The sequence below is a fragment of the Baaleninema simplex PCC 7105 genome (assembly GCF_000332355.1).
Lineage (GTDB): Bacteria > Cyanobacteriota > Cyanobacteriia > Cyanobacteriales > Geitlerinemataceae > Baaleninema > Baaleninema simplex.
The window spans coordinates 136,301-193,971 of record NZ_KB235960.1 but is presented as its reverse complement, the minus strand read 5'-3'; the positions used below and the strand labels follow the sequence as shown (position 1 = coordinate 193,971).

Below are 57,671 nucleotides of genomic sequence, written 5' to 3'. Positions count from 1 at the left end.
ATGACCGTCTCTGGCGGCGACGTACAACGCGGTTTGAGTTTTATTGACAACTTCGGTGCTAGTTCCGTCGAGATTGACGTTGCGATCGATTAAGGAACGCACGGTTTCGAGATCGCCGTTTTTGGCAGCGGCCACCAATGCGTTAATTTTCTCTTGAGGCGAAGGTTCTGGCGGAGCGACGCGATCGAGGATTTCTCGAGCGCGATCGCGTTCGGACGGCTCGCTGAGGATGTTGAGATATTCACAAATCGCGCGATGACCGGCGTTTGCGGCTAACTGTAACGCCGTTTCCCCTGACTCGGTTCGGAGGTTGACGTTTGCACCGGCTTTCACGAGTGCGCGAACCATCGGTTTGTTCCCCAGTCGCGCCGCCAGGGTTAAGGCGGTGTCGCCGTCTTCAAAGGGTTCGTCGAGGTCGATTTCTTGCTGAATTAACGCTTTGAGTCGATCGATGTTTTGCGATTCTATAGTTTTTCTTAAATCGTTCATTTTTAAACATAGAAATTCTTGCGATCTATTATACTGTTAAAAATACAGTACGGCGATCGACATTCAAAGGGTGCATCTCAAAAATATAAGTTTATAAGATTAGAGTCTCTGCACTGAATTGAGCTGTTGCTAGGTTTCGCGATCGCTCCATCTATAGACTGAGCGAAGCTGAAGTCCAACCCACCTCAAACTCATATTTTTACAAAAGTGAGATGCACCCATCGATCTCGACAACATCGCAGTCCAGTAAGTTAATTTCTGTCGAGTTTAGCGATCGTAATCTCTCCCAGAACCGTACTGCCACGCTTGCGCCCACTGATGCAGATAATATCGTTGTTGGGGAGACGCCGTTTTACTCCAATCTGCGATCGCCTCTCCAATTGGTGACAGCGCACTGTACGCCCCCAAATTCAAATAGTGGCGCATCCATCCCAACAACGGAAAAATCCCAATCTTCGGAACGATGTTCGTCACCGTCAGCGGTGCAGAAATCGAAGTTCGGAACAACGCCTGAGACAAACTTCCAAACTGAACGACATCTTTTAAAAACGGACGTAACACCTCATCTCCGGCGTCTTGCATCGCATCGAAAACGGACGCCAACAAGCGATCGATCGAATCGGGATCTGTTACCGTTTCATTAACGCCGACACTCATCGTTTGCTGAAACATCCACGTCACCGACAAATTCGGTTGATAGGGTTGAAGTAACGATAACGCCGAGCGATCGAGACAGTCCGCGTTCAAGGCTTCCCCCACACCTTCACTCAACCGTTTTAAATGACGTACCATCGCCCCAAATCCGCCAAAACTCAGCGGAGACTGACTCCCGCTACTGTCTCCCACGGGAAGAATCCGATTCCACGGCGACTGTAACGGACTCTTGCGATACGAGGGGAAAAAGCCGAAAAGGGCGCGTTTGAAATTCAAGGCTTCGAGGTCGATTTGTTGGTACTCCGGTAACAGTCGGACGTACTCGTTGAAGAAAAACTCTAAGCTGAAGCGATCGCGGTGGGCGTCGAGATATGTAAACAGATAAGTGGTGCGTCCGTCTTTAGCGGGAAAGGCTTCCCAAAAATACTGACATTGATGCAAAATCGGCGTGAAGGAAACGAACAAATCGCCAGTTTCGTTTTTAGGGTAGCCCTCAGCGCAAGTTCCCACCACCAAACAAACGGCGTCGGGTTTCTGTTGTCCTCGCACTTGTCGGGAAACGGGGGAAAAATGACCCATCGCATCGATGAGCAGACGAGTGGTGAGTCCGCTGTCTGGGGTTTTGCTGTCGCCGACGTTGACGCGCACGCCGTCGGGATGTACGATCGCCTCTTCAAACGCCGTGTTTTCGAGGAGGGTTCCTCCCGCGTTTAAAAACCGCTGTTTGAGGGTTTCGAGGAGATATACCGGATCGACGCCAATGTTGAGAACGTCGCGAACCCAGATGTCGGAACCGCCGCGAAAGCTGATGCGGCCGGGGTTGTACTCGGTGGCGATCGCCCGTTCTAATTCTGTCTCTGTTAGCAATCCCATCTCGACGAAGGTTTGCAGTTCGTCGCGAGAGATGTTCCACTCCTGTTCGCGGCCTTTGAGCATTCCTCGTTCGACGATCGCAACGCGCCAATTTTGTCTGGCTAACGCCGCACCCAGGAGAATTCCCAGGGTTCCCCCGCAGATAACGACATCCCAATCGGTTTCTCCGAGAGGTTGGGAATTTTGGTGTACGACACTGGGAACGGGTCGATCGTTGTCGCGGAGGTTTCGCCACAGGCGATCGGCGGATGCTAAGCCTTTTGAGGGGTTCCCAGGGATTTGGTTGAGGAGGTTTTGAGTCGCAGACATGAACGAACCTGACGATCGAGGAGGTACAACAGCTTGGGTTTTCTTCTAAGATAACGAGACTGTCAACGTTCGGCTTGCTGCGATCGCCAAAAAAAATCGGCTGAATGGGGTTAGCATTCAACCGATTACGACAAACGAACCCGATCGCTTGAGACCGACGAGACGAACGCACGGCTCAGTTTCGAGCGCATTGCTCGACCTCGATCGATATTCAAGATGCGAGATATCCTGGGTGAAACTGTCGGGGAGCGATCGAACTATCGTTTAAAGCTCTGGGCGCGATCGTTCGATCTCCTACAGTTTTATGTCGTTTTTTTGCAATTTCGGGTACGTTTACAGTTTGACGCTACACTGTTATTCAATAGCGTGTTGGGTCGATCCATCGTGTTGTAAAAGAGGAGGGAGAATCTGGGTCGTTCTCGATCCTTACATTTTTTATTATACCCCAAATGTTCGTTTTTTATTGCAAGACAATTTATTTTTTATGAGTTTTTTTTGAATTTTTAGTTTGTTTTTTAAAATCCGAAAAAATTCATAACTCTCCTCAGTATTTTTAGGGGGATTCCGATCGTAAAAAACACGCAAAGGATCGAATCGACCGTTCGGATTAGCAATCCAAGGAAACTCGCAGGCGATCGCGATCGCGCTTTAAATCCGATACAGTACAGTAAGAAGTTGAGAAAACATATTTAACAACATCCAATATGACTGCAACTGCGGCGCAAACCGACTACGATGTTATCGTCATCGGTTCAGGAATTGGCGGCCTCGTCACTGCCACCCAACTCGCCAGTAAAGGCGCAACCGTTCTCGTTCTCGAACGCTATCTGATTCCCGGCGGCAGTGCAGGGTATTTCGAGCGATCGGGCTATCGCTTCGATGTCGGGGCGTCGATGATCTTTGGCTTCGGCGATCGAGGCACGACGAACCTCCTCACTCGCGCTCTCGATGCCGTAAACGTCAGTCTCGAAACGATTCCCGACCCGGTTCAAATTCACTACCACCTTCCCAACGACCTCGAGGTCAAAGTCCATCGCGACTACAATGCCTTTATCGAGGAACTCAGCGCCAAATTCCCCCACGAACGCACTGGAATTGGCAAGTTTTACGACGAATGCTGGAAGGTGTTTAACTGTCTCAACAGCATGGAACTCCTTTCGTTGGAAGAACCCCGCTACCTGACAAGGGTTTTCTTCGAGCACCCGCTGGCTTGTTTGGGATTGGTGAAATACCTACCACAAAACGCTGGTGACATCGCCCGACGCTACATTAAAGATCCCGAACTTCTGAAGTTTATCGATATAGAATGCTACTGTTGGTCGGTGGTTCCGGCCGACAAGACCCCTGCCATCAACGCTGGAATGGTGTTTAGCGATCGCCATTACGGTGGCATCAACTACCCGAAAGGCGGCGTCGGACAAATCGCCCAAAAACTCGTTGAAGGGTTGGAAAAAGCGGGAAGTCACATCCGCTATCAAGCTCGAGTGACCGAAATTCTCAAAGAGGGCGATCGGGCGATCGGCGTCAAACTGGCTTCGGGAGAAGAATTCTACGCCAAGCGGGTCGTTTCCAACGCTACCCGCTGGGATACCTTCGAGAAACTGTTGCCCGAGGCGGAAATGCCCTTAGCCGAAGAGAAGTGGCAGCAACGCTATTGTAAATCTCCCAGTTTCCTGAGTTTGCACATGGGGGTCGAAGCGGACACGTTACCGCCGGGGACAGACTGTCACCATATCGTCGTTGAAGACTGGGCGAAAATGGAAGACGCCGAAGGAACGCTGTTCGTGTCGATTCCGACGTTACTCGACCCCGACCTCGCCCCGGAAGGCTATCACATTATTCATGCCTTTACCCCCGATCGGATCGATCGCTGGCAAAACCTGTCCCCAACAGAGTACGAACGGCAAAAAGAAGCGGCCGCTTGGCAGTTCGTCGATCGCCTCGAACGGATTTTTCCGGGTTTAGACGCGGGATTGGACTATCTCGAAGTGGGAACGCCACGCACTCACCGCCGCTTTTTAGGCCGCGACGACGGTACTTACGGCCCGATTCCCCAACGTAAGTTGTGGGGACTGTTGGGAATGCCGTTTAACCGAACCGCCGTTCCTGGCTTATATTGCGTCGGCGACAGCACGTTTCCCGGTCAGGGATTGAACGCCGTGGCCTTTTCTGGCTTCGCCTGCGCCCACCGTATCGCCGTGGATTTGGGGATTTAGCGGAGCCAGGGAGAGGGGGAGAGGGGGAGCAAGGGAGAGGGGGAGAGGGGGAGAGGGGGAGCAAGGGAGTACGTTGGCGGTGCGTGACGAGCGATCGGTCTCACGATCGACACCCTATTTTTCAAGTCACGCACCCTTGTATGTTGGGGGTTTACACTGTCGGTGCGTGACGATTTCTCGGTTTCAAGTTCGACACCCTATTTTTCAAGTCACGCACCCTACGGACTGGTGACTGGTGACTGAAACACTGCTCGTCATCTCCTCACCTGGCTGCGTCCCGGTAATTCTCCAAATCCTGAATTCGCTGCTGGGTGAGGCGTTCGAGACAGTTGAGGCGAATGGAGGTTTGAATAGTTCCGCCGTCGTAGCGGAAGGCTTCCCATTGGCAGTTGGCATCGCGGAATTCTAACCACGCCAGTTGTGCGTCGATGAGTTTTTCCCGGTTGCTGTCGTTGAGGGCGGCCATGAGTTCGTCGTAAGTTCGGTTTAGGCGATCGTCTGCGTTGTGGTAGTCTCGCGCCGCACATTCGTTGATTTCGATGGTGGTTTGGGGACTGCTGCAATCGATCGCAGGTGTTTCGTTGGTGGCGGTGGAGTGGTCGCGATCGCTCGTCGAGGCTTGGGCGATGGGACTACGCACTGCTGACGCGATCGCACTTGAAGGCGATCGATGACCAGTCCTATCGGGTGTTGCGGTTTTTTGGCATCCGGCGGCCAGTAGTGCTAACCCGAGGGCAAGATAAGCAAAGCGTGGCAAGTGCGACATGAAGTTCGTTCGTGTGGCGTTGGGGACTGAAGAGATCCTACGAGGGGCGATCGCGCGGTTCCGGATCTGCGGTTTTTGAGTCGAGCGATCGAGGGATTGACGTTCGAGTGCGATCGCTATCTGTAAATTGCGACTCATTCAATGATTTTTAAGTTTAAAAAATATCAATATTTTTGAATTTTTGTAGCATTTTAAACACGATATTGGCACAGTCTTTATTTCAAAAATATTATAGTAAAAAACGCTCGAATAGTTCGCTCGTCAAGCAACTTTAAAACAACAGTCTATAAACTATCCCATGTTTGAATGAGTTGGAGTGGCAAGACGATGAAATTCATTTCGATGACTGTAGCGACCTCTATCGTTGCCTCGAATTTGGCGATCGCCCCGTGGCTTGTAGCCTCTTCCATACCTCTGCCTAACCTGACGTCCGAGAGTCTCGCTCGACGTTCCTGTGCGATCGTCGACGACCCCGATCCGCCACTTAACGTTCGTAGCGGGCCGGGAACTGATTTCAGAATTATCGGACAACTCAATAACGGCACTCAAGTCGCGATCGTCGAAGAACAAAACGGTTGGTATCGCGTCGTTTTTAATCCGCCCGACGGTACGGGCTGGGTAGCCGGAAATCGCGTTCGCGTCGTGTTTTGCGACTAATCTCGCGATCGATTCGGATCGCCACCAAATATCGAGGGGATTCTACCGAACGTTCTAATCTTGAATCTGAATTGAGAGGTCGATCGAATGTCCCTCAACCCTTCAAAAATCCTGTGGGTTTCCATGCCCGTTCTGTTCTCTCTCGGTCTGTCGAGTCTCGCCTCGGCAACTCCCTCGGGGCTTTTCCTAACCCGTGCCGTTCCCCAAGACGAGCCGGGATTGTATATCGTCGATTTTACGGTGTATCAGAACAGTCCCGAACCGCCCCACGTCGCTCGAACTTGGAGGCGTACCTATCGGGTGTACTGCCCTAACGTAACGGTTCGCAACATCACGAACGGCCAGTGGGGCGATGCCATACCCGCTCGAGCCGATCGCCGTGAAGGCCCCGGAACGATGATGTCCGTCGTGGGCTTGGTGTGCGGGTCTCCCAATCGCTGGCGGTAAACGACTGAGAAACCCGATATTTCGCCAGACACCGAGTCTCTGAACTCAGATGGTGTTACCGCTGCATATGGTCTTCGAGCAGTGCCTGCGCCCGAGGCTTGTAGATTAAGTAAAACAACGCCTCGATATAACGCATCATATCTTCGCGATTTTCCTTGGAGGAGTAGTTCCAGAATCCAAAGGTTTTCGCCATCGACAACAGCCGCGTCGTGTGAATCTTCCAGGTGTAGGTGGTGTACACGCGATCGATCCCTTTACGAGAAATCTCCAGCCAGTAATCGGGGTTTTGTTCGCATTTGGTGACGAAATCGATCAGCTTCTGCGCCGTTTCTTCGAGGTTCGTCGGGTTGATGTAGAAACCGTTGACCCGGTCTTGAATAATTTCGAGCGGTCCCCCGAACTGCGTCCCGAAGGTGGGAATTCCCGAAATCATTGCTTCGAGAATCGTCAAACCGAACGCCTCGAACAACGCCGGTTGGACGAACACGCCGCGACGGTCGGCGATGACGCGGTACACTTCCCCGGAGTCGGTTTTGGGCAGACGCACCCCCAACCAGCGAAACTTTCCGTGTAGCTCGTAGCGATCGATAATTTCGTAGAGCTTCCGCATTTCGCTGATTTCTTCGGGATCGTTCGATTCGTCTTCCCGCAGTTTCCCCGCGACCAAAATCAAGTTGCAGTGTTTTTGGAGTTCTTTGCTCTGTCCGAAGCATTCAGCAAGTCCCGTCAAATTCTTGATGCGATCGAGTCGAGCCATTGAAAACAGCGGCCGTTTGCTCGGGTCGTCTAATTTCCCGTACACCTGGGAGGGGTCGTCGAGGGTAAACAGCAACTCTTCGAGCCGTTCGGCGTCGTCGGGAACCCGCTGTTCTTGACGGGTGTAGGGGAAATAAATGTTTTCGTTGACTCCCGGCGGCACCACGTTAAACTTCGGACTGAACAGTTCGATACCCGTCACCACATGGTACAAATCCGGCATCGTAAAGCAGTGGTACGATTCGTACTGACCCACGCTATCGGTGCGTCCGACGATTTCTTGGTAAGTGCTGCTGATAATGCAGTTGGCTGCGTTCATCGAAATTAAATCGGTGATGAATTGCAGCGAGAAATGATATTGGTTTTCCAAATCCTGCCAGTACAAGTTACTAAACAGATATTTGGATTTTTCCAAGGCGTGAGCCACGTTGAACTGGGTCACGTTCAAGCGGCGGGACAGTAAAAACGCCACGATGTTTCCGTCGGAGTAGTTCCCGACGATCAGATCGGGTTTCTCTTTAAACTCCACTAACAGTTCTTTTTCGGCGTCGATGGCGTAGGTTTCTAGATACGGCCAGATCTCGAAGCGAGAAATCCAGTTGTCTGTGACGTTGGGGTTGAATTTGCGGAAGGGAACGCGCAAAATCCAGGCGTCGTCGGTTCCCCAGATTTTTTCGAGCCGTTCGTTGCAGCGGGTTCCGTCGGCGTTGGGAATCAACCGGCTCAAGACGATCACTTTGGGGTGAACGCCGAGTACGTCCAAACCGGCTTGTTGGAGTTCGGTTTGCAGTTGTTTTTCGAGACTGCGAGCTTGGTCGAGGACGTAGACCACTTGACCGCCGGTGTCGGGACGACCGAGGACGCCTTCTTGACCGAACCAGCCGTGAACGGACACCAAGACGATCCGAAAAATCATGGGAATCCGCGAGAGGAAGCCTTCGAGAACGCTATCGTCGGGAGAGTCGATCAGTTCGTCGAGGATTTCGAGGGTTTCGCGGACGCGGTTGGCGGTATTTCCCCATCCCGGCTCGAATCCCATGTCTTGGAGGTCGAAGCGGAAGTTTTCGTAGGGGTCGTTTTCAGGGCGTTGGCTGACGAAGCCGATCGCCTGTTTGACGCGATCGCTCAGTTGTTCCCAGCTCCCGATTCGGGGGTTGATCATCAGTTTCAAGCCGTTGTAGGAATGGAGGCTGAGAAACTGAAACAGGGTTTCTTTCCACTGTCGCGGAGCTTGGAACAGTTTGCTCGAGAGGTAGCGGTTGAGAAACTGCACCCCTTTTCCGATGTTTTTTGGGTCGCGGATGGTGGGGGAATAGTCGTAAAACGGCTCGAAATCGATCTCGAAAACGTCTCCTTCTTGGGGCTTGTAGCGATCGACGAAGCGATCGCGCGTGTCGAGAAGGTCTTGCACCGTCATTTTGTCGTAGGTGAAGTCTTCGTGAATCCGAAAGGCTTCTTGATAAGCAATTTTCGGACGCACGATCGCGCAGACACTTTCGTCCTCGACGATGATTTCTTGGGTGTAGAAGATCAGTTTTCCGAGGTTCGAGACGTGCTGGAACGCTTCGGATTTTTCGTGATCTTCACAGTACTCGGTAAAGGCGCGTTCGATGTCGTTACGCAGTAAGTAACGCTGGTCTTTGGCTCTAAGTTCGTGGAGAAATTGGCGAAGTTCGATTTTTTCGTCACTCTTGAGAACGGCGTCAATAAAATAAGACATGAATGAATTCCCTAATCGCAAATGAGATGAGTAGGAGAGAAAGACTCGGGCGTTCGACTGAATTTCAGAAGATTGCCTGAGAGGGTTTCAGTGATGCTAGAAACCCACAAAATAACGTTTCGTCTTGGATGTGGCGATCGCGCGGACAGCGAAACGATCGGTGTCGGGATCGGTGAAGCGAGCTGCTAGAGGAGGCGGGTTGCCCGTGCGGGCGATCGCAGTGCAACTTGACGCGCTAGGATTTAAGCAGCAGTCCGATTGGGACAAAAGTTTCCCAATTGTTCGCGTTTTCCCGTCAGATCGACTTGCGAACTGGTGTTTTTTCAAGCAGACACGACGATACAGTAGACAAACGCACCTATGTTTAACCTTACCGAATTTTTTCGATGGCGATCGATATTGATGTGTTAATAATTTGTGAAGTCTTATTAGAAATTGTTAAAGAAATGCAAAGTTAGCTCAGTGGTGCAGAAAACTTTTCGAGATCGGGGATTTACAAAATACATGAAATATGTTATGGAACTCGAACCAGATCCCCGGCATCTCCAAACTGCCAGGGATCTCCGGCAGCCATTTACCGATCTGGGATTTTGCGGGCAACCCTTTAATACGGCGATATCTTTTCTCACAAGGGTTTCAGGACTTTTATGTACCACTAAGGCAAAGTTAGTGATGCGATCGAACTGCGCGATCGCTCGGCTTCGAGGACGCGTCCTCGGGCCAAACGAGTTCGATCCGTCGTTGGGCGTCTTCGAGGGCAGTGGCGGGATCGCGTCCGAGTAAGGTTTGCTCGATGGCTCGTCCCAAACTGTTTGACAGGCGAGCGTAATTGGGCAAGATCGGCCGCGATCGCGCCCAGGACATTTGTTTGAGAAACACGTCGAGAAGCGGCCGCTCGGCCACGTAAGCACGATATTGTTGGCTGTGACGGGCCGACAGCGAGGCGGGAAGATAGCCCGTTCCTAACGCCCACTGAATTTGAAAGCGATCGCTGAGAACGAAATCGAGAAATTCTAACGCGGCGTTTTCTTCTCGGGGGGTCGTTCGAGTCACGAACAGGTGTTCGCCGCCGACCACAGTTGCCCGTTCGGTACCAGCGGGAATCGGTATCGCGGCGTAATCGACCCCAGTTCGCTCTAACTGTCCCAGCGTCCAAGGACCGGTTAACTGCATAGCGACGCGACCTTTAAGAAAGTCGTCGAGTTCGTACCCTCGCTCGGGTTGCGACAGAGCCACCGAGCCGTCAGCCACTAAATCCGCCCAAAACTGCAACGCCGCGATCGCTTCGGAGTTGAACAAATTGGGGCGATCGCCGTCGATAATTTCGCCTCCCGTACCGTACAAAAAGGGCAGCCAGGCGAACACCGTCCATTCGCCTTTCCCGAGCGGCAGTAACAAGCCGTAGCGATCGATCGTTCCATCCCCATCGAGGTCTTCAGTCAGTTGTTCGGCCACCCGTCGCAACTCCTCCCAGGTGCCGGGAAGTTCCGTCACGCCTGCCGCTTCCAACAAGCTCGGACGGTAGAACAATCCCACGTTGTTCGCAGCCATGGGAATCGACCAAATGCGGCCGTCTAGGGTCATTCCGTCGAGCAGCGAAGGGTCGAGCTTCGCTTTGGCCTGAGAATTGGCAAACCAGTCTTCAATGGTACGCAACGCTCCCAACTCGACCAATTGTCCTGTAATCGACGGTCCGAACCAAAGGAGGTTGGGGGGGGCCTCGCCGACAACGGCGGTAAGGATTTTGGGGAGTTGTTGGTCGGGTTGTCCCACGTAGAGGGGACGGACTTCGATCTGGGGATGCTCGGCGTTAAAAACCTCGACCAATTCGTTGAAAATATCCCGATTCGGAGGCGGGTTGATCCCGTGCCACAGGGTCAGTTGGACGACATCGTTCGGAACCGTCGCCGCGAACTGACAGGCCGTCAGCAGCCAACCACACAGGAGAACTGACCAGATGCCGAACAATCCGTGTTTCGATGGCGATCGCATCTTACAAACTTCCCCTCTACCTCTACAATGTCAAAGAGCTTCAACCCCAGCGAGAGCGAGCCGATCGCTCCCTACATCGCGCGGTTGGCGTGTCAGTCACTCTGTCGGTCATTCTATGTTAACTGCCCCGAAACCAGACTTTCTAGACGCTTACTGGACGAATTCTTTCGATCTCGAAGATCACTTACAAACGTTTTTGAAGCTCGATCGCGAGACGCTGCAAACTCAACTGCAAGAACGCCGTCACGCCGTCGCCGAACTCGGCCAGCACTTCGATTGGGAACTGGTGGGCGATTTCTACCGCGATCGCGTGGGAACGGCCTATATTTTCGAGTTGGCGGCGTGGCATCTCGAAAGCTGCGACTATATCGGCGATATGGTGCGCTTGATCGCTGATTTCGCAAACGGTCGAGTTTTGGATTTCGGCGGCGGTATCGGAACCCACGCGATCGCTGCGGCCTCTTGTCCCGAGGTACGAGAGGTTCTTTATTTAGATTTAAATCCCACGAACTGCCAGTTCGTCCGCTATCGAGCCGAACAGTTGGGTTTGTCGGACAAACTCCACGTGGCCTCGACGTTGGACGATGACGATCCGTTCGACACGATTATGTGTTTCGATGTCATGGAACATTTGAAAGATCCCAGTTCGCAGTTATTGCAATTCCACAAACTGTTGAGCGACGACGGTAAATTACTCGTCAACTGGTATTTTTCCAAAGGCTTTGGGAACGAGTTCCCTTTCCATTTAGACGATCCTGAAATTGTAGAAAACTTTTTTAAAGTCTTGCAATCCAATTTTCTCGAAGTCTTCCATCCTCATCTAATTACAACGCGGTGTTACCGAAAACTCTAAGTTCTTACTCTCGAAAAATCTGAACAACGGGTGTATTTCAAAAATGTAAATTTGGCTCTTCCAAAGTTACTTTGCAAGAATTTTTTGAAATTATTACAGAGTGAGAGTTTGCGCTAAACCATATAATACAAAATTCAAATACTGGTTTTTCCCAACCCGACAAGCCCCTCTCTGTGTCCTCTGTGCCTCTGTGGTGAAGACTTCTTAAAATTCAACCTACTAAAGTGAGATGCACCCTTGCAAACTCTTTTAACGGTACTCTCAAACGATAAAAAAGGTGCTGCATACAGCACCTTTGAGCCAAATTTAAGCTCGGACGATACCACATCTTGCGAACCGAATGTCATCTCGCACTCTCGACATTTGACGGACGCTTCGATCGCTCGAGTGGAACATATCGAACCCCCTAATGCTCTGGACGCATCGGGTGAAGACCGCGAATCTCCGTCACTAATCCCGCAGCACCTAATACCATCGTTAAAATCCCCACAATGAAGGCTGCAAGATTCGAGCAAATCGTGCAAGCAATTACGCCCGTCGGTGGAATGATGAGACCGCCAAGAACGATAAGCCAAGCCCAAGCTAAATAGCGCATTCCGAGATAGAGTCGAGGCATCGTTTTTTCCTCCACAAGAGATCGACTCCCTCTTTCGGCAGAGGTCTAGTTTTATCAAAAAATTTGGGTCTAAAACCCCGCCCCCTTCGACTTGGCTCACTTCGACAAGCTCACTTCGACAAGCTCACTTCGACAAGCTCACTTCGACAAGCTCACTTCGACAAGCTCACTTCGACAAGCTCACTTCGACAAGCTCACTTCGACAAGCTCAGTGCAAGCAGTGCAAGCAGTGCAAGCAGTGCAAGCAGGGCAAGCAGGGCAAGCAGGGCAAGCAGGGCAAGCCTTCTAGGGCGGCTTTTGACAATCCTGTTTTTTGTGCTAAAATATTCAGAACAATCAAGTCAAACGACGATGCTTGTTCTCGAGTTCAAAGTCAAAGGTAAACCCCACCAATACGCAGCGATTGACGAAGCGATCCGAACTGCACAGTTCGTTCGCAACAAGGCACTGCGCTATTGGATAGATAACCGAGGTGTTAACAAATACGACCTCAACAAATACTGTCGAGTCCTGGCTCGAGAGTATGGCTTTGCCCGAGAACTCAACAGCACGGCTCGTCAAGCCTCAGCCGAACGCGCTTGGTCGGCAATTTCTCGTTTTTTCGAAAACTGTCGCAAGTCTGTTCCCGGCAAGAAAGGATATCCCAGGTTCAAAAAGAACAGTCGTTCCGTCGAGTACAAAACTTCAGGTTGGAAGTTACTCGACCCCAAACACATTGTCTTTACGGACAAGAAGAATATCGGACGACTGAAGCTAGTTGGAACCTGGGATTTGGCGTTTTACAGTACAGAACAAATCAAACGGGTTCGACTGGTTCGCAGGGCTGACGGTTACTACGCACAGTTCTGCGTTAGTGTCGAGGTTCGAGAAACACTCGAACCGTCAGGAAATACCGTGGGGTTGGATGTCGGACTCAAAGAGTTCTACACCGATTCAAACGGAGAATGCGAACCGAATCCGAGGTTTTACCGAAACGCTGAGAAAAAGCTGAAACGCGCCCACCGAAGGGTAGGCAAAAAACAGAAAGGCTCTACCAACCGAAAAAAAGCCGTCAATCGACTTGGACGAGTTCACCTCAAAATAAGTCGGCAACGTGAAGAACACGCTAAGAGACTGGCGCGTTGCGTAATCCGATCTAACGATCTGGTGGCCTACGAAGACGTGAGGATACGGAATCTAGTGAGAAACCACTATCCCCCCTTCGCCCCCCTTTCAAAGGGGGGTTGGGGGGATGATGCGGGTTGGTATCAGTTTAGGAAGTGGCTCGAACAATTTGGAGAGGGTCTTCGGAGTTTGTGGTTATAAATGTATACCATAATACAAAAAATTGAAAATTCGAGAGCCAAAACCCTTGAAATCTCGTGAAGTTAGTTTTTCTGTCACCCTAAACTCCGAAGAGCCTTTGGAGAGAAGTTTGGCAAGATTACCGTGGCGGTGAATCCTGCCTATACCTCTCAAAAATGTTCGAGTTGTGGTGCGATCGTTCAAAAATCTCTTTCGACGAGAACCCATGTTTGTCAGTGTGGTTTTGAGTTAGACAGAGACCACAATGCCGCCATCAACATCCTGAACGCTGCCTTGAGTACGGTAGGGCATACCGGAACTTCGGTTCGGCTTCGCTCACCGAGCGCAGTCGAGGTGAACGCTTCTGGAGATTTGACCGCTACTTTGGCTGGTGCAAACCTGTCAGAGCAAGTCGAATCGTTGAAGGAAGAATCCCCACGCCGTGATAGCTGGGGAGTGTCAATAGAGCGCTAATTCACGTGAGTTGTGGGGATTGTTTGCGAATCTTTACTCACTGACGAGCCATTGATTTTTTTTAATAAACATTTTAAAACTCTAAGCGATCGCCGGATTCAACGATCTCGTCTTCCCCTTCTCCAGCGTGGTAAGAACTGCGAACCAACGGCCCCGATCGCACTTGCGAAAACCCTAATTTACGGGCGAAATCCCCAAGGCGATCGAACTCTTGAGGCGTCCAATATTTCTGGACTGGAAGACGATCGAGAGACGGACGCATATACTGACCTAACGTGACGCGATCGCACCCGACCTTTCGCAAATCTCGCAGAGTTTCGAGAATTTCCGCTTCGGTTTCCCCATGTCCCAACATCAACCCCGATTTCGTGGGAATCCCCGCATCGATTTCTTTTACCGTTCGCAACACTCCCAAAGAGCGATCGTACTTCGCGCCCCGTCGCACCGGATTCTGCAACCGTCGCACCGTCTCGACATTGTGGTTAAAGCAGGCAGGTTTCGCGCGAACCACCGTTTCGATACGCTGACGTTGTAACTCGTCGGTAGAAAACTCCGTTGAAGTTCCCCCCCAAAAGTCCGGTGTCAAGACCTCTACCTGAGTCTGGGGATTGAGTTCTCGAACCGCCTCGATGGTTTTAACGAACCACCCAGCACCCCCGTCAGCTAAATCGTCTCGCGCAACAGACGTTAACACGACGTAGCGCAATCCCAACAACCGCACCGACTCAGCCACTTTACGGGGTTCTTCCGGGTCGAGAGGCATCGGCGCGTGTTTCTTGTCCACCTGGCAGAACGCACAAGCTCGGGTACAAACCGGCCCCATCAACAAAAACGTCGCCGTTTTGTTGGCGTAGCACTCCCCTCGGTTCGGACAGCGACCTTCCTCACAGATTGTATGAATCTGACGCTGCTTGACGATGCGCTGTACCGTCGAGATTTCACTGGCATTTCCGATCGGACGGCGCAACCAATCCGGTATGGCAGCAACTTCAGCACGTAGTCGAGCAGTTCGAGTCAGATCGGCAGTCATAAGGTTAAAGGAGGTCTGAAACTTCAAAAAGAATTAGGGTAGTGTTGCACTCTAATGATGCTGGTCAGTCAAAATCCTTTGTTCGACGAGCGCTAATCTAACTCGAACGACTGTTCCTGGGGCGGAGATTGCGGCAGTTGACGAGGTTCTTGAAGGGGTTCGGGGCGGATCTCGATTTCTTCGACCTCCTCGACCCGCTCGAGTTCGACGGGGACTTTTTCCAGTTCCGGTAACTTCAACGGTTCGGCTCGTTTCTCTTCTACAGGACTCGACACCAACACCGGCAGCGGTGCTTGTTCGTCGAGCCAGTAACTCGCCACCGGAAGCACGTTTTCCAAATCTTCCAGCAATCGGGGAATCACCATCACCGCGTGCAGTTCCCCAATACGTTCGGCTTCGTGCATTCCGGCTTCGATCGCCACGGCGACGTTAGCCACCGTACCGCGCACGATCGCCGTACACAACCCATCTCCAATCGTTTCGTAAGCCGCCAGTTGCACGTCGGCCGATTTCAACATGGCATCGGAAGCCCCCACCATCGCCGGAAAGCCCCGCGTTTCCAACAAACCGATCGCGCGATTGCTCAAGCGAGAGTAACCTCGCTGCTTCTGACATAGTTCCGCCAAGCGACTGCCCAGGGGAAACACCACCTCTAAATTCGGCATCGGACGCGGAATCACTAACTTCGAGACTAACTGTCCGAACTGTTCGGCCGTTTTCGCCCCTTCTTCAACCGCTAAACGTACGTCGGGATAGCGTCCGCGCACGATCGCCGTACAGTAACCGCTGCCGATTTTCTCGTAACCGACGAGGGTGACGTCGGCCGATTTCAGCATCATGTCGGCCGTACCGACGATGGCCGGAAAGCTGCGGGTCGAAACTAAGCCTAAAGCTGTATCTTGAAATTGAAACCGCTCCCGTGGTTTGTGTAGAGGAGTCGTTGCATGAAAACGAGAGATGGGGGGTTGAGACATTGAAACTCGTGGTTGTCAAGCGGCTGCAAACTGCTTGCAAATGTTAGATCGTTAACGAACGCCGTTCGCCCCTACTATTGTATCGGCAATCCCAAAGTTGAGGGAGTTCGCCCTTGAGGAAGACTCGGACTTTCCCTCGAGGGCGATCGCTCCCTGCGATTCCTCTTATACTAAAAACGCTTTCGATTCATACATATCTGCCTGGAAATGAGCGAACACAGCCGAGACCGCCTCGAACTGTCTGACGAAGAAGTCCGCGATTTGTTGCGATCGCTCCGTCATAAAGACGGAAATTGGATCGCGTGGGGGAAAGCCTGCCACCAACTCCACAAAGCAGGATACGACCCCAACAATATTTTTGAAGAAACGGGATTTGAAGCGGCCGTCCAAAATCAAGTCATCGTCGCCGCGCAAGTGTATGACAGCATCGTCGAAGTCGGCGTTTCCGATCGCGCCAAAGCCTACAGCGAAGGTCCCCACAGTGACGTTCTCTACGAATTTCGCCTGTTAAACCGCCAACAACGATCTGCTGCGGTGGAACTGGCTGCCGAAAAACAGTTCGATGTCGATGACGCTCACAGCCTCACCCGCGATATGAAACTGACTTCTCGTCTGTCGAATTTACCAGAGGGCTTTACGTCTCGACCGGGGGATGCAGTTGCCTATCAGTGCTGGCGACAAGCTCGTCAGAAAAAAGACCTCGCCGAGCGAACTCGCCTCATCGCTCGAGGGTTGAAGTTCGTGCAAACCGACGGCGCTCGCCAACAGTTAGAAAAGCTGTTGAGTGAGATTAGCGCTCCGCCGAAATACCAAGCGCCTCGACTGCCCTTTTACCGTCTCGAACAAGAAGACGAACTGCCCCGTCTCGTTCCGGTGGCGGGAGAGTTCCCGCTTTCGGCGTCGGATATCGAAACGCTCTCTCCGGTGACGGCGATCGAACCGTTTCGCATCACCACCGTTCCTCCGAATACCGCTTGCATTCCCGTTCCAGGTTGGCAAGTGGTTCTTAGAGCTGCCGATCCCGTCGCCGTTCTCACGCGCAGTACCGATTTACCCAACGCTCCCGAGGGCAGAACCGAACAGGTGGTGGTGGTGGTCGATCGCGCCGTGCGAGCGTGGAATCCCAACAGCTACTTTTTGGTCGAAACGGGCGATACTGTCGATGTTGCTTGGTTTGATGAAGCCCCGGCCGAAACTGTTCTCGGACAAGTGGTGTTGATTTTGCGCCCGAAACGAATTCTCGACGAGGGGCATTTAATCCAACCGTGGCAGATGGACGATTGAGCGATTAAGACGAGGCGGCGGTGGGGGAGTATACCTGAAGGCGATCGAGCGCCCGCTGTCCGCCCCAGTTTTCGAGGATGTAGTCGTCGTACTCGTCGGCTACTTCTAACACTGCGTTGACGGAGGCTTCGAGTTCTTTGCGATCGCAGGTCGAGCCGACGATCGTATGCTCGAATAAAATATTGCCGTCTGAATCGAGGGCGAAGGCTCCGAATCGCATTTGTGCGTTGACTTCGAGCAGGAACTTCATTAAGTCTGGGGTGAGGTTTGCCCCTTTGATGACCGACGATCGCGTGTGAATGACGGCTTCGTCGTCTCCCCAGGGGAATACGAATACTTCCACGAGTGCCGAACCTCGGAAAACCCCCAAACCGGGAACGTCGGGACGCGCACAGGGAAGTTTTCCGAATAACTCTCGCATCCATCCGGCGATGCGATCGAAACAGGCTTCTTGAACGGTGGTTTCAAATTTCATGATGGTTTCTCGGTGTGGTTTGTCTTCGACGAGTGACGCGATGTATCTTTTAGGCGATCGGGATAAAATCGAGGTAGAATCGGGTGGACAGTGTATTCAGCTTGTTCGTTTCTACCACTCTAAACGGCGATCGTCGCGTTTGTTGAAAATTTAAAATCGAACTAAATAAGCTGTTTGACTACAGAGCATCTCGATTAATTCAAGCTTATTGAGAAACAGGCTCTACTATCGAGAATCGATAACGAGACTTCAAGGGTTTCAGCCATTGGAGTTTGAGCCAGAATCAATTTTTCGAGGTTCCCATAAATAAATCCATCGATTAAATTTTCAATCTCAACAAAAATATAAAAATCTTTTTAAAACGTATTTTTTAGAAGCAAAAATCAAATATAAGACTGAAAGTTTTAGCGAATTACGTTTGAATTTCGGCTTCTCTAAACCCGATCGAATCTATCTTATTAAAAAATATCTAAAATTCAAACTCCAAAAAATATCTCAATAAACGCTGTTTGTTTTATCAAAATCGCCATGTCTGACTCTCAAAACTTCTCACACTTAAAACCTTCTCGCCGAAAAAAACTCGAAATCATCCAAGCCTTGCTAGAGCGAGAACAGATTCCCGACGAAGCTCGCAAAGCGTTTCGATCGGCGTACCCTAGCGCTCCTGACTTTGCGATCGGGACAGCAGTTTTTCATATTTATGTTGACGGAATTCACGCTGCTCTCGACTGGCTTGTTGATGTGGAGCTTTTTTTACGAGATCCCGAAAACCATAAATTAGATATTGGCGCAGTTTATCACCTCATTTACCATCTTTATAACTGGATGCAGTTCAGTACAGTCTTGCCAGAAACCCGTGAAGATATTCACGATCGCATTAAAGATATTAAACGGGCGATCGAAGAAGATGATAAAGAGGCATCGCTCCTAATTTTAGAAGATCTTCAACAACAATTCAATGGGAGCATTGTACCTCCTGACTTTTTATAAGTTTACAAGTTTTCGACGTTCTTTTTTTGTTTTGGATTCAGTTGAATTTGAAATAATTTTTCAACGCCAGTTTAAATTTGGGTTTTATTTTTTCTAAATTTCAAGAACTCCAGTTTTTAACTAGAGTTTGCCGAAAAAGACGGTTGGTGGAGGAAGGAAACGGGGAACAGGGAACAGTTTAGGGGATGAGCGATCGCGATCGTCCAGATCCTCAAGCCGATAGTTCTGGCATTTAATAACAGACTGAAGAAGTGCTAATGAAGTTTCAATATATTCAAGAAGCAATTAATTTGTTTGAAAGTCATGTCAAAGAAGAAGAGAGAAGAATTTTACCATGCACTATAAAAGAAGTAACCGATCTCGAATTGCTATTATCACCCCCCTATAAATTACCAATTGCTTATAAAGAGTTTTTGCTGTATGGTGGCCATCAAATTGCAGGACTTTTTAATGCAACTGACTTCTCATACCAATCTGCAAAATTTCTTGTAGAAACCAACGGTCGAGATATTCTTGATATGCTTCAATCCTTTGAAAAAAGAAAATCTCTCGATCCTGATTTTTTTGCATTAGTCGAGCATTTGGGATCGAATATGTACTATATCAAATTGACAGAAGGAGAAAATCCTCCAGTTTACTACTGGGATGAAAAATACGAAGTGGGGCTAGAGCTTTCAGAAATAAAATATAGAGATTTACCAGGAATGAATTATAAAAGTTTTTCTGAGTTTATTGCAAGAAAAATAAATGTGTATGTCACTCATCTTCATAAACATTATATTAAGAGAATTACAGAAAGAAATGGAGAATATTAATACCAGTTTGGATAAATCGATTTGATAAAATAAGGGTCTTATTGATATACGGTAGTTTTTTGTGTCCAGACAAGGTGATACTGAAGGTTTTAGCGATCGAGGTTAGGTTTTTCAGCCTAAAATACATTTTTTTACAAACTCAGAAGATCCTAAAATAATGAAGAGTGGCTTCTTTTATGAGAGTAGAAAAAAGAGTTTACTTTTTTACGAAATAAGTTTAAAAAAATTTAAGTCTAGTCGAACTATATGAGACTCTAAAATCAAATTAAAGACAACTCTTAGAAATAAAAATACAGCAACAATCGAGGGAGAAACTTAGATGTACCTAGAGCGAGCTAAAAAACGATATGCTGAAATGATGGAGGAATTTGGTAGTGCTACACTCTAATGATGCTAGTCGGTCACAATCCTTCTGTGGCAAGGATCTAAAAACCAAAGTAGCATTACTCCTCATTACTACCAACGTGGGAACGATGGCGTTAGATACAGTAATTCGTCAAATCTCGACGGGAGAAGTATTAGGCGTCGTCGCCGATCGCACCCGTGTCGAGGTGCAGAACGCCCTATCGTTGGGGTGAACACTGTCGAGCGATCGTCAACCCAAAAAAAGGGCGATTCCCGAAAGAATCGCCCAGCCGAACCAAGCAAACAACTACAATTCATCAGCGGCCAACATTTGAATCAGCCGAGGCGTTCCGGGGTCGAACCCTCCCATATCCCAAGACAGCGGATCTTTAGGATCGACCAACGTAATTCGGTACGGTGCCAGAGTGACATAAACCGCCTTCACGTTCGGATTCACCTTGCGGCGATATTCCGCCAACGCCTCCGTCGGGTGACGGCGACCCGCCCAGCTTTCGCTGTCGGTCCAGAAACAGATGACGTCTGCTTTAAAACTGTGACGAATCGCCCAGTCGTAAGCCACCGACGCATCCGTTCCGCCGAAGTTCTGGTTGCTGACCTTACTCAGCGCAGTCCCAAAGGAATCTCGACGAGAAATCTTTAAATCCTTAAAGTCCGTCGAAAACCCACGAATGACGTAGTTTTTCTCGGCTTTCGCCGTCACCAACGCCATCGCCGCTGCAATTTCGCAACAGGTCAACCCCACCGAACTGACGGTGTAGTACGACATCGAACTCGAGATGTCCACCGCGTGCAGAAACACCTTTCCGGTTGGTTCCATCACCTCAAAAGACAGTTCCACCGCTTTTTCGAGAACGTCCACCACACGCTGAACTGGAGTCCAGGTTTTCCGACTGCGTCCGAGGCGACCCCCAGACTGGTAAGTCTTCAACGCCTTCAAGACATCGATCGGGTGAATGCGTCCCCGTCGCAGGTGCGTCGCAGAGTTGAGAACCGTCTCGACGCGATCGAGATTCTGACGCGTTCCCGTTCCCAGAACCCCTAACTCCGTCAGAGATCCCAGGTTTCGCAACATCGCCCCGATCGGCATTCCCTCAAACAGTAGCTGCCACGCTTGCGCGTCCATATTACCCACTGGGGCAGCCATTTCGTGAGTCAACCGACCTCCGACGATCGCCTCGTGGGTGCGATCGGGATGGCGTTTGAGCCATTCGTACCACCACACCTGCGCCAACGCGTCCGACGGTGGCGTTTCGGGGAGTTCGTCCCATCCTTTGACGACCCAATCGAACAAGCGATCGTGGTCTTCCGTCAGGGGTTTGACGTGGAACAGGCGCAACGCGTCTCGGTGAGAAAACCCATGACGTTGCTGATACTTCAGCAGTTGATACGCCAAGCGTTTCGCGTCGTTGTGAGACAACCAAGACTGACCGGCTTCGCGTACGACTTTCCCGAATCCGCGTACGGATTTCGTGTAACTCAGCCATTCATAGAAGTGGCTTCCCGTTCGCACGACTTTCAAAAAGATGTCCGAAAACGCCTGTTTCGCCGCGCGAGATTCACCCATCGACAACAACACCAGCGCAAAGATCGGCGCACTGTTATTGAGCGATCGCCCGTCACTGGCGTAGACGATTTCATGAGCCACCCGTTCCGGGTTTTCATCAATCGCCTGAAACAGCACGTCCACAAACTCGTTAGTCAGTTCCCGCTTGTTCGCGTAGTACGTACTTTGCGCCGTACCCACCAACAAACAGCGACGCACCATCGCCCACAGTCCCGCATCGAACATATACCCGCCGGACCGTCCGCGAATCATTTCCTTTTCCCGCCCCGGAATCGGCTGACTCTGAGGCGTCCGCGTCGGCTGCGTATAAAACTTATAATTCATAGATCGCCTCCTCACCATTTCCGGGAAAAAACACTTCCAAACCTGTAAAAAAACACAGCGTGACTATTAGTTGGTGCGTGACGCGGAAAACCTCACGTTACTGTCAACACCAGACATTTTATGACCGCGTCACACACCCTGTCACTCTTCACTCTTCCCTCTCCACTCTTCCCTGAAAAGAGGGGGGTGGAGCAGGAGTCGAACCTGCAATCTCCGGGCGTAAGGGAATAGGTGTTCGACTAAAGAACGATAACCCTCAACGCATCGTCCCCGAAGGGCAAAATTTGGTGCTTTTCCACTAGCAACCCACCCCATGTTCAGTGAAGAGGGAAGAGGGAAGAGGGAAGAGTGTTAGGAGTTTTCTCGGCTAGTTTTTACGATGGCAGATAAAATTTTAGAGATTTCGTCGGCCTCAGCATAAATGCTGTTAAAAGCGTCAACATTGATGTAACCCGTCTCTTTGAGAAGAGATAGCCAATATTTAGTTTACAGACATTCTTTGTACGTGATGGACATTTTGGCAGCAAATTCAGCCTTAGAAAAAGCGCCTTGAGCTTCAGCAATATTCGCCCCAACACTCGTTCCACTTCTCAAAAACTGCTTAGATAATGTCTGTTCGTGTTTCTCTCGAACCAGATATTTATAAGCATTAACAATCCGAATCGCAAACTTAAACGCCTTATCATAAACCTGACTCTTCACACTGACACCCCAAAACCATCACTCTTCACTCTACCCTCTTCACTCTACTCTGAAAAGAGGGGGGTGGAGAAGGATTCGAATCTACTAAACCAGCGATAATCCTCGTTACATCGTTCCTTTCGGACAAATCACTTAACAAGGACATTTCCACCCCATGCAAAACAATTTTTAGCGTATGTTAAAAGTGGTCGGTTGGGGCGGTGCGTGACGCGGTAATACGACATTGACTGGATTTCAGCCAAATTTTTTAGTCGCGTCACACACCCTACCCTGTCTCTTCACTGCTCACTGTAAACGCGGCGGGAAGGACTCGAACCTCCAACCTTTCGGTTAACAGCCGATAACCCTCATTCTGCGTCTCCAAAGAGCAAGTTTTGAATAAGGAATGTCATTGCTCTACCCATTGAGCTACCGCCGCATAATTGACTCCAAACAATTCAAATGTTTTAGGCAAATTTGTGGACTAGAGATGTTAGAGAAATGGATTTTATTCCCTCTCTAACATCTCCGTTGGAGCGATAATCCTCAATACTTCGTTCCCGCAGGACAAGCACCGTATAAGGATGGTTTGGTGGCTCCCTTTCGGATAACCACCCGCATTTGTATTATGTATGTAGTACGCAAGAATGTCAACCCCTCGATCGCACTTTTTTGAAAGTTTTGAAAAAAAGTTGCCGTTTGATGTTCGTTCTAAGGGAAAATCTGGGTAATCTAAGGCTAGACCTAGAAAAATGGGAAGTTGGCACAGTCAAACTCAGCGAGTGGGAGATTTTGCCCTATTTTTCGCATCATTGAGGTAGTTTTCGTGCTGACTTATCCCAGTTGCTGCTTGTCCCGATCGCACCTGGGACGAGCGATCGCCCGTTCGTTCAGTAACGTCTCGAAACGATCGACTTTCCCGAAATCGAAGCGTTTTCAGAAGGTCTAAGGTGCGAACGAACGTTACTCTTCGCTCCTGTTAATGACATCCCACCGATACGGTGGGATTTTTCTATGGCAGAGTTGGCATGAGTTCCGTGGCGTTCTCAGACAGCACGAACGCACCCCGAACGCCGTTCTCTATCGTCAGTGGCGATCGCGGCCGAGAAATCGTTTGTTAGAATCGGTCAGACTTTATTGAACCCCAAGGTGTGAGGAACAACGCCATGAAATCGGCAACACAGCTTTGGCTCAGTGCCTTCAGTAGCCTAGCGTTAGGGGTAACGGCGGTGAGTTACGTCGAGCCTGCCTCGGCTCAAGCCGCCTACGGTAGTTATGTCGGCGTCGGAGGAAGTGTCGGCTTTGGAGACGGAACGAATGCTTCGGGAGCTGTGGCGTTTCGCTATCGTATTCTCGAACTGCCGATTTCGTTTCGGACTCAGTTACTCGTCGGTAGCGGCGTGGCGATCGTTCCCACGGTATCTTACGATATCCCGCTGAACTGGCAAACAGAAGCCTACATCGGCGCAGGCGTTTCGTTTACCGGAGGCGACGAAACCCCGGTTGGCGATTCGACGGCGTTCGTATTACAACCCGGTATCGATCACGCGCTCCCCAGCAGTCAACTGACGGTGTTCGGTAACGCGATTATTGCCTTCGACGGCTACGAAGACGGGGGAAGTGGCGTTTCCGTGCAAGGTGGCGTTGGCTTGCAGTTTTAATGTCTGAGGGGTTCGCTGACTAGATCCCCGGCATCTTGGGAGATGCTGGGGATCTGACGATCTGACCGAGTACCTGGCATGGGGTTTCGGCGCAATACCTAACAATTCTCCAATTCTCGAACTGTCGCGCGATCGTACCGATTCCGTAACATTGCGGATACGTTGGAACTATCGTTTCGCAGCAGCACCAGAAACGTCTATGTCATCGCCGCCTCGCCGTTCCCGAGATCCCAAATTTCCCCAACACCTGAACCTGAGCGTCGATCCCTCCCATCCTCGCTTTCTCGACGGACTCGACGCGTGGCTCGAACTGGGCTTGATCGCCGACGAACAGGTTAAATTTTTAGCTCAGCGATATCTCTCCAGTGTCCTCCCCGAACCCACTCGTCCGCCGATCCCAAAACCCCTCGTACCATCGCCGACGCCGCAACTAACGCCAACCCCTCGCAAACCCTCCCGATTGAGTCAGTGGTCTGAGGCGTTAAAAGAAGAACTGAGCGTTCGTTGGCTGCTGTGGTTGGGGGTGTTCGTCGTCCTGGTATCGTCGGGATTGCTGGCAGCCAGTCAATGGGAACGGTTTCCCGCCTCGGGACAATACGGCGTGTTGTGGGGATACACGATGCTGTTTTGGCTGGCGAGTCGCTGGACGCAACCTCGCGCAAAACTCCGTTTGACTGCCCAAACCCTGCAAATTGTGGCGTTGTGTCTGATTCCCCTCAACTTTTGGGCGATGGACGAATTCACCCTCTGGCAAACGCTGCTGGGGATGGGAACGATGGCGATCGCCACTCTATCGCTGGGGGCGATCGCTCTCGCCAGTCAAGGACGCGATCGCATCGATACGGTACTGCTATTACTGCTAAGCGTACTACACGGGGGAACCCATCTCCTGGGAGTCCCCGTCGCGGCGGCGTACGTCGGAACCGGGATCTGGATTCTCACCGCTGGCTGGCAAACGACCCGAAATCCGTCACCGGGATTGCTTCTGTTTGCCCTGGCGACACTCTTCGTTCGAGCGTTACCCGAACTGAACGCCTTGGGGTTGGCGTTGGGATTGGTGGGATGGCGTCTGATGGAACTGCCGAATCTACCCAAACGCGGACTCGTCGGCGGTATCGTCATGGCGGCGGGGTTTGCCGCGTCCGTCGTATCGCAACCCTGGCAAGCTCTCGGCGTCGTGGTTTCGGCCTTGCATCGACTGTTCGATCGCCTGTGTCGTTTCGGCCGACATCGCCATTTAGCAATGTTATTTGGTATCGGACTGGTGGGCTATGGCTTAGCGGGGTCGATGTTTCCACCAGAGGCGACGAAGCCACTCCTCGACGGGTTAGGAATTTCTGGGGCGACCTTCGCCTCGATCGGTGTAGCGGGATTTCCCTATTTGTGGGCAATGTTGGGGATAACAGCATGGTTGCGCCGTCGAGATTCGGTCAGAGACACCGAACTAGCGAAGTTTGGCGACGTACTGGCCTTGGGCTGGGGAACGTTTCTCGTCGCGATCGGCGTGGCGCATCCGGGGGTCAGAGCGATCGCCCTCATCTTATCCGCTTCGACCCTTGGTATCGTCACCCACCGTCGCTATCCGGTGCAACAGTTGGCCTATATCACGCAAGGTTTGGGAATCGCGGGGTTGGCGTCGCTGCTGTACTGGAAAATTCCCACCTTATCCCTCTGGGATTGGGGAGAAATTGCCCTCGTTGCGACCTTACTGGAATGGCTGGGGGCAAACTTACCGCCCCATCGCACCGCTTCGGCGTCATCTTCGCTGAAAACGCTCTGGCAAACCAGCGCCTGGTATGCCGGATACGTGCTGGGAAGTTTCAGTTTTCTGGTATTTCTGGCCGCGACCGAACTCGTCCTTCCTTCGTTGTGGGTGTTGTGGTGGTGGGCGATTCCCGTGGTGTTGACGGCGATCGCGCAGTTTGGGTCGCCCCGCTATCGTATTCTGGCAGCCCGATCGAGCATCGGCGGTGCGATCGCCGCCCAAGCCTTAACCTACAGGGTTCCGGGGTTGCGCCTCGTCAGTTTGGGCATCGCGGCGATCCTGATGTTGGTTAACGTGCGCGTCTTGAAGCGATCGAATCCGGCAACGGTGGCGGTGGGATTCGGCGTCGTCTTAACGGTTCTGACGCTGTGGGAAGCCTTTCCCCTGACCTTTGACGGTTGGTTGGTCGTGGGGGCGATCGTACCCTTGGCGTTGTGGGGACTCTGGCGTTGGCGAGACTTGCGCGGCGGCGGACTGTCGGCGTTGTACCTTCCGGGGACGGACGCCTGGGCGATGGGATTGTGTGTCTTGGAACTGTTCGTGTTAACGCTGCACTCGTTTCTGGTGTATCAGCGATGGGCGGTCGAACCCTCGGTTTGGGCGATTTTAGCCTCTGCTGTCACCGTCGGGGCGATCGCCTTTCGTCAAATCCCCTATCTCTCGAACTGGGGCTTATACGGTTTGGCTTGGGGGTTAGAAGTGTTGGTGGTGGAAACCTTGGGCGTTTTAAATCCGTCTTGGTTTGCCCTGGCCGTGGCTAATATCGGCTTGGGATTGCTGAGTCAGGTGTTTGGAGATTGGTGGTTGCGTCGTCACGGCGATCGCGATCGGCTTTACAGCTTTTATGCAATTCCGATCCTGTACGGTATCGCAGCCACCCTATTTCGCTCGACTCAATTCGGCCCGCAAACGGGACTGATTACCCTGGGATTTTCCGTCGTTCTGTTGGGTCTCGGACGGCGAGAAGCGACGTTTCAACCCTTAGTTTATCTGGGTTTGGCGGGGGTTTCCGCGTCGGCTTACGAACTGTTGGGCGCACAACTGGGGGGATTGGCAACGGGCGATCGCTGGGTGTCTGCGGCTGCCTTAAGCGTCGGTATTCTCACTCTCTATCGCCGTTTGCTTCCTCAATTGGCGCGATATTTCGGATTGGTTCCCGGTACGGTGCAGTTGTTCGCCCATAGCCATTGGCTCATAGGAACGGTATCTCTGGCAACGGCCGCCGCCTTTCCGGTGAAATTGCCGTGGCTGGCGTTGGGGGCAGGCATCGTCTTAACTCGTTATGCCTTAGTCCAAGGACGCCAACCCAACCGTTTAGAGATTGCAGAACTATGGGTGTATTTAGGCGTGTTACAAGGCTTGGGGATTTTGACCTTTGCCGTTGTGAGTTTGGGATGGCACAACTTTCTTTTGCCCTGGTACGGTGCGATCGCGGCGTTACTGGCCTACTTTTTCCGCATTCTCCCCTGGCAAAGTTGGGGTTGGCCGAACCGTCCCTGGTATCGGGTTTCGCGGGGTTTGCCCTTGGTGGTGGCGTGGGTGACGATCGAAACGATCCATCCGGTGAGTTTGGGGGCGATCGCCCTGTTTTACGGGGTGTTGGCGATTTTAGAGCGATCGCTGCGCTGGAGTTATATCGGAATCGGGGTGTCGAACGTTTTGCTATTTCGCGGCTTTCGGGTGTGGGACGTTGAAAACCTGCTGGCGTGGACGACACCGCCGATGTTGTCTTTCCTTTACCTCGCAGCCTTCGATCCCGCATTCCGCCAAGGAAAACAGCGATCGCTCCGCCATCTGTTCCGTATTGTGACGCTTGCAGTGTTTTTCGCCGCCGCTTACGAGAGTACGCCTTGGCTAGTTGTTGCAGCTTTGAGTTTGGGGTGTTTGTTGCTGGGGGCGATTCTCCGGGTGCGAGCGTTTCTATTCGTGGGAACTGCCGTATTTGCGATCGCGATTTTTCATCAACTGGTTCTCCTCGGCGCGATGTATTCCTTCTCGAAATGGCTGGGCGGTCTGGCTTTCGGCTTAATTCTGATTTGGGTCGCCGCCACCTTCGAGGCCAGACGAGAACAAATCGTCTCGGCGTTGCAAAATTGGCTGGCAGTTTTGGAGTCGTGGGAATAGTGGAGCAATTTCACCACAGAGACACAGAGGACACAGAGGGGTTTGAGGTGATTTGAGTTTCAATGGAATCTTGGAGAGAGTTCACCACAGAGACACAGAGGACACAGAGGGGTTTGAGGTGATTTGAGTTTTCAGTATCATAAAAATCCAATTTTGTCAATAATAACTGAACTTGTAGTTCTGACGGTCGAACGTTTGGCGAACCTGCAACGGCTAGATCCCCGGAATCTCCAAGATTTCGGGGATATCAAACAGACCAACGAAACCCAACCGTTCGGCTGCCCCCGTTCGACAAGCGGGTTTGACTCGCTAACTCAACCCCAGCGAATCGGCCACGAAACTTCCTTGCAGGCTTTCGACTGTGACGTTACGCACGAATCCGAGAAACTCCGAGGTTCCCGCAACGCGCACGAGAACCCCCGAACCGTCGAGATCGACCAGTTCTAAGGTTAAATTGGCTTCCGTCAATCCTTGAGTCAGGGCAATGCGATCGACCCCCGCGACGAAATCTGTGACGATATCGGCTTGAATTGCCTCAGTTGCGGCAGCCCCTCGGCGCAGCGTAAACGTATCGCTGCCGTCTCCTCCCGTCATGACGTCCCGACCGAAATCTCCCACTAGCACGTCGTTTCCCGCATTTCCCGATAGGGCGTCGTCACCCTGGCCGCCAAAGAGAATATCGTCGCCGTCGTTCCCCTCTACGATGTCGTTTCCGAAATTTCCACCGATCGCGTCGTTTCCGGCTTCTCCGCGAAGCACGTCGTTATCGCGTCCGCCGAGCAAAATATCGTCGCCACCTCGACCTTCGATCGAGTCGTTGCCTGCATTTCCCGCGATCGTATCGGCCCCCGTCCAACCCGTCATAAGGTTGTCCCCTCGGTTCGACTCGGCGACGACCCCGCCGATAAACGGCAAATAGCCTCGCTCGAACGAATTTGGGTCTATTCTTTGTCGTCGGCGGATGTTGGCTCGCCGAAAATTAGAGGGGTTCGCCCGATCGCCTCGACGTTCTACAAGTCTTTTCGCGATCGCAGCGATCGATATATCACGCTTCACCCCGGACGGATGACGTTCCCTCAACTGCCGGAAACGACAGTTCTACGGGAACGCCGGGGGTGGGATCGATAACTTCCGTCTCTAAGTGATGTTGCTCGAGTAAGGCGCGAAAGCTCTCGAGGGTTCCTACAGCCCGCAACGCCGACACCAGCAACCCTTCAAAATCTACATCGCCACCGGCCGCCGTCGGTAGGATATACCTCGGTTCGAGCCATTTCACCACCTCCAAGGCGCTCTCTCGACCTTTGATGAACGGCCCCACGAGCGGAAGTTCGAGGTTGACGATCGGGGTAATGACGACCTCCACCGAGCCGATACTCTGTAACATTTCGTCGTGGTAGCCGTGGGGTTCGTAGTACAGGCGAGTTCCCCGTTGTAAGTCGGTGAGGAGATAGCCGTTTTCAACCGTCGTCGGGCCGATGGGCGAACCGGGAACGGCTTGGATTTGCAGGCGATCGCCCACGGTGTAAATTTGACGGTGAGATAATGCCGTAACGTCGGTGTAACCCAGTTTTTTCGCGACTTTAGCTGCACCGGCCGATCCGACGATGGGAATCGAGCGATCGAGTTGTTCTAACGTCGGCGGGTGGGCGTGGTCTTCTAACCCCTGAGACAATAGGATAACGTCGATTTGCGTGGGAATCGTTTTCGCTTTGCGACGAGTCCCTTTGAACAACCACGGTAGGTTCCCGAATACTAACGGCCCGACGAGCCACGGATCGAGGAGTACGTTCACCCCAGCGATCTCGATCGACCAGGAATTACTATCTAAATAGGTAAGTTGCATCTCGAAGATTAATATTTTGTAACATCCAATTGTATTCTAAACAATCGAACTCTATACTCGCGTCAGAACCACCCAGGATCTGCGTATTTTTACGTTCTCGACACCCAAAATAGATGTGATACGATCGAATTAGTGCTAGAATCGATCGTTTTCGATTGCGGCAACTTTGCTCTCCATTGCATCTACAAACTTCGAGAATTGCTTGACTCACCCTATGTCACCATGACTATAAAAGAATCTAGGGAACTTAAAAACGAAAGCTTGGAGCTGCTGAGCCAGTACCAACAGTCTCCTTCGACCCAGCTGCGTAACCAACTCGTTCAACTGAATATCGGTTTAGTTCGTAAAGAAGTCCACCATTGGCGCCAGCAATGCTCGGAAACCTACGACGATTTATTACAAGTCGGGTGTTTGGGGCTGATCCGCGCCATCGAACGTTTTGACTTGTCTAAAGGTCACGCCTTTAGCTCGTTTGCTATTCCGTATATTCGCGGAGAAATTCAACACTACCTGCGCGATCGCAGCCCGTCGATGAAAATTCCGCGTCAGTGGTTGACGCTGCAACGGCAAGCCAACAAGGTCGTCCAACAACTCTACAACGACCTCCAGCGGATGCCGACGGACGAAGAAATCGCCAGCGAACTCGGCGTATCTCTTAAAGAATGGCAAGACGTTCAACTGAGTTGGCGCAACCGCTCGCCGCTGAGTCTAGACGCTCCGATTTCTGACGAGGACGAACAAACGATTTCCCTCGGCGCGACGGTTCCCGATCGCAAGTATCGCAGCTTTCAACTGGCGGAAGAGGATCGGATTTTGCTACAACAAGCCCTCGCGAAGCTAGAGGCTGGAACCTGCAAAGTTTTAGAATTCGTATTTCTCCACGATCTCACACAGAAAGAAACCGCAGAACGTTTGGGAATCAGTTCCGTAACGGTTTCGCGGCGCGTGAAACGCGGATTGAGTACCCTGCAACGCCTCATGCAAGAGGGGAAATAGGCAAACAGACCGACCGCAAGATCGCCGCCGTTTTTTCAGCGGTTCTCGAAACCGTTCTTTACAATGGGGAGTGAGATGCCTTCGGGCATCTCGCTCGCTGCGTTTTAGAGGGAAACTATGGAATCGGTGCAAACTCCATCGCCGCACACTCCATCGTCAGTCGGCGATCGCGTCCGAGCGCAACGGGCGTTCTTCGCGACGGGCAAAACCAAAGACGTAAATTTCCGCCTCGAACAACTCAAACGCCTCAAACACGCGATTCTCGACTACCGAGACCGAATCGTCGAAGCAGTCGGGGCTGACTTGCGCCGCCCGGAATTTGAAGCCTATTTCGAGATCGCCTCCATCGCCGAAGTCAACACCGCCATCAAACACCTGAAATCTTGGGCGAAACCCAAACGGGTATCCACCTCTCTCGATCAGTTTCCGTCTCGCGCCCGCATTCACCCCGAACCGTTGGGCGTCGTGCTAATCGTCGCCCCCTGGAACTACCCGTTTCAACTGACGATGAGTCCCCTCGTCGGCGCGATCGCGGCGGGAAATTGCGCCGTTCTCAAACCCTCGGAAATTGCCCCCCACACCGCAGCCGTCGTCAGTGACTTGATTCGCTCGACCTTTCCCCCTGAATACGTCACCGCCATCGAAGGCGGAGTCGAAACCAGTCAATCCCTCCTCGAACAGAAATTCGACAAAATCTTTTTTACCGGGGGAACCCGCATCGGCCAGATCGTCATGGAAGCGGCGGCGAAACACCTCACCCCCGTTACCCTGGAACTCGGCGGAAAAAGCCCCTGTATCGTCGATGCGGACGTGAAACTCGACGTTGCTGTCAAACGCATCGTTTGGGGAAAGTTTATCAACGCCGGACAAACCTGTGTCGCGCCGGATTACCTGCTCGTCGATCGCCGCGTTAAACCCCAACTGCTCGAAGCGGTGCGCCAGCAAGTCCGCGAGTTTTTCGGCGACGATCCCGCCAAAAGTCCCGATTTCTGTCGCATGGTGAGCGATCGCCATTTCGATCGCGTCGCCTCGTTGTTAGACAATCGGGGAAATGCTGAGATTGTCGTCGGCGGACAGTGCGATCGCAGCGATCGCTACATCGCCCCCACCGTCCTCGATAACGTATCCTGGGACGATCCGGTGATGCAAGACGAAATTTTCGGCCCGATTCTGCCCGTTTTAGAGTACGACAGTCTCGACGACGCCATCGATCGCGTCGCTTCCCGTCCCAAACCCCTCGCCCTCTACGTCTTTTCTAACAACAAACCCTTCCAAAACCGCGTCTTGCGCGAGACTTCCTCCGGCGGAGCCTGCGTCAACGACACTGTCATGCACCTGGCCGTTTCCGATCTCCCCTTTGGCGGCGTCGGCGACAGCGGAATGGGAAGCTATCACGGAAAAGCCAGTTTCGATACCTTCTCCCATTTCAAAAGCGTCCTCAACAAAGGACTTTGGTTCGATCTCAATTGGCGTTACGCGCCCTATCATCAATGGCAACTCAGCCTTCTCAAACGCATCATCGGTTGAGAGATGTTGAGGGATAGTCAACAACCCGCCGTCAAGCCTGTTGGCTATGACGGGGGCTTGAAAAAGCCCACAAGTTGACCAGCCTAAGTCTTCCGAAGACTACGTTACGTCCGAGAGTTTAAGTTCCTACCGACGAGTACGTTGCCAGCTTGTCGCTCTAGAACTGAAAAGTTAAACAGCTTTAAACGGGTTAAGGCAGTGCTTTTCAGAGAGTACCGAGACGTAACCTTGGCGAGGCAAACGTTACCCCTTTTGGGAGTTGTGTATTATGCACGTTTTCGTTCTAGACAAAGACAAAAAACCCCTAGCACCATGCCATCCAGCCAAGGCGCGGCGGCTCCTGAAATCCGGTCGTGCTTCGGTGTTTCGTCGCTATCCATTTACCCTTATCTTGCACGAGATTGAAGCCAAAGATTGTGTCGTTCCGGAAACTCAACTCAAAATCGATCCCGGCTCGCAAACAACTGGGTTGGCTATCCTGTCCGAAAACCGAATCATTTGGGCGTCCGAACTCAGCTATCGCGGACAGCAAATTAAGAACGACTTAGAGAAGCGTCGCGCTTTACGACGCTCCCGACGCCATCGAAAAACTCGTTACCGAAAGCCTCGCTTTCTTAACCGTACTCGTCCGAAGGATTGGCTTCCACCGTCTCTCAACCATCGGGTCGAAACTACGATGACCTGGGTGAACCGTTTGCGAAAACTTTGTCCGATCGTCTCGATTGCTCAAGAACTCGTGCGGTTCGACACCCAAAAACTCCAAAACCCCGAAGTGAGTGGTATTGAGTATCAGCAGGGCGAATTGTTGGGTTACGAGATCCGCGAGTTCTTGTTAGAAAAGTGGGGTCGGAAGTGCATCTATTGCGGTGCTGAGAACCTACCATTAGAGGTCGAACATATTCATCCCAAATCCAAGGGAGGGAGCGACCGAGTTTCTAACCTAACGCTGGCTTGCCATACTTGCAACCAAGCTAAGGGAAACCGAGATATTCGCGAGTTTCTATCGGGCAAACCGACCGTTCTCAACCGTATTTTGAAACAGGCAAAAGCGCCGTTAAAAGATGCGGCAGCAGTCAACGCAACTCGCTGGAAGCTGTACCAACAGTTGAAAGAAACTGAATTGCCCGTTGAAGTGGGAACGGGCGGACAGACTAAGTTTAATCGGACTCGATTGGGTTTGCCGAAAACTCACTGGCTCGATGCGGCTTGCGTCGGGAAATCGACTCCCGATCGATTAGATGTCGCGGTCGAGAAACCTTTACTCGTTGCAGCCAAAGGTCACGGGGTTCGGCAACGATGTCGTCCCGATAAATACGGTTTTCCGAGAACTCACGCTCCGAAAGCCAAATCCTTTCAAGGTTTCCAAACCGGCGATATAGTCAAGGCGACAATTCCTCAAGGAAAATTCGCCGGAAATTACACGGGGCGGATTGCTATTCGGTTTCGCCCTTCCTTTCGACTGAACGCTGGGGTTAAACCTTTCGACGTTCATCCGAAATATCTAACGACTGTTCATCAATCAGACGGCTATGAATACAGATTCTCGAAATAAGGATGCCCTGTCGGGCAGTTCGTTTGTTGGCGGGAATTCCCCTCCCGCTAATCCTGTCGGATATAACGGGAGTCCTCTTCCCGCATTTTAGATGGGTTAACCGTCGCCATATATCGAGACCACTCCATCGCCGCTCGAACGCTCGATCGAACTTATGGACAATCCCGAAAAACTCACCCGAGAGGTGACACAATGGCTAGCTGAAATCGCCGCCTTGCGACAGCAACTCGCAGACGCCCAGCAAGCGATCGCCGACACCGAAGCTAGCGCCGAACACTGGCGACAGCTTTACAACACCGAAGCCGAACAACGCCGTCGCGAGGCGGAAGCGGCGCGAGAACGCATCGATCGCCTCCAAGCCGAACTCGACCGTCGCAGCGATCGCCCTTTAGTCTTAGACGCCGAAACCCGCAATCGCGCCGAAGAGGATATCGCTCGGTTAACGCCCGACGCGTTACAAGAAAAATACGTCGAAGCCTGCTTGCAACGCGATCGCCTGCAAGGACAAGTCGCAGAACTCATCGAAGCCTTAGAAGCCGAGAAAGCCGATCGCGCCAAAACCCGCGCCGATCTCACCAGCGCCCTCGCCGATGCGGTGGAATTACTCGCCAAAGCCAAGGACGCTCGCGGCGACACCGGCGATCGCTCTCTCGACATCCAACCGTAACTCCAACTCTCGCGCAGCAGGCGATCGAGATCTACCCTATGCCAGATGCCGACATCGACTCGACTTCGGTATAGTCGAGCTATTCACCGACCTTCGGGAACAGACAACAGGCAACGGGCAACAGTAAAGGGTTTGGGTTAGATACTCTCGAAGAGTTTTCGGTTCGTTTTCTCGACCTACCGAGGGGTCAGAAGCCCCGATCCTTGGGGCGATCGTGTGAGACCCGGTTAAATCCCCGTCCCACACTGGTACGATTCCCTGTTGCCTTCACTTGGCTGTCATGACGTTTTGTAAAACACCGCATCTCACGTATGGTTCCTTTAAAAGATGAAAATCCCGTTCAAATTACGCCAGTCGTTACCTATACTCTAATTGTCATCAACCTCGTCGTTTTTCTCGGTGAATTCCTTCTGAGTTCGGGACAACTCAGTCAATTCATGCACGAGTTCGCCTTCGTTCCCCAAGAATTCAGTCAAAGCCTGCGCGGTATCGCCACCGACTCTGTATTTCCCGAACCGTTAACCCTCGTCACCGCGCAATTTCTCCACGGTAGCATCCTCCACGTTGGCTTTAATATGCTATATCTGTGGATTTTTGGCAACAATATCGAAGAAGAACTCGGACGTTTTAACTTTACGATTTTCTACATTGTCTGCGGAATTCTCGCTTCCCTGGTTCAATGGTTTTTTGAATCTACTTCTACCGTTCCGACGTTGGGTGCCAGCGGTGCGATCGCCGGGGTGATGGGGGCGTATATCTTCCGCTTTCCACAAGTGAGAATTATCACCTTAATTCCTTTGGGCTTTTTCTTCTTTACCGTGCGCGTTCCGGCTCTATTTTTCTTGGGGTTTTGGTTCGTCCAACAAGCCTTTAACGGTATTGCCAGTTTTGAAGTTCAAGTTCACGTCGGCAGTATGCAAAATATGGTGGCCTATTGGGCGCACGCTGGAGGCTTCGTTTTTGGTGCGCTGTTGGCTCCGTTACTGGGATTGTTTTCTAGTCAAAATTCAACGGATTCCGTCGATCCAGAGCAACTTAACGAGTAGATTAATTTGGGGGATTGCTGTAGTCTAGAGTTTAAAACTTGCCGATTCGAGGACGCACTGTCCCCCTGCGTCGATCGCCGGCTACTCGATCTCTAATCCTACCAATTCGTCGCACTGCAAAACGGTATAATTTCCGAATACTTTTAAAATTTCCGTACAGCGGGAGAATTCGGCGAGGGCTTCTTTCCAAACTCGATCGCCGCTGTCGGCTTCAAAGTCGATAAAATAGAGATATTCTCCGAGCGATCGCTTAGTCGGACGGGACTCGATACGACTCATGTTAATCCCCCAGCGGGCTAAAACTTGTAGGGGGTTTAGGAGAGCGCCCGGTGCGTTTTTGGGAAGGCTGAAGGCGATCGAGACGTATTGCGAACCCGGAGCGATGGGGAGTTCGGGTTTTAAATGAGGAGAACGCACCACCCAAAACCGCGTACAGTTTTCGGCAGCGTCGTTAATCGGATGGGCTAAAATCGGCAAATTGTAGAGTTGTGCGGCGCGTTCTGAAGCGATCGTTGCGAGGGTCGAATCTTCACCGAGATATTGTAAGGCTTCCGTGGTGGAATTGGTCGATCGCAGCTTCACGTGAGGAAGGTTGCGCTCCAACCATTTCTGACACTGGGCGAGGGCTTGCGGGTGAGAGTAGACGGTTTCGACGCGATCGAGCGATACGGAACGAGAAATTAAGGCGTGGTGAATGGGAAGCACTAAGGCTTGTTGGACTTGTAGCGTTTCTCGCTGCCAAAGGGTATCGAGGGTGATGGTTACGCTCCCCTGAATGGAGTTTTCTACGGGAACGACAGCCAGTTGGACTTCTTCTCGTTCGAGCGATCGAAAGGTTTGAGGAATGCTAGAGTAGGGAAACAGTTGACATTGCAAGCGATCGCAGCGATCGAGCCAACTGGAATAGGCCAGTGCTGCGGCTTCGGTATAGGTTCCCGCAGGGCCTAAATACGCGATCGCTAAAGTCGTCAGGGGAGAAACGTTCGCCATGAGGTGAGTTGGAAAAGAACGGCTAACCTCGCCTATCGTACCAAACTCTCGGATAATCGATCGTTGATAATTGAGAGTGAATAACAGTTGGGGCGATCGCTGTTTGTGTTGAGTTTAGATCGCACAATAAACTGTATTCAAACATTCAATTTTGTATTCGAGGGTTTTGACGGATATTTTGAATGTTTGTTTTAATTTTTTTCTATTTTGTGATTGACATATTAAGTGAATTTCAATTGACACTTGCCGAGAGAGCGGATACCATTGAGCCGATGAGTTAACCCCCCACAAAAATGGTGAAAGTTGTCGTCACAGGCGCAGCAGGATTTATCGGATCTCACCTCGTCGAGACCTTACTCGATCGCGGAGAAACTGTCATCGGCGTCGATCAGTTTAACGACTACTACGATCCCGCCATCAAACGAAAAAATATTGCTGGTGCTCTCGGACGTTCTAACTTTCAACTCATCGAAGACAACGTGCAAGCGCTCGACTGGAACGCACTTCTCGACGGCGTGAACGTGGTCTATCACCAAGCCGCACAAGCGGGGGTTCGCGCCAGTTGGGGGGAAGGATTTCGTGCGTACACCGAACGCAATATCAACGCCACGCAAGTTCTGCTCGAAGCGGCGAAAAATGCCTCGCTCGATCGCTTCGTTTACGCATCTTCCTCTTCAGTGTATGGAAACGCCGCCTCCTTCCCCACCTCTGAAAGTATCCTTCCCAAACCGGTTTCTCCCTACGGCGTCACGAAGCTGGCCGCCGAACATCTCTGTGGACTCTATCACGCCAACTATGGCGTACCGACCGTGTCGCTGCGCTACTTTACAGTTTACGGACCGCGACAGCGCCCCGATATGGCGTTTCATAAGTTTTTAAAAGCGGTGTTGAAGGAGGAAGCCATTTCCGTTTACGGTGACGGCCAGCAAACGCGGGACTTTACCTTTATTGAAGATGCGATCGCGGCTAACCTGGCGGCGGCGTCGGCACCCGAGGCGGTGGGGGAAGTGCTTAATATCGGTGGGGGAAGTCGCGTCAGCCTCAAGCAAACCATCGAGACGATCGAGAAAATCGTCGGGAAACCGATTCGCATCGACTACCAAGAAAGCTCGAAAGGAGACGCTCGCCATACCAGTGCGGACGTGTCGAAGGCGCAAAAACTCATCGGTTACGCCCCGAAGGTCTCGATCGAGGAGGGATTGCGTCGCGAGTGGGACTGGGTAAAATCCCTCTACGGCTCGGCGTGAAACTTAGCGAGGACAAATCGCGAGCGAACCGCGATCGCCGTCGAGTTCGGCGACGACGCCAACCGGTAAGGCGCAGTTAATCCCATCGTGACCGAAGGGTAAGTCGGAGACGACGGGAACGCCCAAATCCGACAGGCGATCGTGTAAGACTTCTTCGGCGGTGAAACCCGGAACGGCGACATCGCTACGACTGAAGCGTCCGAGGGCGATTCCGGCGATGTTGTCGAAACGTCCCGACATTCGCCAGTGGGTTAACAGGCGATCGATGCGATAGGGGGCTTCGCCGATATCTTCAAAGGCTAAAATCGCCCCCGTCAAATCCGGTTCGTGGGGAGTTCCGATGAGGTGCGTGGCCACAGCTAGATTGCCGGGAAACAGTCGTCCGATGGCGGTTCCGCCGCCCCACCCCCGACCGGTTAACGGGGCGATCGCTCCACCGGAAACCCAATCGAACAGTCGGTTTTGAGAGGACTGGGGTTCCTGGGCTAACGTGGCCAGCAGCGGCCCGTGAACCCCGGAAATCCCCTGTTTCGCCCAACTCCACAGTAGAGCGGTGATGTCAGAAAATCCGATCGACCATTTTGGAGTTGTCGCCGCGTTCCAATCCCAATGTTCGAGGAGTCGCGCTCCGCCGTATCCACCTCTGGCGTAGAGAATTCCCTTTACCTCGGGATCGCTGAGGGCGCGAGATAGGCGATCGCGTCGTTGGGCGTCGGTTCCGGCGAGATAACCGTGGCGATCGTCGATCCCCGAGATTTCGACCCGATAGCCTTGGGAACGCCAAAGGTTTACACCGGCTTCAAAGGCGTTTTTGTCACGAACACAGCCACTCGGTGCGATGCTAACGAGGAGGTCGCCAGGTTGCAGAGGTGGGGGAAGTTGGATGGAGAGGGACATTGGGTTACGGGCGATCGCCATCGATTATAATTTTTTCGCAATTGCTTTGAGAACGTATGACACCGATCGAACTTGAGGATTTGCGCCAACAGATTCGAGCCTGGATTTCCAACTTTCTCAGCGTTCCGCATCCCCATTTTGCTGGGTTGCCGCCTTGTCCTTTCAGTCAACAAGCGTGGTTAGAGAATCGCGTCGAGGTTCGAGACTTCAAGATCGACAAACTCGAAATTCAGCTCGTGGAGGTGGCCGAAACTTGGAGCGATCGCCTCGACGTTTCGATTCTCGCCTGTTCCCCCGACGATATCGACGCAGCCGTTCTCGATCGCCGGGTTCGCTGCACCAACGCCCAACTCGCGCGATACGATCTCGTGGCGTTGGTCGATTATCCCAACCATCCCGCCACCACTACCAGCCATACGAACACGAGTAACGGTAAATATGCCCTAGTGTTGGTGCAGAAGGCAAGTCATTTACGAGCCGCCAGCGATCGCCTGGCCGATACGGGATATTACGATCGCTGGTCGGAGGAAGATTTAAATAATATTGTGAGATGGCGCGGCTGAAACGGCGCGATCGAGACTCATTTATTAAACGGACAGCTTATTTAGATCTTTGAGCTGGAGGTATATTTTAAACTCAATAACATTCTATTATAGCAAAAAAACGAAATTGTCTCTAGAGTATTGCAAACCTATAAAATTCTTCAATTAATTTTGTTGTCTTTTTTCTTATTTTTTGGGCGATCGAGCTATTTTTTTAGTGTGTCAAGTCGAACGAAAACAAAAGGGTTAGAAATGTTGGATTGGCGATCGCATTTCGTTCGAGTTTAAAAAATGTAACTAAAACTTCACCCGAATTTCATTCGTTGACATCCGATCTGAGTATAAATAGGCGAATGCGAATCCTGTCACGTTTGGGGGAGTTGTCTCACTATTTATTTGAAGTCAGGATTGCAAAACTAATGCAAGTTCCATCGTTTGCTTCCATAGACCGACAACGTTTCGATCGAGCGGTAGAAGCATTACTCAAACCGAAGAATCCGTATGCTTACTCGCTTTTCAGCGCAATTCGTCGCTATCTCTATCAATTTAACCTGTACGACCGTTGCGACGAAATCGATATTCTCATCGAAGCCTATTCTCGAGGGGTGAAGAAAATTCACAGAGGTGAAGAAATTTTCAACCCCAAAGCCTGGATTCGTACGACCGCCTTCAATATCGTTCGTGAAAAAAGCCGAGACCTACAGCGTTTAAGTCGAGTATCTTATAGCGAACTCACCGAACAGGATAGCCTCACGCGCGATCCGAAGCAGTACGGTTTAGACAGTTTAGTCGCTGAAGAAGAAATTCAAGCCGATCTTCGGGCAGTCATCGCCGCCTATCGCCAACTGTCGAGAACCGATCGACAATTAATCGATTGGCACATCGTTCAAAAACTGTCTTGGGCAGAAGTTCGCGATCGCTGGTTCCAACTCGAAGGCACTTGCTTGACGTTGGAGGCGTTACGAAAACGGGGATCTCGCGCAGTGCTTCGTTTGGGTCAGCTTTACGATCGCCTTCGGTCGTGTTAAACGTTCGTTTTCCGAGTTTACACTCAATTCAATTCTGAAATTTAGCGTAGCGTTACGCTCGAGATCCTGTCAATTCTACAAACACTCAAATTATGGTTTTAGACCGAGCTACAATCTGAGATCGGTCGAGTTTCTGTTTGTAAATTTCGCATAACAACAGGCTTTAACGAACGCCATTTTTTTAAATTTTTAGCAAATTTCGATATTAAAGACACGAATAAGTGCCGAACGATACAGAATTATTTTAAAAATGCCAGTTTAAAAACAGTTAATTACAGAAATAGAAAAGATAAAAAAACTAAAGTTATAGGTCGTAAAAACCTCTGTTTTAGGTTCGGATTCCGTATGCTGTTCCCTCATCGGGCTGGGTACGTTAGCAAGATATAAAAGTTAGTGGCAGTCGAATCGATAAAATACCCGCATAACGCACCGATGCCCTATCATCTTAAGAAAGTGCCATCACTAAAGCTCCCATCACTAACAAAATAAAAAAGGCTATGTTTGGCATTTCCCAGTCTCCATTTTCGTTCAAACTATGTTTGTGATTGCAGTATACGCATTTATACGAATCGTTGTTGTAGGGAACGAATCCCAAACGACCGCATTTCGGACATTCTAGAACCTGATGATTGTAACGATCGGGCAACATAATCGCAATCTCTCTCAATCCGTACTATTTAATAGTGAGCGAACTTTAAAAACGTGACTCGATCGAGTGCGATCGCAGACTGTCGCATAAAAAAACAGCCCATAACCATAGGCTGTCGAACGCGTTCGAGGCATTTGACGGCCGGTACGAGTCCTTTTATCCCCTCAAAGCAACCCTAGAGCTTCTTGAGTTTGTTTACCGGGGATGCCATCGGGATCGAGATGGCGATCGCGCTGAAAATGTTTGAGTGCCTCGACCAGTTTCTGCCCGCCGTGACCGTCGATTTTCCCCGGATCGAAGCCACACTGTTTCAGCGTTTCTTGGACTTCCATTAACGACAGCGAAACCCGCTGTTTCAGTTCGCCCGACCACACACCGACCGTTGCATCATCGGGAACCGCAACGTATTCCTGCAAGCGCGATAACCGATCTTCAGACAGTTCGAGCGAAGAGCGATCGCCTAACTGCAAAAAACGCACGAAAAAGCGATCGGCTTCGCAGATCCAAAAATTCAGCCAACTATCCATTTCAGCCCGTTCGAGCAGTTCGGCCATGCGATCGCCTTGGCCATCGGACAGTGAAGGACGAGATGCAAGATAACAGTACTCGCGAAACAAACGTAACCGTTCGGGCGTAACCGTCAGTGGCGTATCTTCCAAAGGTTTACCAGACATATTTCCAGACATAGCATTACATCCTATAAATTGCGTTCCCCTGAGACAGACTTTAAAAACTCTCTATCGTTTTAACCGTCTCGCACTGTCGAAACACATCATCACGATCGACTCGAGATCGGATCGATCGTGAAGTTCGAGCGTGTCGTTCGACCGTGTCACTCAATAGTGCAGAACCGCTCGCCCATGTGACAGCGATCGCCAAAAAAACATTTCACAAGCGTGAAGCCGCTAAAATCGCAACTGATACTCCACCACCGCCCGATTGTCCTCCTCAAAATTCGTCGAACCGCGAATCAGCCAATTATCGTCGATGCGATAGCGAATACTGAACCGAGTCGAATCGTCGCGATCGAGAATCGTTAAAACCGACACCGCCAAATCGTCCGTGATGCTAACTCCCACTTCCGCCCCCAATCCCAGCGCCGACGTGCGGGGATCGACCGCCGGAAACAAGCGAAAATCGCGATATCCCAACGCCTGACCGATAATCGACTGTACCTGCGTCAACAGCGCCGAACTGGCCACCACCAACGACGTATCTTGCTGGCCGAACGTTCCCAACGCCCCGCCCCCGATCAGCGAGTAAATTTCCGTTTGCGTGCGAGACGGAGAACTCGTCAGCTCCAAATTTTCAAACAAACGACTCGCCCGGCCGCGAACGCGCGCCTCGATGCGAACCGTTTCCACCGCCCCCCGTTCGATCGCCGGTTCGGAAATTTCGGCGGTCGTTCCGAGTTCGTTAAAGCCCACCGGAGACACGATGCGGGGGCGCGTCGTTTCCTGTACCGCCGTCCTCAAACGCACGTCCAGCACCGGATCGCTCCCGTACTGCGGAGAAAACGTCGCCGTATGGCGTCCCCGCGCCAAATTGAACGTCGTCGTAAACACGTTGACCTGGCCGTCTTGCAAGAAAATCGTTCCTTGCGGTTGTGGGTTGTCGAAGAGTCCGTTGAGTTCCAACTGGCCTCGCGCGACGAAATTCAAAACCGGCGGACTGATAATCTGGACGTTGCGCCCGAGTTCCAACGTTAAATTGTCGTAGCTGATTTCCGGAACCGCATCGGGATCGGGCGCTGACGACACCGTCGTCGTCGAAGGATCGGGAATGAGGATCTGACCGTTCGTCAACAACAACTCGCCCCCCAACTCGGGAAATAACGCCGATCCTCCCACCCCCACCAAGCCGTCGATAGTGCCGCGATAGAGACCCTTGAGGTTCAACCCCACGCGATCGAACGCCACCTGTAACGGCATCTCCACCGCTTGCGGCGACAACAACGGTAGTTCCCCCATCGCTCTGACCGATCCCTGACGGAACTGTCCCACCAACTCCGGTACGACGATGGTATCGTCGCGAAACTCGATCGCCCCGTTAACCTGGGTGAGCGGTTCGGGAAGCTGAGGTGAATCGAAGGCCGCGTTGCGAAACTCCGCAATTCCCCGAGTACTCGTCGGTAAATAATTAAACCCACCGCCGACTCGTTCCCCTTCCACCGTCAACCGCATCGATCCTTCGCCCCCTCGCCAGGCCAAACTTCCCCCCGTCAGTGCGTCGAGAATCGCCAACCCCTCGTTTTCGACGTCCACGCTCACCCGAAACGACTCATCGTCCGGTCGTACCGTTGCCCCCGGAAACTCCACCGGGATATTGGCCTGAATCGAGATCGGTTCGGGTTCGACCAGAACGATCGCACCCCCTAAGTTCAAGCGAGCATCGTCGTAACCGAACCCTCCCTGTGCCGATACGACCGGCTGTTGGTTGATGCGTCCGTTCGTCCAGCGTAATTCGCCTCGAGCGCGGGGATTCTCGAAACTCCCCGCGAGGGTAGCACTGGCGTCGAAACTGCCATCTAACTGAACCGCAGGCGGAAACGTCACGAACTCCGACACCACCGACACGGGCAACCCTGTCAGTTGAAACTGTGCCGACTGCTCCCGCCCGCCAATTAACCCCGAAAATTGCAACCGCGTTTCGATATCCGGCGACAAATTCGCCCGAACGACCGACGGTTCCAACTGCCACAGACCGTCTGCAAACTCGCCCGAAATGGCGATTTCGTGAATCGCGTAATCTTCCCACTGCCAGTCTTCACCGCCGAGTGCAAAGCCGAAATCGATGCCCGACTTCACCGATCCGGCTAACTGCACCTCACCCGAAAAGGTTCCCGCTAACGTTTCCAGTTCCGGCAGCGGAGAGGCATCTTCCCGCGCCTGTCGCTGTTGTGCCAGCAACGCGTCGATTTCCGCCAGACGGCGCAGTTGCCAGACGATCGGTGCTTGCGGTAAGCCGACTGCCGCCACATCGATCGCGTCGGTTCCCGCATAGGTGGCCGGGTCGAGTCCTCGGGCGATATCGCGGAGGTCGAACCAGCGCAACGCCGTTAAGATGTCTTGAATTTGTCCCTGTTGGATATCGAGAACGCCGCGTACTTCTGCGTTGGCATCGGTTCCGACTCGTCCGCTAAAGCGGTAGAAACTGTCTTCTTTCCGCAGCGCCACGTCCGTTAATGCTAAAACGCCGTCGTCGAAGAAAAACTGTCCCTGGAGAACGTCAGCTTGTGTCAAACCTAAAGTCGGATCGAGTAGGCGTGCCGATCCCGCCACGCGCTGTCGGGGTAAGTCGGCGGTCAAGTTCAGCGACAGCGTACCCGAAAGCGGCCCGCGATCGAGGGGCGGTCGAACGTCAAACCAAGACAGGGGCAACCCCTCGAGGTCGAAGCGCAACACCTCATTTTCTAAAGTTCCCGAGGCTTCTGCATCGTCGAGATCGATGGAAAATTCCCGCAGCGTCAGGTCGCGATCGAGCCACACGGAAATTTCGTCCGGCTCGTCGTCCACAATGACGGGAACCCCTTGCAAATCTACTTTTACGCCCGTTTCGTCCGATTCGATCGCCCCCACGAACAGAGGATCGAAGGCCGTATCGTTGAGGCGTAAATTCGCCAGTTGAACCTCGCCGCCGCCGATTTCCACGTTAGCCGGGACGAACCCGTTCCATCCCCCCGACAGCAACACCGCACCGCCTAACTGTCCTTGTACGTTCGCCGTGGCGATGTCCGTGTCGTAGGCCGGTAACAACACCCCGAGGTCGGCATTCCGCGCCACCACCTGCGCTCGCCACTGTCCCTTATCCAGCGTCGCGTCGATCGCCACGTTCCCCACCTCTGAGGGATCGACTTTCCCTCGACTCAAATCGCCGAACCCAAACCCTACCTGAAACTGACCCGACACCGCTTCCGGGCGCAAATCCGAAACCGATCCCGACAGACGGGCGACTTTGCCGATATTTTGCAGCGGCGTCAGCGTCACGGGGGCATCGATAAAGGGGTCGAGGGGAATGGCGAACTGCTCGGATTCGATCGCCCATCGTCCGTTCGCCACTTGGAACCCTGCCTCTAACACGCCGTTTTCCGCCAGCAACGCCACCTGACCCTCGGCGGTGACGGTTTGGGGGGACAGGTCGGCCACCGGAGCGGTAAAATTCACCTGTCCCGCCAACGCCACGCGTCCCAATTCCGAGACGGGAAGCAACGGCGTAATCTCGACTTCCTGTCCGACGGCCGAACCTTCGAGTCGTCCCCGCGCTACCTGGAAACCCAACTCGATCGCCCCGTCCTCGACGCTGAGACGGCCGTTTCCCGCCACTTCGATATTGTCGAGACTGGGGTTTTCTAGCGCGTCGAGGGTTCCCGCCACTTGCGCTTGTCCGGCAAAGCGGCCGATTTCCAACTGGGCTAACTCCGGCGGGAGGGTGACGAAGGGCGTAACAGGAAGTCCTTCACTGGCGATCGCTGCTTGCCACCGTCCCCCTGCCAGTTGCCCGTCGAGGCGCGTCTGACTCCCGGCGATCGCCGTCGTCAGCGAGGTTTCCGCCGTAATCTGTGCCAAATCTCCCGTCTCGAAATAGGACAGATCCCCCGTCAGGCGCAAATTCCCCGACAGGGGGGCGATCCCGAGGTTTTGTAGCGTCGGGGCTAACCTCGAGGGAGGAACGACGAAGTTTTCTGCCGCGAGGATCGTTTCCCACTGACCCCCTCGCGCCAACACCGCCTGTACTTGCGTCGGTTGCCCGAAAAATCCCAAATTCCCCTGCGCCAACACTTCGATATCTTCGAGGGTTGTGGCCTCGTAGTCGCCGCCGAGAACCACCTCTCCGCTGTAGTTCCCCACCTCGAAGGTATTGACGAACTCCGTCGGAAACGCGCTGTCGAGGGATACGCCCTCGGTTGCCAGTTCCACTTGCCAGCGATCGTCGGCCAGGAGAATTCCTCCCTGGGCTTGACCCCCCGCGATTTCAACGATCGGAAGCCGTACGATCGCCCCGTCCTCGTTACTCTCGAACTGACCGCGAGCGTTAAACCGTCCGATGTCGGAGGTGGTGGGGAGTTCGTAGCGACGGGCGATCGCGTCCGCCGAAGCATCTCGGATCAGAAATTCCGACAGGACCTGCGGGGCGTCTTCCGACGTTTGTGGAAGTTGCACTTTGACCGCCGCTTGTACCTGTCCGCCCCCTTCAGGAACGGCGTTGAGTTGTTCGATGACGAATTCCGAAGTGGCGGTGGATAACGCAAACCGAGCGGTCAAATCTGAAAACGGGATGCGATCGACGATCGCCACGTCCGTCGTTTGAGCTTCCCCGATTAACACCGGGGTTTCGAGGGGGCCTACCAATTTCAACGCCGCCTCGAGTTCCCCCGTCACCTCCACGGGAAAATCGACCCCGAGGGTATTTTGCACCACTTGCCACTCGATTGGCGGAACGGCGATCGGGATTTCGTAGCCTTCCTCCAAACTCAACGCCCCTTGGGGAACCTGCATCGGGACGTTTCCGTAATTCGCCTCGGCTTCCTCAATGGCGATGAGAGTATTTTGAAAGCGCAATCGTCCGGAACTGTCGCGAATCGTTTGGGGAACGCCGCCAATTTGCAAATCGAGATCGCTAAATCGCAGGTTTCCCTGTAAATTGGGCAGTTCGCCGGGGGCGTTCGTGGCGATTTCGACCGTCAAATTTCCGAAGATTTCGCCGCCGTCGAGATCGATCGCGTCGGGAATCCAGGGTGCGACGACGTTTCCCGCTAAGTATTGCGCCGACAGGTTCAAGCGAACGAGTTCGAGTTCCGGGTTGTATTCTCCCTGAACGCTGAGACGTTCTTTGACGTTGTGATAGCCCGTGGCGTCGAAGACGATCGTTCCCTCGTCCTCAAATTCTACTTCCGCCTCGAGGCGTCGCAACACGATCGCTGCTGGAGAGAGTGCGGGCGTTTCGACGAAGCGTTTCGTCTCTTTTCCGATGGTTTTTCCCTGGGAAATTTCCGCTTTGGGTTGCGGTTGCAGCGTCAGCGTTCCGTCTTCGATGGCGATCGTCTCTAAGTCGATTTTGACGAATCCCGGTTCGCCCCCCGTGCGGATTTGTGTCGTCACCCACTCTCCTGCTTCTGTTTGATTGAGAGTGATGTCGGGATCTTCTACAACGATATCGAGGCTGAGGGTGCGATTCCAGAGAATTTGTAGGGGATTGAAGCGCACGCTGACGGCGTCGATTTCCGCGCGACTCGGGTGTTCGGGGGTTTCGGGAATTTCAGACTCACCAAAGCGCACCCGTGTCAGGGAAAAGCTGTCGAGTTCCCCCACCACCACCGGGCGATCGAACAGTTTTTCCAGTTCCCGCGACAGCAGGGGCGCCAGTTGTAAGTGAACGAACCGCCATCCCCACCATACGCCACCGGCTACGCCCGTCAAACAGAGTACCGCGAGGGTCAGGCGCAGTTTTGGGAACCGCTTGCGAGGCGGTTGTGGCTCGTTTTGAGGGGTCGGTTCGGGAGATTCTGTCATCGGCGATCGCGTTTACGGTGCGTCGAGAGAAAGCAAGGGAGAGGGAGAGGGGGAGAGGGGGAGAGGGGGAGAGAGGGAGAAACTATTAACTGTTCCCTGTTCCCTGTTCCCCGTTCCCTGTTTTCACGGGTGACTGGTAACTGGTGACTGAAACACTGTTCCCTGTTCCCCGTTCCCCGTTCCCTGTCTTCACTGGTGACTGAAACACGCTTTCCTCTGCTTTGATACTGTACCTCGGACATCCTAGCGAGAAACCTGCTTCTGTGACAGTGGAGGGTTTAGGGGATCGATTTCAGATAAAGTGAGAAACGAAAGAATCCGGAGAAGAGACGATGAGAATCCATGTCTTGTTGTTTAATGCTCGCACGGAAAACGAAGGTATTCATACGATTCGTTTGGCAACGCCAGACGGGAGAGAACGAAATATCGTAATGATGTTCGAGTCTCGCGACGACGCCGAACGGTATGCTCTGTTACTGGAAGCGCAGGATTTCCACGTTCCTACGGTCGAAGAATTCGATTCTGAGGAAATCGAGGAGTTCTGTGGTACCTGTAATTACGAGGCGAAGTTAATCCCCGAAGGCTTCGTTCCGCAGTCGGCGGAGGAGCGCATTTTCTTGTCGCCGCCGGAGACGAACTTGGACGATACGGATTGGGAACGCCAACACGAAGAGGGCGCCGAAGCACCGTCGCAACCGTCGCCAGAAGAGGCTTCGGAGATGTCGAGCGCCCAGTTAGACGATATTCGCCGTCGTCTCGAAGGGTTGCTTTAACGGCGACGGGTTAAGACAAAATTTTCGAGAATTCGATGAATCAGTTTGAAAGTCGCGGACATTTACTGACCGAACAGAGCAATCCCAATTCGGAGGATCTCGATCGCCTCGATGCGTTGGGGTTGGTGGACTTGTTCTGTCGCGAAGACGCCCGAACCGTGGAGGCGGTGGCGGCTTCTCGGGAGGCGATCGCTCGGGCGATCGATTTGACGACAGACGCCCTACGACGGGGCGGACGATTGTTTTACGTCGGGGCGGGAACCAGCGGACGCTTGGGGGTGTTAGACGCCGCTGAATGTCCCCCTACCTTCTGTACGCCGCCGGAGTTGGTGCAGGGAATTATCGCTGGAGGGCGAGACGCGTTGGTTCGCAGTTCGGAAGCGTTAGAAGATCGCTCTGAAGATGGGGAAGCTGCGATCGCCCAGCGAAATATTGGCGAGACGGACGTGGTTGTAGGAATTACCGCCGGAGGAACCACGCCTTACGTGTGCGGAGCGATCGCCGAAGCCAGACGACGCCACGCCACCACGGTTTTTATCGCCTGCGTTCCCGTCGAACAGGTGGCGATCGACGCCGACGCCGACATTCGCCTGTTGGTGGGGCCGGAAGTCCTCGCGGGTTCGACGCGGTTAAAGGCGGGAACGGCGACGAAACTGGTTTTGAATATTTTATCGACCAGCGTGATGGTGCGCTTGGGGAAAGTTTTCAGAAACCGTATGGTTGACGTATCGGTCACGAACAGTAAGCTACGCGATCGCGCGATTCGCACCATCGTCGATTTAACGGAACTCTCGCGAGAAGCGGCGGCGCACCTGCTCGATCGCTGCCAAAATCACGTCAAACTCGCGTTATTAGTCCATTGGTCGGGTTTGGCGATCGACGACGCGCGATCGCTCCTAGATCGGCATCGAGGACAGTTGAGAGCCGCCCTAGACAGCGCAACGGAGGTGAGATGATGAGGTGGCTTTTTTCAGTCGCCAGTTACCAGTCGCCAGTCACCACCTCACTGGTGATGGGGTGATAATCTTCCCAAATAGGCTTGACAAAACCGATCTTTGACTGCATAATAGTAAATCGCGGCACGAAAAATAAAATAAGCGGAACTGGCGGAATTGGTAGACGCGCTAGATTCAGGTTCTAGTGTTCGCAAGGACTTCCGGGTTCAAGTCCCGGGTTCCGCATTCAGTCAAACAGAGTCGTCTGAATCGAGTTACTTCGTCAGTGCGCTCTCTGAAAAAAACGGACAGCTCGCTGGTGGGCTGTCCGTTTCAAATAGACGGATGGAATATATAGTTGACATGGGAGGGGACTCCATGCGATCTAGTGCTGAAACGCTTCGGTTGTTGTCGTCGAGTCGCTATTTAATTGTCGTACACGCGAGAACGAGGCGCTCTCAAGCGAAAAAGCTCTTCTAGTGAAGGCACGTTGTTGAGTTCGGTGGTGTCGCGTCCGACTTTCAGCCATCCACGACGTACTGCGTACAACAGACGATCGATCGTCGCTTGTTCGTCTTGGGTGTAGGACTGTTCGAGGAGCAGAGTTTTTAAAACTCGTTTTGCGTGGCTGTTGACGTAGCCAGACTGCCAAATTTGGGCAAAAAGCTCGTCAATCGAACCGTAACGCATTTTTAATTGGGTTGACATCTTGTTTTAAAAATAGGGCTGCGCGTCTGTTGGTCTTACTATCTCCTGAAATCACTATCGCTTCAGTGACGGTATCGGGTGAAGTACGGTGATGCGTTCGATGGACTGGGGTGACAGGTGGCCGGGAAAACTCGTGTGTGAAATCTCAAACTTCTTGTGATATCCGTCACATCCGAGGGTGGGGCTTTATGAGGTCTGCTCTCGGAGCGATCGCCGCGATCGAGATGTGGCGTTGACGGCACGGACAGCGAAGAAAACGCGATCGCAGTATGTTTTAAACGCTTTCTTCTCCTTTTATTTTAGGCTCTTCCGAACTTAAGATGCAGAATCAATCTGAAAAAATCATAGAAAGCTGACTCCTAAGCTCAAAGTTGCAGAAATTACGAAATCTATAAGCTTTGCGTTTAATCAGCTTTAACTTGTTGTTTAAACATTTCACAATACCTTGGGTCGTTCCTCGAAAGAACTCCGTTCCGCTTCGCGAACGAAATAAGCAATTATCTCGCCAATCCAACGCCGAATTGTTTAAGAGCTTTCTGGAAAATGTTTGATAGCTGTTTCCATCCATTCTCCAAGCTTAAATAAACCTTCAACCGGGTGCATCTCACTTTTGCAAAAACATCAGTTTGGGGTGGCAAAATTCCCGATTAGCACTTCCGGTATAAGATCGAGCGTCCACGAAAACCTCTTGACTATCGAACCCCTTCTGAGGTATTTTCTAGTCAGGGATCGGAGACCGTTGCATTTCAAACTTGAATTGGCGTAGTCATAAATCAGAGATCGTTGTATTTTATTTTTGAAGGGGCGTTCCAGAAGCAACAAACACATACTTGAGTGGCATCTCCAGTAACACTACAGGGTATATAAAAATGACGAGCGAAGATAAAATATCTATAAAATTAGATAGGATTCTGTCAGAAACCAACACTTCCAGTGCCTCCAAATTAGAAAAAGCCAAGAAACTCTTAATCGGGGCTTCGGAAATTAAGTCCGAATGGCTTAAGAAGATCGAATCTAGGCTGAAAGGGAGTTATGGAAGTGAATATCTTTACACAAGAGGAAATTATGCTGCACTTATTGACTTTTACAAAGCAATAAGTGAGTACTTTCCAGAATCTGCTGAAGCTTTATTTATCTTAGGTGATTGTTTGCTACTGAATGAACAGTACCAAGATAGCTTTGATTTTTTTAATAAAGCCTTTTGCATGAAGCCTTTGCTACTTTTTGATGCTCCTGGAGAATTGAGTTTTAATATAAAGAAAAAAGGCACAGAACAGCAACAGGCTTTTTATCATCTTTCTCTCATACAAGCCCTAATCTTAGATGGCTTGCTAGAAGACGCTATTGAGGAATATCGCGAGTTTGAAAGTATATACAGTAATAGTTATCACCTGATTAATATTTACTTTAGAAATCCTGACGAGACAAGCAACTTCTTGTCGCAATTAACCTAAATAGTCATGGCTTCTGATAAAAGTGATTCTATGAACTATACAGAATTAAGCACAGTAATTTCCCATGCTTTAAGACATGAACCTTGGCGTTACGATCTAGAATTAGACGAAGAAGGATGGGCCTCAATTAAAGAACTTTTATTAGCATTACAAAAGTGTAAACCTGCCTGGAAGAATTTACAAAAAAAGATTTATTTAATATGACTGCTCAGTCAGATAAATATCGTCATGAGATTCTTGGTGACAAAATCAGAGCTCTTTATGGTCACACCATCCTAGGCAAGTTCAGGGAATTTGAATCTATTGCAATTCCTCCATTTACCTTGTTTCATGGAACATCATATAAAGCAAAAGAGATAATCCTTAAAGAAGGACTAAAGCCGATGAAAAGACAATATGTACATCTTTCTGTAGACATAGAGACGGCTTTGAGGGTAGCTCAGCGGAAATCTTCCAAACAAGAGATCTTACAGATCGAAGCATTAAAAGCTTATCAATGCAGCAATGTTAATTTTTATTCGGCCAATCAAAATATATGGTTGTCTGATTACATTCCACCAGAATTTATTCAGGTCGTTCAATAGTGAATTCCTACCATAGGCAATATTTACGAAAAGAAACAATGTGAATTAAAATATATAGCAATCCTAAATCAGCTACAAAATCTCAAAAGGCTAAACCCCACGGAGTCCAGGCTGACCGCCTGGGATTCTTTCCACGATTCATACCAAATCCAATTGTCGTAGTAGCACTATGGCAATCTCTTAAATTCGCTCCTGGAAAAGATTCTAGAGAATAGCAATATGCCACTTTCAGAAATGGATTTAGTATCAAATAGGATTGCTATATCTTAACTAGTTGGGTCTGATGCTCTTCTTTAAATTTGAGATGATTGTTTAGAAGGGTATACGATAATCCCTGGTTCTGAAGGAAGACGAGATATTTTTAACTGGTGGTTAACTGATGTTATTCCTTCGTCACGAACTTTTTCTTTGCCGAAAAGAATCTATAGCAATCCTAAATCAGTCGCAAAATTCCAGACATGGAAAACCCCGCAGATTCAGGACTTCCAGCATTGCATCCTGTGATTCTTTCCACGAATCCAGTAGGATTGCTATATAGTCTCAATTTAGAATGTCCTCCACTGTCCAAACTGCACCGACATTCTGGATGAAGTCGTCACCATCTTGACGGGAAAAAAAGCAAGATACTAAGCCTTCTCATGTCAGCCCAAAAACTTATCTCAAAAGTATAAAATGCTGAGAAACATCAAAACTCTCACCCAACAAGGCGATCGATACTATCTTGATGGAAAACCGTTTACTGGAGTCACCTTCAAGATTTCTGACAAACAGCTAGAAGATTTGCATGAGTTCAAAAATGGTAAATTTGTTGGCACTTATCAAAATCAGTATTTTTCTAAACATTTTAAATACAATAGTGAAGATCTAATCCATGTCGATCTTGAAGACGAAGACCTTGACTTACCCGGAGGATTTATAGATTCAGAAACAACTTACAAGGGTCAATATTTTTCAGGAGTGGCTTATGAACTCTCGAGAAATGATGAGGTTGCAATGGTTGAATTTTTATTCAATGAAGGTGATCCGATAGCTTATGTTGTTTGGAACGATCGAGGCGATCTAGCAGGGTTAAAACTTGGAAAAGGGGATATTGATGAATATTATAATTGGCATGAAGATCGCACGCTAGCTTACTACTGCATACGTTCACATCAGTATAGTACTTATCTTATTGAAATCTCTATAGAACTTAACAATGAATTAAAATCTCTTTGGCTTGAGGAGCAATATTTTGAATGGATCGAAACTCACAAAGAAGAGCTTGAATTTTTATACCTCGAGAGTCTAGATTCCTTTAAAGAGTTGATAGCAGCTCCTAGGCTTTCGTTAAATCAGTCGGGTGTTGACGATCGTGTCTTTAATGCAATTGCTTGTAACAATGGACTCAGGAAGTTGTCTAATATTATACTTGCATATACCTCATTAAGCGAGAGTACTATCCTGAGTTTGGCTGACCTTCAAAATTTGAAAGAAATTCATTTTTGCGATCCAGATCGCAATTTAGAAAATCTAGTTAAACAACTCAAACATAAGCGACCCGATCTCTTGATTTTTGACGAATATAAGGGAGCTAAGCCCTTGTAATACAACGTTTCTGGTTTTTATAAGTCAATTCAGGTGAATTTTATCCATTATATCTTGAAATAATCACCTCAAATCTAGCAATAACAATAGAGGGAAAGCTCGATTCATTTCAAACAGTTGTATGACCAACCTTATTGCCCTCAATGCAGTATAATAAAACCTGAGTAATTTTCAATTTAATCGAAATTATTCCCGTTATGGACGATCGAGAAATTCAGGCTTCAGACAGCCCCTTAAACCCTAACTCAAAAAGCCTCAAAGAAGACTATCGAGAAGCGTTACTCAAATCCGGTATTCAAGCCGCCCAATTACTCAACGAATTGATTGAGTTAAAAATCATGCCCGATCCCCGTGCGAAAGAAATGGCTGAAGTGGCGTTAGAGTTAATAAAAACCATCAATTCAACACCGGACGATATTCTGAAGTTTCAAGACGATCGCAACTCGATGTCTTAGATCGAGCGAAGGGTTAGAAAAATTAATCAATCTCAAAGATTCTTGACTTAAGCTGTATGATTTGATACAGCTTTCTGTCCTCGATCGAGCTTTCTTTTAACTCCAAGAATTTCGATCGAAATCACTTCAAGGTCAATCTAATCTCGCTCGATCGTTACGGAAAGGCACTCAGAAGTTTGAAGAAGACAACAACTCGCTAATCCCAGTCTACTGAAATAACTTTTAATATTAAATCTAGAAAACCTCACTCGATCGTCTAACCCATCATAAAAGTAATAAAGTAACTGACCTCACCCGTTGGTTGCAAGAGAAAGGCTCTCAAGTCTCGAATGAGGTCATCGGAAATTTTGCCGATGGAATCAACGCCGCTTGGTATGGTAGCGAAGCGGCGTATTACGCGGCTCAAGGGGATTGTGAGAAAGCTCGGGAAGCCACTCTCAATGCAGCGTTCACAGCGATCGGCTTCGTTCCTTTTGGAAACCTTCTGGGCAAAGGGGGTAAATGGGTGGGGAATACCCCAGTGGGTCGATGGGGAAGCCAGGCTTTACAAGGGGCGGGGAACACTCGCCTGGGGCGGCGGGCTTCGGAGGGTTTAGGCTGGGCCGCTCAACAGGGAGGACGTGCGGCGGATTGGATGAGTACTCAAGGCGCAAGTGCGTTGGAGTTGGCGGGTCGTCAGCGAGAAAACTTCCTGCGACCTTTCAGTAATTTAGCCAACGGGCGCAATTTAGATGCGGTGGCGCCGCCTCGAGGGGCCATGCCGACACCTGGTTCTCGTGTCCCTGACGTAGAGGCTCCGACGACGGCTTCACCTCGTTCTCAGGTGGAGGCGCACCGTCGGGGTTCTGTTGAGCCGGAGTCTCCTGCGCCTAGGAATGCGGAGCAGACAGGGTTGAGAACTCCCGACAATCCCGCCGCTCGACGCTTGGCCGAAGATCCCAATGGGATCGAAGCCTTAGCCGAGGCGGCCCCCAATCCTGAATCGGCTCGGCGATTCCGCGAACAGGGAAATGATGTTATCGATCGATATGGTCGTGAGGAAGGCATTGAGATGCTCCAGGAGGGAACTCTCGCCAAACGAGCCACCTCCGACGGCCATACTTTAAAAGTTCTCTCCGATGGCAAGATAGTTCGTTGCTCGACTTGTGGAGAATTTTATGATAAGTATCAAGATATATTAGACGATCCTGACTATCAACCTCTACGCCAAAAATTTAAAGAGCTTGAGGCCAAAGCTCAAGCCGATCCAGAAAGTGTTATTGACGAGATTGACGATTTAGACAGACTTTTACGAGAGGCGAGGCAAACAAAACCCTCTAGACAGCCAGATGTAGGTGCAACTCCTACAGGCCGTCCAGCCCGAATACGACCTAATGAGTCTCCAGAAAATATTCGCGCTTTGCAACAAGAAAATGATTCGGCGATCGTCTTAGCTCAAAAGGGTTATCAAGTCGAACAAAATCCAAGAATCCCTGAAACATCGAGAAATCCAGATTATAGAATTGAAGGGCGTGTTTTTGACAACTATGCACCAACCACAAGAAATGTTCGCAGTATTTGGACGATAGTGCAAGAAAAAGTCACAAGTGGACAAACGGAAAGGATTATACTAAACTTGAACGATAACAATCTTTCATTGAATGCACTTGAAAAACAATTTAGTGAATGGGAGATTCCTGGACTAAAAGAAGTAATCATAGTACAAAATGGGAATGTTATACCATTCTGGCCCTAGTTAATATGGAGAAGAAGTCTAATGACCATAGAATATCAACTCAGTATTTCTACCGATCTTAAGCCTGAAAATGTTGTTATACTCTCCTTAGACCTTATAGGTGTTGATTATGAAGTTCACGATTTGATAAAATCCCAAAAAATTATCTTAACAACTCAGGATGGTATTTTAATTAATGCTCAATATGCGAGTAAATCTTGGCGTCAGCTTCTTAAAGAAGAATTAAATGGCTTGGATGCAAATATTAATGTTAATTTTAGATTGGATAAATTTAAAAACCGAGAAATTCAAATAAAATTTCTAGCTATATTTACTGCACATATATTGAATAGAGTTGAAGGTGACTGTGTATTTTTGTCTAATCATGAAATTATCATCTTAATGAGGAATTCCGGAGAAGTTAGTGTTAATGAAAGCCTTGAAACATGGAAGCTAGAGTATTTCAATTTACTAAATCAAACCTTTAATTCTAAAAAATTCAATGTTTTATAACACCCTGCACTTCACGCCGAAGTGCGGGCAGTTAACTCAATCTTGCATCAAATAGATAGCATGGGAATAGAACTGACACCTGAAGTTTTGAAGGAAATACAAGTCGCTACCTATAAGCTAGGCAAGCAAAGTGAATCGGTCGCTCGAGGAGATGCATTTCCGGCTTGTCCAAACTGCACCGACATTCTGGATGAAGTCGTCACCATCTTGACGGGAAAAAAAGCAAGACACTAAGCCTTCTCAGGTCAGCCCAAAAACTTATCTCAAAAGTATAAAATGCTGAGAAACATCAAAACTCTCACCCAACAAGGCGATCGATACTATCTTGATGGAAAACCGTTTACTGGAGTCACCTTCAAGATTTCTGACAAACAGCTAGAAGATTTGCATGAGTTCAAAAATGGTAAATTTGTTGGCACTTATCAAAATCAGTATTTTGCTAAACATTTTAAATACAAGAGTGAAGATCTAATCCATGTCGATCTTGAAGACGAAGACCTTGACTTACCCGGAGGATTTATAGATTCAGAAACAACTTACAAAGGTCAATATTTTTCAGGAGTGGCTTATGAACTCTCGAGAAATGATGAGGTTGCTAGAAGAGAATATTTATTCGAGGAAGGTGAGCCTCTAGCTTATGTCGCTTGGAACGATCGAGGCGATCTGGCAAGGTTAGTACTTGAAAAAGGGGATATTACTGAACATTATAGTTGGTACGAAGATCGCACGCTAGCTTACTACTGCATACATTCACGTCAGTATAGTACTTATCTTATTGAAATTTCTATAGAACTTAACAATGAATTAAAATCTCTTTGGCTTAAAGAACAATATTTTGAATGGATCGAAACTCACAAAGAAGAGCTTGAATTTTTATACCTCGAGAGTCTAGATTCCTTTAAAGAGTTGATAGCAGCTCCTAGGCTTTCGTTACGTCAGTCGGGTGTTGACGATCGTGTCTTTAATGCAATTGCTTGTAACAATGGACTCAACAAGTTGTCTAATATTATACTTGCACGTACCTCATTAAGCGAAAGTACTATCCTGAGTTTGGCTGACTGTCAAAATTTGAAAGAAATTCATTTTTCCGATCCAGATCGCAATTTAGAAAATCTAGTTAAACAACTCAAACATAAGCGACCCGATCTCTTAATTTTTGACAAATATAAGGGAGCTAAGCAGGTCATACAAAAAAAAGGAGGTATATTACAGATTATAAAGTGTTTCCCCAGAAAGGAGTCAGAGGTATGGGAGCCAGACTGAGAGTGTTTCTCAACCGTGAAGAAGAAAGAACGCTCT

The 57,671-nt window shown here is 50.7% G+C and carries 48 protein-coding genes, 3 tRNA genes and 4 pseudogenes (1 of these 55 cut by a window edge); 34 read left to right on the top strand and 21 right to left on the bottom strand.

Annotated elements, in window-relative coordinates:
- Both GEI7105_RS0124425 and GEI7105_RS0124420 read right to left on the bottom strand, forming a co-directional pair.
- Positions 1-489, bottom strand: the 5' end (the start) of a protein-coding gene (locus GEI7105_RS0124425; protein ID WP_017663023.1) for an ankyrin repeat domain-containing protein. The gene continues 1,125 nt to the left of window position 1, outside the view; 489 of the gene's 1,614 nt are visible here — the first part of the coding sequence; its start codon is at positions 487-489; its stop codon lies beyond the left edge, outside the window.
- A gap of 267 nt (positions 490-756) precedes the next feature.
- Positions 757-2,325 (bottom strand): FAD-dependent oxidoreductase, encoded by a 1,569-nt coding sequence (locus GEI7105_RS0124420; protein WP_017663022.1) that lies wholly within the window; start codon positions 2,323-2,325, stop codon positions 757-759.
- 704 nt (positions 2,326-3,029) lie between these two features.
- Here GEI7105_RS0124420 and crtH point away from each other — a divergent pair.
- The gene (crtH, locus tag GEI7105_RS0124410; RefSeq protein ID WP_017663020.1) at positions 3,030-4,541 is read left to right on the top strand and encodes a carotenoid isomerase; all 1,512 of its coding nucleotides are present in this window, start codon (positions 3,030-3,032) and stop codon (positions 4,539-4,541) included.
- Positions 4,542-4,803: 262 nt separating this feature from the next.
- On the opposite strand, the gene GEI7105_RS36305 is transcribed toward crtH, so the two are convergent.
- A complete protein-coding gene (locus GEI7105_RS36305) occupies positions 4,804-5,445 on the bottom strand; it encodes a lysozyme inhibitor LprI family protein (RefSeq protein WP_083862539.1) in 642 nt (213 codons plus the stop codon).
- A 204-nt stretch (positions 5,446-5,649) separates the two neighbouring features.
- Here GEI7105_RS36305 and GEI7105_RS32320 point away from each other — a divergent pair, with 204 nt between their 5' ends.
- The gene (locus tag GEI7105_RS32320; RefSeq protein ID WP_158413260.1) at positions 5,650-5,964 is read left to right on the top strand and encodes an SH3 domain-containing protein; all 315 of its coding nucleotides are present in this window, start codon (positions 5,650-5,652) and stop codon (positions 5,962-5,964) included.
- A gap of 87 nt (positions 5,965-6,051) precedes the next feature.
- A complete protein-coding gene (locus GEI7105_RS0124395; protein ID WP_017663017.1) occupies positions 6,052-6,411 on the top strand; it encodes a hypothetical protein in 360 nt (119 codons plus the stop codon).
- 55 nt (positions 6,412-6,466) lie between these two features.
- Here GEI7105_RS0124395 and GEI7105_RS0124390 read toward each other — a convergent pair whose 3' ends face one another.
- Positions 6,467-8,887, bottom strand: a complete 2,421-nt coding sequence (locus GEI7105_RS0124390) for a sucrose synthase (RefSeq protein ID WP_017663016.1) — start codon at positions 8,885-8,887, stop codon at positions 6,467-6,469.
- Positions 8,888-9,553: 666 nt separating this feature from the next.
- The gene (locus GEI7105_RS32315; RefSeq protein ID WP_035493958.1) at positions 9,554-10,879 is read right to left on the bottom strand and encodes an ABC transporter substrate-binding protein; all 1,326 of its coding nucleotides are present in this window, start codon (positions 10,877-10,879) and stop codon (positions 9,554-9,556) included.
- On the opposite strand from GEI7105_RS32315, the gene GEI7105_RS40625 reads away from it, so the two are divergent.
- Both GEI7105_RS40625 and GEI7105_RS0124375 read left to right on the top strand, forming a co-directional pair.
- Complete coding sequence (locus tag GEI7105_RS40625) at positions 10,867-11,001, top strand: hypothetical protein (protein ID WP_281167035.1); 135 nt, start codon at positions 10,867-10,869, stop codon at positions 10,999-11,001. The genes GEI7105_RS32315 and GEI7105_RS40625 overlap by 13 nt on opposite strands.
- Positions 10,995-11,732, top strand: a complete 738-nt coding sequence (locus GEI7105_RS0124375) for a class I SAM-dependent methyltransferase (protein ID WP_017663013.1) — start codon at positions 10,995-10,997, stop codon at positions 11,730-11,732. Before GEI7105_RS40625 ends, GEI7105_RS0124375 begins: the two co-directional genes overlap by 7 nt.
- A 406-nt stretch (positions 11,733-12,138) precedes the next feature.
- Here the strand turns inward: GEI7105_RS0124375 and GEI7105_RS32310 are convergent, their stop codons facing one another.
- Positions 12,139-12,348, bottom strand: coding sequence for a hypothetical protein (locus tag GEI7105_RS32310; protein WP_071592134.1), 210 nt, complete (start codon positions 12,346-12,348; stop codon positions 12,139-12,141).
- A 351-nt stretch (positions 12,349-12,699) separates the two neighbouring features.
- Between GEI7105_RS32310 and GEI7105_RS32305 the strand changes: the two are divergent.
- Both GEI7105_RS32305 and GEI7105_RS35450 read left to right on the top strand, forming a co-directional pair.
- A pseudogene (locus GEI7105_RS32305) lies at positions 12,700-13,629 on the top strand (RNA-guided endonuclease InsQ/TnpB family protein); the annotation flags it as partial.
- Between the two features lie 132 nt (positions 13,630-13,761).
- A pseudogene (locus GEI7105_RS35450) lies at positions 13,762-14,106 on the top strand (zinc ribbon domain-containing protein); the annotation flags it as partial.
- Positions 14,107-14,179: 73 nt separating this feature from the next.
- Here the strand turns inward: GEI7105_RS35450 and lipA are convergent.
- Positions 14,180-15,136 carry a lipoyl synthase gene (lipA, locus tag GEI7105_RS32300; protein WP_017663011.1) on the bottom strand — a complete coding sequence of 319 codons (957 nt, stop codon included), beginning with the start codon at positions 15,134-15,136 and terminating at the stop codon, positions 14,180-14,182.
- 92 nt (positions 15,137-15,228) lie between these two features.
- Positions 15,229-16,110 (bottom strand): beta-carboxysome assembly protein CcmO, encoded by an 882-nt coding sequence (ccmO, locus tag GEI7105_RS32295; protein ID WP_017663010.1) that lies wholly within the window; start codon positions 16,108-16,110, stop codon positions 15,229-15,231.
- A 207-nt stretch (positions 16,111-16,317) separates the two neighbouring features.
- Here ccmO and GEI7105_RS0124350 point away from each other — a divergent pair, with 207 nt between their 5' ends.
- Positions 16,318-17,394 carry a RuBisCO accumulation factor 1 gene (locus GEI7105_RS0124350; protein WP_017663009.1) on the top strand — a complete coding sequence of 359 codons (1,077 nt, stop codon included), beginning with the start codon at positions 16,318-16,320 and terminating at the stop codon, positions 17,392-17,394.
- A 4-nt stretch (positions 17,395-17,398) separates the two neighbouring features.
- Here the strand turns inward: GEI7105_RS0124350 and GEI7105_RS0124345 are convergent, their stop codons facing one another.
- Positions 17,399-17,869, bottom strand: a complete 471-nt coding sequence (locus GEI7105_RS0124345) for a T3SS (YopN, CesT) and YbjN peptide-binding chaperone 1 (protein ID WP_017663008.1) — start codon at positions 17,867-17,869, stop codon at positions 17,399-17,401.
- A 528-nt stretch (positions 17,870-18,397) separates the two neighbouring features.
- On the opposite strand from GEI7105_RS0124345, the gene GEI7105_RS0124335 reads away from it, so the two are divergent.
- From GEI7105_RS0124335 to GEI7105_RS37850, 3 genes are all read left to right on the top strand, one after another.
- Complete coding sequence (locus tag GEI7105_RS0124335) at positions 18,398-18,859, top strand: hypothetical protein (protein WP_017663006.1); 462 nt, start codon at positions 18,398-18,400, stop codon at positions 18,857-18,859.
- Positions 18,860-19,116: 257 nt separating this feature from the next.
- Positions 19,117-19,674 carry an SMI1/KNR4 family protein gene (locus GEI7105_RS0124330; protein ID WP_017663005.1) on the top strand — a complete coding sequence of 186 codons (558 nt, stop codon included), beginning with the start codon at positions 19,117-19,119 and terminating at the stop codon, positions 19,672-19,674.
- A 374-nt stretch (positions 19,675-20,048) separates the two neighbouring features.
- On the top strand, positions 20,049-20,252 hold the full coding sequence (locus GEI7105_RS37850) for a hypothetical protein (RefSeq protein ID WP_144054034.1): 204 nt from the start codon (positions 20,049-20,051) through the stop codon (positions 20,250-20,252).
- Between the two features lie 74 nt (positions 20,253-20,326).
- Here the strand turns inward: GEI7105_RS37850 and GEI7105_RS0124320 are convergent, their stop codons facing one another.
- The 4 genes and pseudogenes from GEI7105_RS0124320 to GEI7105_RS38800 all read right to left on the bottom strand — a co-directional run bounded on the left by GEI7105_RS0124320 (position 20,327) and on the right by GEI7105_RS38800 (position 23,048).
- Complete coding sequence (locus tag GEI7105_RS0124320; RefSeq protein WP_017663003.1) at positions 20,327-21,928, bottom strand: TROVE domain-containing protein; 1,602 nt, start codon at positions 21,926-21,928, stop codon at positions 20,327-20,329.
- Positions 21,929-22,111: 183 nt separating this feature from the next.
- Positions 22,112-22,240, bottom strand: a tRNA-OTHER gene (locus tag GEI7105_RS38805).
- A gap of 39 nt (positions 22,241-22,279) precedes the next feature.
- Positions 22,280-22,630, bottom strand: a pseudogene (locus GEI7105_RS40100) (four helix bundle protein).
- A 295-nt stretch (positions 22,631-22,925) separates the two neighbouring features.
- Positions 22,926-23,048, bottom strand: a tRNA-Asn gene (locus GEI7105_RS38800).
- A gap of 543 nt (positions 23,049-23,591) precedes the next feature.
- Between GEI7105_RS38800 and GEI7105_RS38795 the strand changes: the two genes are divergently transcribed.
- From GEI7105_RS38795 to GEI7105_RS0124305, 3 genes are all read left to right on the top strand, one after another.
- On the top strand, positions 23,592-23,750 hold the full coding sequence (locus GEI7105_RS38795) for a hypothetical protein (protein ID WP_158413259.1): 159 nt from the start codon (positions 23,592-23,594) through the stop codon (positions 23,748-23,750).
- Between the two features lie 25 nt (positions 23,751-23,775).
- Positions 23,776-24,270 carry a hypothetical protein gene (locus GEI7105_RS0124310; RefSeq protein ID WP_017663001.1) on the top strand — a complete coding sequence of 165 codons (495 nt, stop codon included), beginning with the start codon at positions 23,776-23,778 and terminating at the stop codon, positions 24,268-24,270.
- Positions 24,271-24,469: 199 nt separating this feature from the next.
- On the top strand, positions 24,470-28,159 hold the full coding sequence (locus GEI7105_RS0124305; protein ID WP_017663000.1) for a hypothetical protein: 3,690 nt from the start codon (positions 24,470-24,472) through the stop codon (positions 28,157-28,159).
- Positions 28,160-28,468: 309 nt separating this feature from the next.
- On the opposite strand, the gene GEI7105_RS32285 is transcribed toward GEI7105_RS0124305, so the two are convergent.
- Together GEI7105_RS32285 and GEI7105_RS32280 are read right to left on the bottom strand one after the other, a co-directional pair.
- Entirely contained in the window at positions 28,469-29,215 is a 747-nt protein-coding gene (locus tag GEI7105_RS32285; protein WP_158413258.1) for a calcium-binding protein, read from the bottom strand.
- Positions 29,205-30,002, bottom strand: a complete 798-nt coding sequence (locus tag GEI7105_RS32280; RefSeq protein ID WP_017662998.1) for an MBL fold metallo-hydrolase — start codon at positions 30,000-30,002, stop codon at positions 29,205-29,207. The genes GEI7105_RS32285 and GEI7105_RS32280 overlap by 11 nt, the downstream gene beginning before the upstream one ends.
- Before the next feature lie 222 nt (positions 30,003-30,224).
- On the opposite strand from GEI7105_RS32280, the gene GEI7105_RS0124290 reads away from it, so the two are divergent.
- The 5 genes from GEI7105_RS0124290 (at position 30,225) to GEI7105_RS0124270 (ending at position 35,790) form a co-directional block, all read left to right on the top strand.
- Entirely contained in the window at positions 30,225-30,998 is a 774-nt protein-coding gene (locus GEI7105_RS0124290) for an RNA polymerase sigma factor SigF (protein WP_026097935.1), read from the top strand.
- Between the two features lie 117 nt (positions 30,999-31,115).
- Positions 31,116-32,525 (top strand): aldehyde dehydrogenase, encoded by a 1,410-nt coding sequence (locus GEI7105_RS0124285; protein ID WP_017662996.1) that lies wholly within the window; start codon positions 31,116-31,118, stop codon positions 32,523-32,525.
- 268 nt (positions 32,526-32,793) lie between these two features.
- On the top strand, positions 32,794-34,077 hold the full coding sequence (iscB, locus tag GEI7105_RS0124280; protein WP_017662995.1) for an RNA-guided endonuclease IscB: 1,284 nt from the start codon (positions 32,794-32,796) through the stop codon (positions 34,075-34,077).
- 154 nt (positions 34,078-34,231) lie between these two features.
- Entirely contained in the window at positions 34,232-34,744 is a 513-nt protein-coding gene (locus tag GEI7105_RS32275) for a hypothetical protein (RefSeq protein WP_017662994.1), read from the top strand.
- Positions 34,745-35,055: 311 nt separating this feature from the next.
- Positions 35,056-35,790 (top strand): rhomboid family intramembrane serine protease, encoded by a 735-nt coding sequence (locus tag GEI7105_RS0124270; protein ID WP_017662993.1) that lies wholly within the window; start codon positions 35,056-35,058, stop codon positions 35,788-35,790.
- An 81-nt stretch (positions 35,791-35,871) separates the two neighbouring features.
- Here GEI7105_RS0124270 and pheA read toward each other — a convergent pair whose 3' ends face one another.
- On the bottom strand, positions 35,872-36,780 hold the full coding sequence (pheA, locus tag GEI7105_RS0124265; protein WP_017662992.1) for a prephenate dehydratase: 909 nt from the start codon (positions 36,778-36,780) through the stop codon (positions 35,872-35,874).
- A gap of 293 nt (positions 36,781-37,073) precedes the next feature.
- Here pheA and GEI7105_RS0124260 point away from each other — a divergent pair, with 293 nt between their 5' ends.
- A complete protein-coding gene (locus tag GEI7105_RS0124260; RefSeq protein ID WP_017662991.1) occupies positions 37,074-38,027 on the top strand; it encodes an NAD-dependent epimerase/dehydratase family protein in 954 nt (317 codons plus the stop codon).
- Between the two features lie 3 nt (positions 38,028-38,030).
- Here GEI7105_RS0124260 and GEI7105_RS0124255 read toward each other — a convergent pair whose 3' ends face one another.
- Positions 38,031-38,945, bottom strand: coding sequence for a S66 peptidase family protein (locus tag GEI7105_RS0124255; RefSeq protein WP_245555495.1), 915 nt, complete (start codon positions 38,943-38,945; stop codon positions 38,031-38,033).
- 35 nt (positions 38,946-38,980) lie between these two features.
- Here GEI7105_RS0124255 and GEI7105_RS0124250 point away from each other — a divergent pair, with 35 nt between their 5' ends.
- The gene (locus GEI7105_RS0124250) at positions 38,981-39,487 is read left to right on the top strand and encodes a hypothetical protein (protein WP_017662989.1); all 507 of its coding nucleotides are present in this window, start codon (positions 38,981-38,983) and stop codon (positions 39,485-39,487) included.
- Positions 39,488-39,885: 398 nt separating this feature from the next.
- Complete coding sequence (locus GEI7105_RS0124240) at positions 39,886-40,494, top strand: RNA polymerase sigma factor (RefSeq protein WP_144054032.1); 609 nt, start codon at positions 39,886-39,888, stop codon at positions 40,492-40,494.
- Positions 40,495-41,307: 813 nt separating this feature from the next.
- Here GEI7105_RS0124240 and GEI7105_RS0124225 read toward each other — a convergent pair.
- Positions 41,308-41,817 carry a peptidoglycan-binding domain-containing protein gene (locus GEI7105_RS0124225; protein ID WP_017662985.1) on the bottom strand — a complete coding sequence of 170 codons (510 nt, stop codon included), beginning with the start codon at positions 41,815-41,817 and terminating at the stop codon, positions 41,308-41,310.
- A 231-nt stretch (positions 41,818-42,048) separates the two neighbouring features.
- Positions 42,049-47,652: a translocation/assembly module TamB domain-containing protein gene (locus GEI7105_RS0124215; protein ID WP_017662983.1), complete on the bottom strand. Its 5,604-nt coding sequence runs from the start codon at positions 47,650-47,652 to the stop codon at positions 42,049-42,051.
- A gap of 332 nt (positions 47,653-47,984) precedes the next feature.
- Here GEI7105_RS0124215 and GEI7105_RS0124210 point away from each other — a divergent pair, with 332 nt between their 5' ends.
- The 3 genes from GEI7105_RS0124210 (at position 47,985) to GEI7105_RS0124200 (ending at position 49,606) form a co-directional block, all read left to right on the top strand.
- Entirely contained in the window at positions 47,985-48,425 is a 441-nt protein-coding gene (locus GEI7105_RS0124210; protein ID WP_026097933.1) for a DUF3110 domain-containing protein, read from the top strand.
- A 35-nt stretch (positions 48,426-48,460) separates the two neighbouring features.
- Complete coding sequence (gene murQ, locus GEI7105_RS0124205; RefSeq protein ID WP_017662981.1) at positions 48,461-49,381, top strand: N-acetylmuramic acid 6-phosphate etherase; 921 nt, start codon at positions 48,461-48,463, stop codon at positions 49,379-49,381.
- Between the two features lie 141 nt (positions 49,382-49,522).
- A tRNA-Leu gene (locus GEI7105_RS0124200) sits at positions 49,523-49,606 on the top strand.
- Positions 49,607-49,786: 180 nt separating this feature from the next.
- Here the strand turns inward: GEI7105_RS0124200 and GEI7105_RS32270 are convergent.
- Both GEI7105_RS32270 and GEI7105_RS41120 read right to left on the bottom strand, forming a co-directional pair.
- Positions 49,787-50,068, bottom strand: a complete 282-nt coding sequence (locus GEI7105_RS32270; RefSeq protein WP_192816709.1) for a hypothetical protein — start codon at positions 50,066-50,068, stop codon at positions 49,787-49,789.
- A gap of 328 nt (positions 50,069-50,396) precedes the next feature.
- Complete coding sequence (locus tag GEI7105_RS41120) at positions 50,397-50,636, bottom strand: transposase (protein WP_071592130.1); 240 nt, start codon at positions 50,634-50,636, stop codon at positions 50,397-50,399.
- Between the two features lie 301 nt (positions 50,637-50,937).
- On the opposite strand from GEI7105_RS41120, the gene GEI7105_RS0124190 reads away from it, so the two are divergent.
- The 9 genes and pseudogenes from GEI7105_RS0124190 to GEI7105_RS0124150 all read left to right on the top strand — a co-directional run bounded on the left by GEI7105_RS0124190 (position 50,938) and on the right by GEI7105_RS0124150 (position 57,635).
- Positions 50,938-51,522 (top strand): tetratricopeptide repeat protein, encoded by a 585-nt coding sequence (locus tag GEI7105_RS0124190; RefSeq protein ID WP_144054031.1) that lies wholly within the window; start codon positions 50,938-50,940, stop codon positions 51,520-51,522.
- Positions 51,523-51,528: 6 nt separating this feature from the next.
- Positions 51,529-51,726 (top strand): RNA 2'-phosphotransferase, encoded by a 198-nt coding sequence (locus GEI7105_RS39330; protein WP_202804464.1) that lies wholly within the window; start codon positions 51,529-51,531, stop codon positions 51,724-51,726.
- A complete protein-coding gene (locus GEI7105_RS32265) occupies positions 51,723-52,106 on the top strand; it encodes an RNA 2'-phosphotransferase (RefSeq protein ID WP_017662978.1) in 384 nt (127 codons plus the stop codon). Before GEI7105_RS39330 ends, GEI7105_RS32265 begins: the two co-directional genes overlap by 4 nt.
- Positions 52,107-52,778: 672 nt before the next feature.
- Positions 52,779-53,690 (top strand): hypothetical protein, encoded by a 912-nt coding sequence (locus tag GEI7105_RS0124180; RefSeq protein ID WP_017662977.1) that lies wholly within the window; start codon positions 52,779-52,781, stop codon positions 53,688-53,690.
- A gap of 197 nt (positions 53,691-53,887) precedes the next feature.
- A complete protein-coding gene (locus GEI7105_RS0124175; RefSeq protein WP_017662976.1) occupies positions 53,888-54,145 on the top strand; it encodes a hypothetical protein in 258 nt (85 codons plus the stop codon).
- Between the two features lie 925 nt (positions 54,146-55,070).
- Complete coding sequence (locus GEI7105_RS38790) at positions 55,071-55,880, top strand: CdiA C-terminal domain-containing protein (protein WP_202804463.1); 810 nt, start codon at positions 55,071-55,073, stop codon at positions 55,878-55,880.
- 21 nt (positions 55,881-55,901) lie between these two features.
- Positions 55,902-56,372: a SitI3 family protein gene (locus GEI7105_RS0124160; RefSeq protein ID WP_017662974.1), complete on the top strand. Its 471-nt coding sequence runs from the start codon at positions 55,902-55,904 to the stop codon at positions 56,370-56,372.
- Between the two features lie 15 nt (positions 56,373-56,387).
- Positions 56,388-56,606, top strand: a pseudogene (locus GEI7105_RS41115) (YwqJ-related putative deaminase); the annotation flags it as partial.
- A 42-nt stretch (positions 56,607-56,648) separates the two neighbouring features.
- Positions 56,649-57,635 carry a hypothetical protein gene (locus GEI7105_RS0124150; RefSeq protein WP_017662972.1) on the top strand — a complete coding sequence of 329 codons (987 nt, stop codon included), beginning with the start codon at positions 56,649-56,651 and terminating at the stop codon, positions 57,633-57,635.
- Positions 57,636-57,671 lie beyond the last annotated feature (36 nt).

Bases quoted from the DNA above. Each gene is read 5' to 3' on its own strand.
- GEI7105_RS0124420 (WP_017663022.1), bottom strand. From the start codon at position 2,325: ATGTCTGCGACTCAAAACCTCCTCAACCAAATCCCTGGGAACCCCTCA.
- crtH (WP_017663020.1), top strand. From the start codon at position 3,030: ATGACTGCAACTGCGGCGCAAACCGACTACGATGTTATCGTCATCGGT.
- GEI7105_RS36305 (WP_083862539.1), bottom strand. From the start codon at position 5,445: ATGAGTCGCAATTTACAGATAGCGATCGCACTCGAACGTCAATCCCTC.
- GEI7105_RS32320 (WP_158413260.1), top strand. From the start codon at position 5,650: ATGACTGTAGCGACCTCTATCGTTGCCTCGAATTTGGCGATCGCCCCG.
- GEI7105_RS0124395 (WP_017663017.1), top strand. From the start codon at position 6,052: ATGTCCCTCAACCCTTCAAAAATCCTGTGGGTTTCCATGCCCGTTCTG.
- GEI7105_RS0124390 (WP_017663016.1), bottom strand. From the start codon at position 8,887: ATGTCTTATTTTATTGACGCCGTTCTCAAGAGTGACGAAAAAATCGAA.
- GEI7105_RS40625 (WP_281167035.1), top strand. From the start codon at position 10,867: ATGGCGATCGCATCTTACAAACTTCCCCTCTACCTCTACAATGTCAAA.
- GEI7105_RS32315 (WP_035493958.1), bottom strand. From the start codon at position 10,879: ATGCGATCGCCATCGAAACACGGATTGTTCGGCATCTGGTCAGTTCTC.
- GEI7105_RS0124375 (WP_017663013.1), top strand. From the start codon at position 10,995: ATGTTAACTGCCCCGAAACCAGACTTTCTAGACGCTTACTGGACGAAT.
- GEI7105_RS32310 (WP_071592134.1), bottom strand. From the start codon at position 12,348: ATGCCTCGACTCTATCTCGGAATGCGCTATTTAGCTTGGGCTTGGCTT.
- lipA (WP_017663011.1), bottom strand. From the start codon at position 15,136: ATGACTGCCGATCTGACTCGAACTGCTCGACTACGTGCTGAAGTTGCT.
- ccmO (WP_017663010.1), bottom strand. From the start codon at position 16,110: ATGTCTCAACCCCCCATCTCTCGTTTTCATGCAACGACTCCTCTACAC.
- GEI7105_RS0124350 (WP_017663009.1), top strand. From the start codon at position 16,318: ATGAGCGAACACAGCCGAGACCGCCTCGAACTGTCTGACGAAGAAGTC.
- GEI7105_RS0124345 (WP_017663008.1), bottom strand. From the start codon at position 17,869: ATGAAATTTGAAACCACCGTTCAAGAAGCCTGTTTCGATCGCATCGCC.
- GEI7105_RS0124335 (WP_017663006.1), top strand. From the start codon at position 18,398: ATGTCTGACTCTCAAAACTTCTCACACTTAAAACCTTCTCGCCGAAAA.
- GEI7105_RS0124330 (WP_017663005.1), top strand. From the start codon at position 19,117: ATGAAGTTTCAATATATTCAAGAAGCAATTAATTTGTTTGAAAGTCAT.
- GEI7105_RS0124320 (WP_017663003.1), bottom strand. From the start codon at position 21,928: ATGAATTATAAGTTTTATACGCAGCCGACGCGGACGCCTCAGAGTCAG.
- GEI7105_RS38795 (WP_158413259.1), top strand. From the start codon at position 23,592: ATGACATCCCACCGATACGGTGGGATTTTTCTATGGCAGAGTTGGCAT.
- GEI7105_RS0124310 (WP_017663001.1), top strand. From the start codon at position 23,776: ATGAAATCGGCAACACAGCTTTGGCTCAGTGCCTTCAGTAGCCTAGCG.
- GEI7105_RS0124305 (WP_017663000.1), top strand. From the start codon at position 24,470: ATGTCATCGCCGCCTCGCCGTTCCCGAGATCCCAAATTTCCCCAACAC.
- GEI7105_RS32280 (WP_017662998.1), bottom strand. From the start codon at position 30,002: ATGCAACTTACCTATTTAGATAGTAATTCCTGGTCGATCGAGATCGCT.
- GEI7105_RS0124290 (WP_026097935.1), top strand. From the start codon at position 30,225: ATGACTATAAAAGAATCTAGGGAACTTAAAAACGAAAGCTTGGAGCTG.
- GEI7105_RS0124285 (WP_017662996.1), top strand. From the start codon at position 31,116: ATGGAATCGGTGCAAACTCCATCGCCGCACACTCCATCGTCAGTCGGC.
- iscB (WP_017662995.1), top strand. From the start codon at position 32,794: ATGCACGTTTTCGTTCTAGACAAAGACAAAAAACCCCTAGCACCATGC.
- GEI7105_RS32275 (WP_017662994.1), top strand. From the start codon at position 34,232: ATGGACAATCCCGAAAAACTCACCCGAGAGGTGACACAATGGCTAGCT.
- GEI7105_RS0124270 (WP_017662993.1), top strand. From the start codon at position 35,056: ATGGTTCCTTTAAAAGATGAAAATCCCGTTCAAATTACGCCAGTCGTT.
- pheA (WP_017662992.1), bottom strand. From the start codon at position 36,780: ATGGCGAACGTTTCTCCCCTGACGACTTTAGCGATCGCGTATTTAGGC.
- GEI7105_RS0124260 (WP_017662991.1), top strand. From the start codon at position 37,074: ATGGTGAAAGTTGTCGTCACAGGCGCAGCAGGATTTATCGGATCTCAC.
- GEI7105_RS0124255 (WP_245555495.1), bottom strand. From the start codon at position 38,945: ATGGCGATCGCCCGTAACCCAATGTCCCTCTCCATCCAACTTCCCCCA.
- GEI7105_RS0124250 (WP_017662989.1), top strand. From the start codon at position 38,981: ATGACACCGATCGAACTTGAGGATTTGCGCCAACAGATTCGAGCCTGG.
- GEI7105_RS0124240 (WP_144054032.1), top strand. From the start codon at position 39,886: ATGCAAGTTCCATCGTTTGCTTCCATAGACCGACAACGTTTCGATCGA.
- GEI7105_RS0124225 (WP_017662985.1), bottom strand. From the start codon at position 41,817: ATGTCTGGTAAACCTTTGGAAGATACGCCACTGACGGTTACGCCCGAA.
- GEI7105_RS0124215 (WP_017662983.1), bottom strand. From the start codon at position 47,652: ATGACAGAATCTCCCGAACCGACCCCTCAAAACGAGCCACAACCGCCT.
- GEI7105_RS0124210 (WP_026097933.1), top strand. From the start codon at position 47,985: ATGAGAATCCATGTCTTGTTGTTTAATGCTCGCACGGAAAACGAAGGT.
- murQ (WP_017662981.1), top strand. From the start codon at position 48,461: ATGAATCAGTTTGAAAGTCGCGGACATTTACTGACCGAACAGAGCAAT.
- GEI7105_RS32270 (WP_192816709.1), bottom strand. From the start codon at position 50,068: ATGTCAACCCAATTAAAAATGCGTTACGGTTCGATTGACGAGCTTTTT.
- GEI7105_RS41120 (WP_071592130.1), bottom strand. From the start codon at position 50,636: ATGGATGGAAACAGCTATCAAACATTTTCCAGAAAGCTCTTAAACAAT.
- GEI7105_RS0124190 (WP_144054031.1), top strand. From the start codon at position 50,938: ATGACGAGCGAAGATAAAATATCTATAAAATTAGATAGGATTCTGTCA.
- GEI7105_RS39330 (WP_202804464.1), top strand. From the start codon at position 51,529: ATGGCTTCTGATAAAAGTGATTCTATGAACTATACAGAATTAAGCACA.
- GEI7105_RS32265 (WP_017662978.1), top strand. From the start codon at position 51,723: ATGACTGCTCAGTCAGATAAATATCGTCATGAGATTCTTGGTGACAAA.
- GEI7105_RS0124180 (WP_017662977.1), top strand. From the start codon at position 52,779: ATGCTGAGAAACATCAAAACTCTCACCCAACAAGGCGATCGATACTAT.
- GEI7105_RS0124175 (WP_017662976.1), top strand. From the start codon at position 53,888: ATGGACGATCGAGAAATTCAGGCTTCAGACAGCCCCTTAAACCCTAAC.
- GEI7105_RS0124160 (WP_017662974.1), top strand. From the start codon at position 55,902: ATGACCATAGAATATCAACTCAGTATTTCTACCGATCTTAAGCCTGAA.
- GEI7105_RS0124150 (WP_017662972.1), top strand. From the start codon at position 56,649: ATGCTGAGAAACATCAAAACTCTCACCCAACAAGGCGATCGATACTAT.